The sequence below is a fragment of the Devosia sp. genome, from assembly GCF_017307565.1.
Taxonomy (GTDB): domain Bacteria; phylum Pseudomonadota; class Alphaproteobacteria; order Rhizobiales; family Devosiaceae; genus Devosia.
In genome coordinates this window covers 1-54,053 of record NZ_JAFKHD010000070.1, presented here as the reverse complement: position 1 = coordinate 54,053, position 54,053 = coordinate 1, and the positions used below count along the sequence as shown (strand labels likewise).

Sequence of the window (54,053 nt, the reverse complement as noted above, 5' to 3'; positions counted from 1 at the left end):
ACCGAGGCGTTTTCGGATGCCCTGTTCGCCCCCCTGCCCGGTTGGGTTCGGGAGCATGGCCTTGATGCCATCGTTTCTTCTGACGGCGATGCGGATCGGCCGCTGGTGATGGATGGCAGCGGCAATTTCGTGCGCGGCGACGCACTGGGATTGCTGGCGGCGCAGTTCCTGAATGCCAAGACGGTGGTGACGCCGGTGACGTCGAATTCGGCGATCGAGCGTACCGGATATTTTGACCAGGTCGTCCGGACCCGCGTGGGATCGCCTTTCGTCGTTGCCGAAATGGAAAAGGCGGAGAAGGTCGTTGGCTTTGAGGCCAATGGCGGCACGTTTGTGGGCAATGGGTTTGACCTGACGGCGCTGCCAACGCGCGATGCCATCCTGCCCGTTGTTGCGGTGCTGGGGCTGGCTGCAAAGGAGAAGATTACGGTAGCTGAACTCGTGTCGCGCCTGCCGCTGCAGGTGGCGGTGGCGGATCGGCTGCAGAACGTGCCGGCGGAGCGGAGTGGTCCGTTCCTGGAGCGGTTGCAGAAGGATGAGGCCTACGCCGCCGAAGTCTTCGCGCCCAATGAGATCGCAAGTGTGAATGCGATCGATGGGTTGCAGTTTCACCTGAAGGGCGGCGAGACCGTGCATTTCCGCGCATCGGGGAATGCGCCGGAGCTACGCTCCTATGTCGAGGCTGGGACCGAGGCGCGGGCGAAGGACCTGCTGGCGTGGTCGATGGCTGCGCTGGAGAAGGCCGTACGCTGAAATACAGCTCCCCGCTTTCGCGGGGAGCACACCGTGAATGGAAAAGGGGCGGCCACTGGCCGCCCCTTTAGTTTGATTACTTCGCCGAGGCGGAGATGTTCACCTTGCCGATCAGGCTGGCCGGATCGTCTTCGGCGGTCATGAAGTCGACCATGGAGAGACCGGGATCTTCCTTGGCTTCGATGCCGATATTGAGCGACTTCGCCTTGCCGCTGACGAACTGGTTGATCGCCGAGCCGGGCTTGGCCGCATCGGCGGCGCCGGCCATCATGCCGATGATCGTGCCTTCGGCGAGGCCCGCGAAGACCGGGCGGAGCGTGGCCGGATCGGCGCCCTGATCAGCCGCCGCAACGGCGAGGACGATGTCGGAGAGACCGGCATCGGTCACGTCGAGCTTAAGCGCCTTGATGGCAACGCCCATGCCGGCCATCAGGGCTTCGTTCTCGTCCATCGAGAACAGGGCTTCGGTGGCGTTGGCGATGGTGCCCGAGAGCACGATGGTGGCGAGATCGACGCCAGAAACCGAGACTTCCTTGATATCGATGCTGTTCTTCTCGGCGTTCCAGGCTGCGGCCAGCCGGAATCCGGCATCGATCTTGGTGATGCCGAGATCGATCAGCTGCTGGAGCTGCTCGTCTTCGCTGTCCTTGGGCAGATCGGCGCGGATGCCGGAAGCCGAGGTGTCGATGTTGCTGGGAATGCCATTGATATAGCTGGCCAGCGTCAGGTCGAAATTGTCGATGTCAGCAACGATGCGCTCGCCATCCGCATCCGGATCGGGAATGTCGATGCCAAGGCCGGAGAAGGAGAACCCTTCAAAGGCCGGGATCAGCGCGCGGGCATTGGCTTCGAGCCAGGCCTCGGTGACTTCGGCGGGGGCGCCGGCCATTGCGGCTATGGTCGAGGAGAGGTCGAACTGCTTGAGGGTGAAGTTGCCCAGAGTAACGGAGCCATCGCCTTCCACATTGACGCGGAAGTCATTCATGGAAATCTGCGGATAGATGCCCGGCGACATGCCGGCCATGGTCATGTTGCCGATTTCGAAGGTCATCGGACGACCATCGTCATCGGTGCCCGAGCACGAGAAACCGTCGAAGGTGAATTCGGAGCTTTCGAATGCGGTCAGGATATCCGCATACATCCGCATGATCTTGCCAACCATGGCCGGATCTTCCACGTCCGGATTGGCTTCCATCTGCTGGGCGAGCGTCATGATCTCGACGAACGAGGTCCCGATCGGGCGCCCGCGCACTTCGGCGCCACTGATCGGGCCGAATTCGCAGGCGACCTCGTCGGTCTCGAACGTGCCGCCTTCCATCAGGAAATCGGCGTAGAGTGTTGCCATTTCCGTGGAGCCGGCGTTCACGAGGCCATAGACGCCGAGCATGCCGCCGATATTGAAGTGTGTGGCCGAGGTGCTGCCCATTTCGGCATGGCCATCTTCGACATCGAAGCTCGAGCTTTCGATGCTTGCGCTGGCAGCAACGCCACCCACGACGTCTTCAAGCACCAGATTGTTGAAGGTGAGAACACCTTCCTGCTTCTGGCCATCGACGGTCGAGGTAACCGTCAACACGATCTCCGGAACGGTGATGCTGGTGGCATTAAGGCCAGCCAGGGCGTCAACATTCTCGATGATCGCGCCGCTGAGAATCGACTTGATGGTGTCCGCATCGATGCTGGAACCAACCGCATCGACGGTGGGGATGGAAATGGCGAACTCGGCCGGGGCCGACTGTTCGGCAGGCTTGGTTTTCACCTTCTGCGCCATGGCGGGAGCAACAGGCAGGGCGACGCTGGCCAGACATGCTGCCGCAATCCCTGCCAGGCCGCGCTTCGTGACGTTCAATGACATGCTTTTCTCCCGTTAGGTGGCGGAGATTGCACCACTCCGCCCAACAGTCTTGGCGACAAGGAATATAGGCCTATCTTCGGGCACGCAAATGCAAGTGGTGTGACGGCCGGCTTTTGAAGTGTGCGCGAGCGCCACCCTGCAAAGCCCTGCCCGTCCTTGGAAACAGCCTGCCGCGCGACGATTACTGCGGCTTGCGCTCGAACAGCCCAACCATCAGGAGCCCGGCAACGAAGCCGCCAAGATGAGCCTGCCAGGCAACGCCGAGGCTAGCACCCATCAGCAAAGGCGCAAGGGGCACGGCCGCATTGAGGACCAGCCAGATCAGCGTGAAGAATCGCGAGCGCGGATTGATGAACACCTCACGAAGCGTCGCGAGTCGGCGGCCCAGCACGATGCGCTGGCCGGTTTCCGGATGCTGGGCGTAGAGCACCGGCTGGAAGATGAAGCGCACAGCGGCGCCCGTGAGGCCGGCGATGCCGCCGGAGGCGCCGATGAGATAAGCGCCGGCATAGAGCGAGGTTACGGCAAAGAACGCGGCGCCCGCGGCGGCCGAAACGAGGAAAATGGCGAGCATGGGCCCTGCCCCATAACGCCGGGTCACGGGGCTCGCGAAAATCACGAGCCAGGCCACATTGACCAGCAGGTGCTCCCAACCGCCATGCAGGAAAGCGTGTGAAAAAGGCGTCCACAAAAGCGGTATCGCCACGGTTATGTCTTGTGGTGCCAATACGATACGCAGAGGCTGGAAGGCGAACCAGAAATAGAGCTGAGTCTGCCCCGCCTCGTTAAGCACCATGGTTGCTGCCAGGTGAATCGCGACGAGAATACCGACGAGAGCCGTCACCGAATTGGGCAAAAGAAAGATCGGCTCGCGCGGCGGGCGGCCTTGGGAACCGGGCATTTGCTCGGGCTCAGTCATCGTTTTTCTCCCCAAAACCCTTTGTTCCGCGGCTTACAGCAACCTTTTCCACATTGGGACGGCGGCGTTAACCTTAATTAATGTTTAAGCGGGCAATCACCCTGTCGATTTGCCATTGTCATCTGCGCGGCGGGACTCTCTCGGGGAGAGATGGTGCCGCCTATGAACAAGCGGGTCCTAACCATGCAGATGCCGAGCACCAATACGCTCTATACCTATTGGAATACGATTCGTGGCGCCCGTAGCGCGCCCGACCGCAAGGACATCGATCCGACCCGCATCCGCGAGGCCCTGGCCAACACCTTCATTCTCGAACTCAACGAGGACGACAAGTTCTCCTTCCGCCTTGCCGGTTCGCATCTGTGCACCAGCTATTGCCGGGAACTGAAGGGCCGCTCCTTCTCCGCGCTCTGGCATGATCGCGATCAGGACGCCATGGAAACGCTGATCCGCGCCGTGACCGAAGATCACGCAGTGGCTCTCGTCACCTTCCAGGGTTCGACCGCGCTGCATACCAAGGCATCCTTCGAGATGATCCTGATGCCGCTGCGTCACAACGGCTCCAGCCACACCCGCATTCTCGGCGGCATGACTGCTGCGGAAGAGCCCTATTGGCTCGGCGTGCAGCCGGTGGCCGAACAGCGTATCACCGGCCTTCGCCTGATCTGGCCCGATGAAATGCCGCGCGAGGAATCGGTGCGCGACGTTGCTGCCAGCGTCGTCAACGATATCGGCTTTGCCCCGGCAGTGCCGTCCATGGCCATGCCCACGACTCTTTATGGCCGCAGCGCCCGCCGCTACGCCCATCTCGCCGTGATCGACGGCGGCCGCAACTAGTCTACTGGCGATCCGGTTCCGCATCGGATCGCGTCCATCCCCCTGTCATGCCAGCACTTCCCGGACTCTTTCGGGAATTCTCGCACCCCGACAGGGCTGCCACAAAAACCATGCATTAACCAAACCTCGCTAACCTGCTTGCACTTCCATGTGCGGGCGAGGACCGGTGAACGCATGCTCAGTGACGATCTCGATTCAGCACGCACCTTCTCGTCTTCGCAGCCCAAGGCCACCGAAGGACGATTCCAGCGCGTCAAGGTTTCCATCCTTGGCCGTTACATGCTTGCCGACCGTCGCGAGTTTCCCTGCCAGGTTCTCGAAATGTCGCCCGGCGATGCCGTGGTGATTGCGCCAGTGGCAGGAATCGAGGGCGAGCGGATCATTGCCTATCTCGATCATATCGGCCGCATCGAAGGCACGCTTCTCAAGCAGGTGGATGGCGGGTTCCTGATGGATATCGCCGCAACTCCGCGCAAGCGCGACAAGATGGCAGCGCAGCTCACCTGGCTTGCCAACAAGGACATCCTCAACCTGCCGGAAGACCGCCGGCACGAGCGTGTGGTCCCCGATATTCGCCATTCGACGGTCGTTCTCGACGATGGCCGGCGTTACAACTGCAAGATCATCGACATTTCGCTTTCGGGCGCAGCCATCGAGCTCGATGTCCGTCCGGCCATGGGCACGCCGATCACGCTCGGCCGCATGCGGGCGCGCGTCGTGCGTCACTTCCAGAATGGGGTGGCCGTCGAATTTGCGGCGGCGCAGGAAATGCTCAACGTCGTGCAGCAGAACCTGCGCATCATGAACTGAGCCCCGGGCTCGGATTTTTCAACTATAGCTGCGTCACCGCTCCATGAGCCGGCTTTTGGCTGTAGCCAGGCGCAGGGTAAACGCGATCTTACCTGATCGCTTAAAACACGCATAAAAACTCGCTGGTAGTTTTCGGACCGAGGCAAGTGGCCGCCCTTAGCGTGGTCTCCATCAGGGAGATCGCGTTATGGCAATCAAGAATATGCGCCTTATGGCAGCGGGTATGGCTGCAGCGGTGCTCGCAATGTGGGCCCAGCCCAGTGCGGCAGTCGACTTCACCAATGCAGCCTTCGTTCGGGTGGCAAGCACCAACACGTCCATTCCGGTCGGGCACCTGGATTTCTCCCGTTCGCGTCCCGCCGAATGTCAGGCCAATAGCGTCGTGGAAGACGCTGCTACCCTGACCGAAGGAAACTGGCAGCAGCTCGTTTCCATCAACGCTCATTACAACCAGACCATCATTCCGGTTACCGACCAGGAACTCTACCAGGTCGAAGAATTCTGGACCTATCCCACCAATGGCTATGGCGACTGCGAAGACTTCGTGCTCGCCAAGCGCCGCGCGCTGATCGAGGCCGGCTGGTCGCCGAGCACTCTGCTGATCGCCGTGGTGCGCCAGCGCGATGGCAGCGGCCACGCCGTGCTGATGGTGCGGACCGACCGCGGCGATCTCGTGCTCGACAATCAGGAGAGCGCCATCCTCGTCTGGAACGAGACGCCCTATCAGTATCTCAAGCGCCAGTCGCAGGCTCATGCCGGCCAGTGGGTCGATATGTTCGATGACCGTACGACGGTGATCGCTGCGCGCTAACGCATCGTTTTCCGGGTCCCGCCCCAATCCCTGATAGGGACCTGATGAACAAGGCCGGCTCTCGCTGCAGCGAAGCCGGCCTTGTTACGTCCAGTGCTGAAAAACTCAGCGAATGGCGACGACGTAGATGCTCATGAAGAAGAGCCCGGTGACGAAGGCCCAGGTGAAGGCGACCAATGCGCCAATCAGCGCCGAGGTCATCGACAGGGTGCCATCGTCTTCGTGCTGCCAGCCCATGTGCAGCATGATGTAGGGGCCGCAGACAATGCTCATCATCAGGTGGCCGATGGAGCCGACGAGGTTTCGCCCATCCATGCGCAGCATGGCCTGCTGGCGTGCCAGCGCCTGATAGAGATGCGTCCCCGCCCCAGCAACGCACAGACCCACGCCCATGATGAACGCCGCAAGCAGAAGTTCGCGCGACATCCCTGCCCTCCTCAACCGCCGATCCACGGCAAGCCCAAGTGTTAATAGTTTGGTAACCATATTCCGGCTGAAGTGAACTGTCACCTTCGCACGAGAAAACTGGTTAACGCTGGCCATGTCCGCCTCGCAGCACCCCGCTCCGGCCGCTTACGGGTCTCATGGCCTTGTGCATAATCTTGCTGGCATTGCCCTTGCCGTAATGCTGGCTGCGCTTGGCGTCGCCTATCTCGTGGATCAGGCCGGGCGCTCCGAGGGCCGAAAAGTACCGTCGCTGAGCGACGGCAACATGCTGGAGCAGACTGTCAGTGGGCGCGAGCTGACGATTCCGGAGAACTGGTTCCGCTTCGGCGAGCAGATGCAGGCCGGCTTTGTCAGCCAGATCGACCTTTCGGTGCAATTGCCGCTCGGATCGGTCGATGTGACGCTGCTGCCGCGCTCCCGCGCAAAATCGAGCAGCGAACTGCTCGACAGCGTCTATGTGCATCAGTTCGCCAAGGGAACGGAGACGGGCGTGCCCGGACTGATCGGGCAAAAGCTCGAGGGCAACGGCTACGGCGGGGAAACGATCTGGTATGACGCGCTGGCGCCGAAGCCATTCGTGGCCAAGTGCATCGACGCGATCGAGACCGGCGCGCCAGACAAATGCGTGCGCACCGTGCATCTGACGAGCGGCCTCGCCGCCATCTACAGCTTTGAAGAGAGTTTGCTGCCGGGCTGGCGCGATTTCGACGCCGAAATGAACCGCTGGCTAGAAAAAATCGGCGCCAACTGATTGGCGCCGATCAGAATTCGTTATTCGATATCGTCAAGGTCGATATCGAGGATCGACATCGAGAACATGTAGGATTTGTCGCCGTCTTCATCGTCAACGTGGATGAGGCCGATCGACTCTTCGCCGATGAACACTTCAACCGAGTCGTTGAGCTTGGCGCGCGGGCGAACGTCGATGTTCTTGTTGTTGAACGTCCGCTGCAAGAATTTCTGCAGCTTGATGATCTCTGGATGGTTCACGGCAATCGTCCTGCGGTTGGGGTTGGCGCAATCTAGTACCTCACGAAGCGCTGACAACCCCTGAGGTCGGCATTTTAGCGGTGACAACCTGTGACGGAGACTTGCTCCACCACTCAGGTGTTGTCGTGCACAAGCACCATCTGGTCCATGACCAAGGCGGGCTGGGCGCAGCCGGCTTCGCCGATCACCTTGGCCGGAACACCGGCGACGGTGGTGCGCGGCGGCACTTCCTTGAGGACAACCGAACCGGCGCCGATGCGCGAGCAATCGCCGACCCGGATATTGCCCAGAACCTTGGCGCCAGCGCCGATAAGCACGCCATTACCGATCTTAGGATGGCGATCCTGATCGGCCTTGCCGGTACCGCCGAGGGTCACGTTCTGCAGCATCGAGACATTGTCGCCAACAACCGCGGTCTCGCCGATGACGAGGCCGGTGCCATGGTCGAGCATGATGCCCTTGCCCATGGGAACGGCCGGGTTGATATCGACCTGGAACACCTGGCTGGCGCGGCTCTGAAGATAGAGCGCGAAATCGCGACGACCGGCCTTGAAGAGAGCATTGGCGAAGCGATGCGTCTGGATGGCCTGGTAGCCCTTGAAATAGAGCAAGGGCTCGATGGCCCGATGGCAGGCAGGATCGCGCTCGAGCGTGGCGGCGAGGTCGACGCGTGCCGCTTCGCCGATGGTCGGATCGTCGCGCAGCACCTCTGCGAAGGTCTGGCGAATGATGTCGGCCGAAACGTCTTCGTGATCGAGGCGCGAGGCCAGACGATGGGCCAGCGCTTCCTCAAAGGAATCGTGGTTGAGCACCGTGGTCAGCGCCATCTGCCCAAGAGCCGGGTCAGAATCGAGAATCTGGCGGGCGCCGACACGCACCGCCTCCCATACCGGATCGACCGATTTGATCAGCGCCGATTTCTGGGCATTGCCGCTCATGGGGGCCAACTCCGCTTTATCGAGACTTACCGATATAAGACATTTGGTTGTCCAACACAAAGCCCTCGCGCATGGATTGGTTCACGCCTTCGAGGGAATGGGGAAAGTCCTGCTCAGGAATTCGAGCGCGGCGGCCTTGAACTTGGTGTCGCCGGTGGCACGCATATGGTCGCGGCGCGGGATGACGAAGGCTTCGCCATGGGGCAGCAGTTCGGCCAGCGGCTCCGGCGCGCCGGCCATTTCGTCGGCCTCGCCCACGGCGACAAGCACCGGGACCTCGATTCGCCGGACGTCGGCGCGCGCCATGGGCTGGCGGGACGTTTCCATGCAAGCCGCCAGCGCCTCACGGTCGGAACCGGTGTGATCGGCGAAGATGCGGAACTGGCGCGCCGTGGGGTGGCTGAGATCGGCAAGGCTCGGGGCGCGGAGGCCGGCGATGATGTCATTGCCGTCGGTCAGGCCGTTGATGAGGTTCATGCCCATGCCGCCGAAAATCGCGGCCGCGACTCGCTCCGGATAAAGGAAGGACAGAAACGCGGCGACGCGGGCGCCCATGGAATAACCGAGTACGGCGACGCGCTTTTCGCCTAGATGATCGAGGAGAGCGAGGCTATCGTCGACCATGCGCTCGGGGAAATAGGCTTCCGGGTCATGCGGCTTAGCTGATTGGCCATGGCCGCGGTGATCGAAGGTGATGGCCTTGTACCCGGCCCCGACCAACGTCTCGACCCAGCCGGTCTCGATCCAGTTGACCTTGCCGCTCGAGGCAAAGCCGTGAATGCAGAGCACCGCCGGCCCATCGCCCGCGGTCTCATAGGCGAGCGAATATCCACTGGACTGAAACATGGGCATGGCGAATTCCTTTTGAGGAGTGTTTAGCCGCGGGGGGCGCCTTGTGCCAAGGGCAAGATAGGTGGGAAGCGCCCCGCCCCTTGCGCCGGATTCCCGCTTTCGCGGGAATGACGCCGTGGAAGCGTCAAACACGCGGGTTCTAACTCTTTTCTTCCCGGCTCCACTTGGCTATGGTCCGGCGCAAAATACCGACCCCACAGGTTTGACCATGGCACACGGCACCACGCCCCATTTCCACAACACCGAAGGCCTCCGCAGCATCGAGGTTGGCTCCAAGGAGTTCCAGTGCGTCGGCGCCCTGCCCCCGTTCGATCACCCGCATATCTTCATCGATATGGGCAAGGACAACGAAGCGGTCTGCCCCTATTGCTCGACGCTCTATATCTACAAGCCCGAGCTTGGCGAAGGTAACGCCAACCCCGCTTCCGCGATCTTCAAGGCATACGCCGCCTGAGTTGAGACCATGCCCGCAATGGGCCGCAACTATGTCATAGCCGGAGCGGGTATCTCCGGGCTTACGCTGGCGCTGACCCTCGCCAAGTTCGGGGCGACGGTGGTGGTGCTTGAGCGCAACGCAACCATCCAGGAGGCCGGGGCCGGCCTCCAGATCAGCCCCAATGCGCGCCGCATTCTCGATCGCCTGGGCCTTTCCGACGCGCTGACGCATGTTGCGCTCGAGCCGGCGGCGCTCGACACCTACCAGAACGGGCGTTCGACGCCCTTTTTCAGCATGGAATTCGGGCCGATCATGGCGGAGCGCTTCGGCGCGCCCTATGCCGTGATGCACCGCGCTGATCTCGCCGAGGCCCTCTACAGAGCCACGAGGCGCTTCGCCAATATCGACATCATTTTCGGTGTGCGCGGCTGGGATGTCGTTTCCCATGCGCGCGGGGTGACGGTTGTGGTCGACGAAGCCGATGGCCAGAGCCGGACCACGCGCGCCAATGCCTTTATCGGTGCAGATGGCGTGCATTCGCACACAAGACGCCACGTGCTCGAAGGGCCTGACGCCCAGTTTGGCGGGCGCGTTGCCTGGCGCACGCTGGTGCCGGCGGAAGCGGTTTCGAGCGTGATCGCCATGGACCGGGTTTCGGTCTTCTTCGGCTCCGGCCACCATCTTGTGTGCTACCCGCTGCCGCATCGGGGACAGGTCAATCTCGCCCTCTTCCTGCCGGGCAAGCCCGAGGACAATCCCAGGAAGCCAAGCCTCAAAGGCAAAGGTTCGCTGGGTGTGATTCTGGCGGCCGCCGGCGAGAGCTGGACGCCGTGGCCGCTCTATACGGTGACGACCCCGGTCTGGCACCGCGACAATATCGGGCTCATCGGCGATGCCGCCCATGCCATGGTGCCGTTTCAGGCCCAGGGCGCGGCCATGGGCATCGAGGATGCGGCGACGCTTGGCCCGCTTCTGGTTGAGCACACCGAACCCGAAGCGGCCTTTGCGCGTTACGCGGCCATAAGGCAATCGCGAGTCGGGCGCGTTGCGCGTCTGTCGGCAAGCAATGGCCGCATTTTTCATATGAGGTGGCCGCTGTCGGTCGCCCGCGACACCGTGATGCAGTTGCAGGGGCCTCGTGCCCATCTCAAGCGGCTCGGCTGGATCTACGGGTATGACGTCGCGCCCGCGGAGCAAACGCAATAATCCAACGGCCTTGCGTTGCGCGGCCCGCCCGTGTCAATTGCGCTGCTCACGGGTTAGATGGTTGAAAGGGAACGAATTCCGCATGCAAGCTGCGACACGCTCCCGACTGACCCTTGCCTGCATTCTCCTGACCATTCTGCTCGACATGATCGGTGTGGGCATCATCGTGCCGGTGCTGCCCGAACTGCTCGAAGAGCTTACCGGCGGCGGCGTTGCGGATGCGGCCGTGATCGGTGGCTATCTCGTTTTCGCCTATGCCTCGATGCAGTTCCTGTTTTCGCCGGTCTTGGGCAACCTCTCGGACCGGTTCGGCCGGCGCCCGGTGCTGCTTGCCTCGCTTTTGGGGCTGACCTTCGACTACCTGATGATGTCGATTGCGCCCTTCGTCTGGTACCTCTTCATCGGCCGCATCATCGCGGGCATTGCCGGGGCGGCGCTGGCGACGGCGACGGCCTATATGGCCGACATCACCCCGCCGCATAAGCGCACCCATCGCTTCGGCCTCATCGGCGCGGCGTTCGGGCTGGGCTTCATCATCGGGCCGGTGATCGGCGGCGAACTCGGTGAACTGGGCCCGCGTGTGCCGTTCTATGCCGCTGCGGGCCTTGCCTTTGCCAATTTCCTCTTCGGCCTCCTGGTGCTGCCGGAAAGCCTCCCCAAGGCCAATCGGCGCAAGTTCAACATCAAGCGCGCCAATCCACTCGGCGCCGTCATGGCGCTCAAGCGCTATCCTTCGGTACTGTGGCTGCTGGCCGTGCTGTTCTTCCTGCAGCTGGCGACGCAGGCCCTACCGACGATCTTCAGCTATTTCACGGTGGAAGTGTTCCACTTCACCTCCTCCACCATCGGCCGCACGCTGGGTGCCTTCGGCATCGGCTTCGCCTTCAGCCAGGCCGTGCTCGCGGGGCCGCTGTCGAAGGGACTAGGCGAGCCAGCCGTGGGCATCGTGGGCCTGCTGTTCGCGGCGACCGCCTTTGCCGGCATCGCCTTTTCGGCGGAGGTCTATCACCTCTACCTCTTCATCGCGGTCGGCACGGTCAGCGGTCTTGCGCCGCCCGCCATCAATGGCGTGCTGTCGCGGCAGGTGCCCGACAATAGCCAGGGCGAATTGCAGGGCGCGGTGAATGCGGCGAGCTCGCTCGCGACCATCATCGGCCCGCTCGCGGCAACGCAGATTTTTTCCTACTACAGCGCAGTGGATTCGACGCACTATTTTCCTGGCGCTCCCTTCGTCGCCTGCGCGGCAGCTGTCGTGATCTCGCTCGTCATTTTCGGCATTGCGGCGTGGCGGTTCGAGCTGACGCACCGCCCGAGCGTCGCCGATCACCCGCATGTTCCCGACCTGCCGCCACCCGGACAGCTGCGCGTCGCTCCAATCGAGGATGAAAATGATCATCAGACCCGCAACCGGCGCTGACAGGGCCGCGGTTCTAGAGATTATCGGCCCGGTGCTGCGGGCCGGCGAAACCTATGCGATCGACACCGATCTCACCGACGCGCAGATGCTCGACTATTGGTTCTTGCCCGCGCATGAAGTGTTTGTGGCAGAGGAGGAAGGCCGGATTCTCGGTACCTATTACCTCCAGGCCAACCAGCGCGGCGGCGGGGCGCATGTCGCCAATTGCGGCTATATGGTTTCACCCCTGGCTCAGGGCAAAGGCATTGCCGGGCGCATGTGCGAGCATTCGCAGGTGATCGCGAAAGAGCGCGGTTTTCGCGCGATGCAGTTCAACCACGTAGTGTCGAAGAATACGCGCGCCGTGGCGCTATGGCAGAAGCTGGGCTTTGAGATCGTCGGTACATTGCCGCTGGCGTTTCGGCATCCGGTCTACGGCTATGTGGACAGTTATGTGATGTTCAAGGCGCTGGTTTAGGATTTAACGCCAAGAGCGCAGAGACATCCGCAGTCGTCATTGCCGGGCCTGTCCATGCAATCCAGCTTGGGGCGCCATGGACCACCGGGACGAGCCCGGTGGTGACGACGGGGAGAGGTAGGCGTTCTTGATACCGGCCCCGACGTATGACCGGCTCTAAAATACAAAAAGCCCCGCCGAAGCGGGGCTTTTCTTTTTTGGCTTACTTGCCGAGGGTCGACGGCCAGGTGCCGTGCAGGTCGCTGCCGCGGCCTTCGATTTCAAAGCCATGGGCGCCGAAGAAGTCGCGCTGGCCCTGGGTCAGGTTGGCGGTGCCCTGAGCCTGACGGTAGCTGTCGAAATAGCTCAGCGAGGCCGAGAGACAGATCATCGGGAATTCGCCGACGGACGCGGCCGCCACAACCTTGCGCAGGCTCGGGTGGCTGTCCTTCATGATGCCGACGAAGTCGGGCACGACGAGAAGATTAGTGGCTTCGCCCTTGGCATAGGCCGACGACATCTGATCGAGGAAACGCGAGCGGATGATGCAGCCGGCGCGCCAGATCTTGGCGATCGTTGCGAGGGGCAGCGACCAGCCGAACTCTTCCGAGGCCTTGTTGATCACGGCAAAGCCCTGAGCATAGGAAACGATCTTGCCGGCGAGCAGCGCCTTTTCGAGATCGGCCAGGGTGACGTCGGTCTTGGCGCGGTTCGGCTTGCCATAGATGGCTTCGGCGGCGACGCGCTCGGACTTGCGCGAAGACAGCGAACGGGCTGCGACGGCGCCTTCGATGGCGGTTGCCGGGACACCCATCTGCTGAGCAACGACGGCGGACCACATGCCGGTGCCCTTCTGGCCGGCCTTGTCGAGGATCAGGTCAACCAGCGGCTTGCCAGTCTGGTCATCGACGGCGTCCAGAACGTGGCCGGTGATTTCGATCAGGTAGGAATTGAGCGGACCCTTGTTCCATTCCTTGAAGACGTCAGCGCATTCCTTGGCCGACATGCCCAGACCGTCGCGCATCACGCCGTAGATTTCGGCGATCATCTGCATGTCGCCATATTCGATGCCGTTGTGGATCATCTTGACGAAGTGGCCAGCGCCACCTTCGCCCAGATATGCGCAGCAGCTTTCGCCATTGAACTTGGCGGCGATGGCAGTGAGAACCGCCTCGGCATTGTGCCACTGTTCCTTGGAGCCGCCGACCATGATCGACGGGCCGTGGCGGGCGCCTTCTTCACCGCCGGAAACGCCGACGCCGAGATAGCCGATGTTCTTGGGCTTGAGGTAGTCGAAGCGGCGCTGCGTATCGGTATAGAGCGAGTTGCCGCACTCGATGATCGCGTCGCCCGGCGACAGGTGCGGCAGGAGCTGCTCGATCATGTCGTCGACCGGCTGGCCGGCCTTGACCATGATGATGATCGAGCGCGGAGCCTTAACCGCCTGCACGAATTCGGCGAGGTCGTATTTCGGAATGGTATTCTGGTCGAGACCCTGCGCCTTGGCCTCGGCGACGAACTCGTCGATGCGGCCGGCCGAGCGGTTGTGCACGGCAACGGTGTAGCCTTTTTCGGCGATGTTGAGCGCCAGGTTTGAACCCATTACCGCTAGGCCGATCAGCCCGATATCCGCAGTCGCCATGAAGCTATCCTTCCAAGGTATTCGTCGCCGTCCAGGTCGTGTCGGGCCATGCGCAGGGTGCATAGCACGCGGCCGTGACAATGACCACAAACCGGCTGCTGATGAAAGTACGGATCGCGCAAATTTCGACCACTCCCAACACTTGTATGGAAGTATTCGTTCGACTTGCGCTATCAGGTCCTGGCTGACTAAGAAGGCGCGAAGTGGAGGACCATCAACCATGGGCGAGCGTTCGCCATTTGACCTGACGGGCCGCAGGGCCTTGGTCACCGGATCGAGCCGCGGCCTTGGTTTTGCCATGGCCCGTGCCCTTGCCGGTGCCGGTGCAAAGATTGTGCTCAACGCCCGGGACAATGTCGCGCTGGGTGCTGCGGCAGCTGACCTCGCTGAAGCCGGCGCCGACGTGGCCGCCCTGGCCTTTGACGTTACGAGCCCGGAAAGTGTTGGCGAAGCGATCCGCCACTGCGAAGCGGAAATCGGCCCGATCGATATCCTCATAAACAATGCCGGGATGCAGATCCGCGGGCCGCTCGAAACCTATCGGCACGACGATTTCGAAAAGATCATGGCGACCCATGTCACGGCGACCTTCTCGGTCAGCCAGGCAGTCGCCCAGGGCATGATCGAACGCGGGCGCGGCAAGATCATCAATATCTGCTCGATCCTGACCGACCATGCGCGGCCCACTGCGGCTGCCTATGGGGCGGCCAAGGCCGCCATCGCCAATCTCACACGTGGCATGGCAGCCGACTGGGCCCGCAAGGGGCTCAACGTCAACGCCATCGCTCCGGGCTACTTCAAGACTGACCTCAACGAGGCCTTGATCACCGACCCGGCATTCAATGCCTGGGTGGAACAGCGCACGCCGATGGGGCGCTGGGGGGAAGTCGGAGAGTTGGGGCCCGTGGCCGTCTTTCTGGCATCCGATGCCGCAAGTTTTGTAAATGGACACATTCTCTATGTCGATGGCGCCTTCACCGCAGTCGTTTGAACCGGCCCGTATCATCATTGTCATGGGCGTCAGCTCGTCCGGCAAGTCGACGGTGGGGGCGGCCTTGGGGCGGGCCTTGCATGCCCCGTTTCTTGATGGCGACCGCTACCACCCCGAGGCCAATGTCGAGAAAATGCGCGCCGGCACACCTCTGACGGACGATGATCGCTGGCCCTGGCTTGAAGCGCTGACAGCGGCCCTCAAGGAAGCGGCGGAAAAGAAGAAGGGCGTCGCCGTGAGTGCATGTTCCGCGCTCAAGAAGGCCTATCGCGACTTCATCACCGAAAAGGCCGGCGAACCCGTGCTCTTCGTCTATCTCGATGGCAGCCGGGAAGTGATCGGCGAGCGGATGGCCAAGCGCGATCATGAATACATGCCGACAAGCCTGCTCGACAGCCAGTTCGCCACTCTGGAGGTGCCCGATCCGGCGGTCGAAAATGTGATTGTCGTACCGGTGACGGACCCGGTCAACCGTATCGTCACGACCGTGACTGGATCACTCACGCACCTCAAAAGCTTCAAACGCTGGCAATAAAACCAACCTTCCCACGTTGGAGCGGCGTTTCGTAGCATCGGCTGTTGCCGGGGCTTTCGGTTACCTGTCTCGGTGCAGTCAACGCACTGGAATAGTTACAGGAAATGCCCAGCACCCTCTTAGTCGGCGGCTATGGCGCCGTTGGCAGCCAGATCGCCCGCACGCTTGCGTCCAAGCCGGAAAACCACGTCATCGTTGCCGGACGGAATCTGACCAAAGCCGCGGCTATCGGGTTTGGGGCTCGCAGGATTGACCTCGGCGCGCCGCCCACATGGGCCGATGCGCTGGAGGGTATTGACCTGGTCGTGGCTTCGATCGACCAGAAAGACACCGCCTTTGTATCGGAAGTCACGCGGCGCGGGATCGGTTACATCGACGTTACCGCTGGGGATGACTTCTTCCGACACGTCGAGGCGCTGGAGGTCAGGACGCCTGTCGTGCTGTCGCTGGGCCTCGCACCGGGCCTCTCAAACCTATTGTCGGCGGCCGCTGCGAAACAGCTCGATGTGGTCGAGAGCATAGAGATCGGTATCCTGATGGGCACCGGCGACGACCATGGCTCCGCAGCCATTGCGTGGTCGACGCGCAACATGTTCGATCCGAAGGCGCCACGCGACGATGCGCGGATCAGTTTTGGGCCGGACTTTGGGATGAGGCAGGCTCATTTCATGGATTTTGCGGACCAGCATGTATTGGCCCGGACCATGCCAGGCGTGCGGACTGTGACGCGCGTGACTTACGACTCCGCAATGCTTTCAGGACTGCTATTCTGGCTGGGCAGGACATTTGCCGGCAATGCCACGATGCAAGCGCTCGTCGAGCGCATCAGCCACATGCCGACGCTCGGCTCGGACAAATGCGTGCTGTCGGTAACGGCCCATGGCAAGCGCGCGAGCCGCCCCGTGGCGCAGGATGCCTTCTTCTTCGGACGGCGCGAGGCTGCTGTAACGGCAGCGGTTGCGGCACTGGCCGCGGAAGACGTGCTCGCAGGACGCGTACCACCCGGCATTCACCACAGCCATCAGGTGCTCGACGGGCAAGCGATATTTACGGCCCTCGAACGGCTTGGGCATGGACGGGTGCAATTTTCCGACCTTCGGCCGGAAGGCGGGATCTAGGCAGGCTTGCGGGCAAACCGCCCCTGCCCGTAGGCGACAAGAGCGGCAGCGGCGACGACAAGCATCGCCCCGGCCAGCGCCCATGTCGTGGGGACGATACCGAGCAGCAGCAGGTCAAAACCGAAAGCCCAGATGATCCCGGTATATTCGTAGGGCGCAAGCACCGAGACGGGGGCACGGGCCACCGACTCCATCAGCAGGACATGGCCCAACCCGCCGAGCAGCCCCGCCCCAGCCAGGAGAGCGAATTCACGGGCGCCGAGGTCGACCCAGCCGAAAAACGCCGAAGCCAGCCCGGCCAGCGAGCAGATCAAAGCGAAGGAAAGTGCGATTGCGGCTGGCGGTTCGGTGCGGGTCAAATCCTTCACCTGCACGCGAGAAAGGGCGTTGGTGGCGGCCATGGCGACGCCCGCACCGACGCCGATCAAGGTGCCATCGCGCAGTTCCGCCCCCACGAGGGTTGGAAAGAGCATGAGCAGAATGCCAGCAAAACCGAGCACCACGCCGACGAAAATCGTCGCGCCCGGCCGCTCGCGGAGGAAGAGCATGGCGGCGGCAATGGAGAGGATGGGAGCGAGATAGGTGAGTGCGGTTGCCAGCCCCACCGACAGATAGCGCAGCGAGACGAAGGAAAAGAACATCACGGCACAGCCGAGGAGGCCACGCACCAGGTGCTTATGCGGGTAGCGCGTGCGCACTGCCTGCCCCAATTCACGGCGAACCGCCAGATAGATCAGCGTGGGCAGCAGCGCGACAAAACTGCGCCAGAAAATGATCTGGCCGGTGGGCACGAGCGGCGCCACTTCGTGAATGGCCGCGGACATCGCGGACATGACGGCAAGGCCTCCGGTGGAAAGCCACAGAGCGGCGACAATGTTTTGTTTGGGCATAGAGGAAGGTCGCAAGGCGGGGACGGGCCAAGCTTTAGTGGGGACCGCCCTGCCCTGCAAGTCATTGAGCCGACTAGCGTCCCAGAATAGCCGTCCCCCTCGGCGAGATTCGATAGCCGGTTTCGAGGCTTTCGGTGAGACCGAGGGCCTTCAGGCGACGAACGCGGGTTTTGAATGCCTGTCTTTCAAGCCCCAAGCTGTCCGCGAGTTGTTGAGCGGAGAGACCCGGGTTTTCTGCAATGGAGGCAAGGACTGCCCTCGTCCATGGAACATCACCGTCCATGCGCGCCAGCTTGACCTCGACTTCGGCAAGATCGTCTAGCGAGGTCCGCAGGGCGATACGGGGATCCGCTCCCATATGATGAAGCCGGATGCGGTAGAGTTGGCCCTCTCCACGGGTTGCGAGGGACGCGACAAGCCCTTTCGCATCCGCAAAGCCGGCGCGATGGGCGTCTTCGTCGGAGATATCTTCAGTGACGGGCTCGACGGCGTCGATGGAGAGAATGCCGAGGGCAGTAAGCATCGTGCCACCGGCCTTGACGGTTGGCCGCCGCCAGCGGCGAAACTGCGTGTCTATCCTGCCGTCGGCAATGGCTTCGAGATCGACGATCTTGATGAGCATCAAACCCTCCCGCACCCGACATACTAGCCGGGCGCGGGAGTTCAGCAAACGCTCTATTGCGCGACGTAGCCGCCATCGACCAGGTGGTAGGACCCTGTGATGTTGGAGGCGGCGTCGGAAAGCAGGAAAAGCGTCAGCGCGGCTACTTCCTCGGACGTGCCGAGGCGCCCAATGGGGTGGACGGCCTTGAGGTAATCCAACGTTTCCTTGGGCAGCGCGGAAAGCAGCGGCGTTTCGATGAAGCCCGGCCCCACCGCAGTGACGCGAATGCCCTTCTTGGCGTAGTCCACCGCGGCAGACTTGGTCATGCCGACGACGCCGTGCTTGGCAGTGACATAGGCCGGGGCATTGGGGAAAGTCACGGAGCCAAGGATAGACGCCATGTTGACGATGGCACCACCGCCGGCCTTGAGCATGGCAGCAAGCTCATACTTCATCGAATAGAAGACGGAGTTGAGATTGACGTCGATCACCTTGTGCCAGTCATCGAAGGAATAGTCGCCCAGGGGCGCGGAAGCGCCGCCAATGCCGGCATTGTTCACCGCAAGGTGCAGGGCGCCATAGGTGTCGACGGCGAACTGGACAGCCTTTTCGACCTGATCGATCTTGGACACGTCGGCGGCTACGGCAGCAGCTTCTCCACCAGCAGCCTTGACCGCATCGACCACCGCCTGCGCGCCTTCAAGCTTGAGGTCGGCAACGACGACTTTGGCACCGCGCGCGGCGAGCTGCTTCACCACCGCTTCGCCGATACCCGAAGCACCGCCCGTAACGAATGCGACCTTGCCTGCAAAATCCTTGGACATGGCAATCTCCTGTTGGTTCCTCAGAAGATATGCGCCCCTCGAAACGAGACAACCATGACCGAGATCAAACCGGTGCGAACAATCTGTTCGAGCGCAATCCGCACTTAATCGGGAACGCCCGGGGTACGTGAGAGGCTGGCATTGGCGTAGCGATCGTCGTCGCTAACCTCGCGGCCCACCCAGGACGGCAGCACGACTTCTTCATCGACCGAGCTCATTTCGACCTCGGCCATGATCAGCCCTTCATGGTGGCCCTCGAAGACATCGACCTCCCACATATGGGCGCCATGGGGCACGTTGTAGCGACGCTTTTCGATGACGTTGGGCTGGGCGATTTCCATCAGCTCGCGTGCGTCTTCGAGCGGCAAGGGATATTCGAACTCGGCGCGCGCAAGGCCCTGCGGCTTGCCCTTGAGCGTCAGCACGGCTTCCCGATCATCATAGATGCGCACCCGCACGGTCGCCTTGGCGCTGGTCGACAGATAACCCTGCTGCAGACGGGCCGAGCTTTCGACGCCCGCTTTCCAGCCATCGCCGGAAACCAGGAATTTGCGCTCGATTTCCTGAGCCATATCAGTCGTCCTTTGGAAGCAGTTTCCAGAATTTTTCGAAGCGGGAGACGAGAGCATCGGAGCTTTCAGCCGTTAGCTGCCGGCCCAAGGCCAGCGCCTTACCCGCCAATGCGCTCTTGCGGGCTGAAATGGCCTGGGTCAAGTCCGCATCGAGCGGGCCCGCCAAGGTCTCAAGCCCCTCGGCCAGAACGGCGAGGTTGTGATGATCGCCAAGATACTCGCCGAGCGTATCGAGCTGATCGCGCCGCGCCCCGAGCCGATCGGGTGCGCAGTCCTTGAACAGGGTGACGTGGAACCAGTGGCTCTTTGCTTCCTTGCGCCAATCGTGGAAGGCCTCGTCATGGCTGGTCTTCTCGGCCTCCCCAAGGCGCTTTCGCATGCGGGCATAGGTGTGGCCCAGCCCCGGGGCGAGGAGGTCAAAGCCGCGGTCTTCGAACGTCCAGTAATCGACCCGCTTCCGCGCTATGAGCATCTCTTCCGCAAAAACCTCAAGCAGGGCCCGACGATCCTGCCTTTCGGACACGCACCGAATGTTCTCGGCGAGTACCTCCCGCAGTCTTGCCCCCTGCCCGACGCTAGCCTCTCCTAGAACCTCTTCGAGCGTTTCGAGCATGACGGCAGCATCGCGAGCCGAGGCCAGTGCATCGGCAGCGTTGCGGAAGGCAGCATTTTCTCTGTCGAAGCCCGGAAATTTGGGGCGCACGAGGCGCAGGAGGCCCCTGATCCGCTTGCAGCGCCGGCGCAACTCATGGACCGTCTTGTCGAAATCATCGCCAGACCGGCAATCGGCCAGCGCGGCATCGATCTGCTCTGCCGCTATCCTGCGGACCTGACTGCCAACCTTGCCGGATCGACTGAACGAGAAGCCCATCTGGCGCTCTAGAACGCAAACTGCATCTGGCCGGGCGGTGCACCCATGGTGACGCCTTCGAGAGCCAGCATGGCACGCTTGGACGTGGTGCCGCCGGGTGCGGAGAACCCACCTGCCCCGCCGCCAGCAGCCAGAACGCGGTGACATGGAATGATCAACGGAATGGGATTGGCCCCCATGGCTTGTCCCACCGCTCGCGACAGACCGACGTCACCCAACTGCCGGGCAATGTCACCATAGGTCGTGGTCATGCCCCAGCCGAAGGTGAGCAAAATGTCGTAGCAGCGCCGATGAAAGTCGGGCACGTTTTCGAGATCGAGCGGCACGGCGGAGAAATCGACATTCTCGCCCTCGGCATAGTCTTCGATGAGATCGACAATGGCCGAGATGGCGCGATCGGGTTCGCCGGGGGCGGCACCGAGCTTGGCCATCTTCTCTGCGACCTCGGCGCTGTCGCCTCCGGGCAAATAGACCCGGCGCACGCCGCGGTCGGTCCAGACCAGGGCGAACTCTCCGAGCGCCGTTGCAAAGGTGGTGCTGTACATGCCGTCACTTTAGCGCGCCGGGGCCACGGCGGCAAACGCTTGGTCAAATGTGCCAACCTCTGCTAGAGGGCTGGCCATGCCCGGTCCCATGCCCACATTGCTCGATTATTTCCCGCCCACCGATCCCTATCTCAACGTCCTCCATGTGGACGATGACATTCTGGTTGTCGACAAGCAGAGCGGGCTTCTCAGCGTACCCGGCAAAGACCCGAGCCTTTGGGACTGCATCGAATATCGCGCGCGGCAGACCTGGCCGACCGCCGGCATGTGCCACCGGCTCGACAAGGATACGTCCGGGGTTCTGACGCTGGCGCTCAACAAGCGCGCTCATGGCCGCATCGGCAGCCAGTTCGAGCACCGGCAGACGACCAAGAGCTACATCGCGCGCGTTTCCGGCATCATTGCCGAAGACAGCGGCGTCATCGACCTGCCGCTGGCGACCGACTGGGAAAACAAGCCGCGCCAGCGCGTCGACTATGAGAACGGCCGCCACGCCAAGACCGAGTGGGAAGTGATCGAGCGCGAGGCGAACGCAACCCGCGTAAAGCTCGTGCCGCTCACCGGGCGGACGCATCAGCTGCGTGTCCATATGAAGGCGCTGGGCCATGTCATCCTCGGCGACGCCTTCTATGCAGAGGGCGACGACTTCACCGCGGCCGATCGGCTGCAGCTGCACGCCGCCGAATTGGGGTTTACCCATCCGACGACGGGCGAATTCATGATTTTCGTAGCGCCCACGCCGTTTTAGCGACACGATTGCCGGCATAAAGCTTCAGCTGACTTTGCGATCTGGAGAGACATCGGCATGCGCCTTCACTCCCTGCCCTGCCTGACCATTCTTGTCGGGCTTGCCCTCGCCGTTCCGGTCCAGGCTTTCGACGACCTGCTCGACGCGGCTGGCCTGCTGCCGGCCGCCATGGCGCAGCCGCAGGTCTTCACCTATGCCGCGCCCCTTGGCGGCTTTGCCAGGAGCAAGACCCCGCCGATGATCGAAGACATGCAGCTGGCGCAGGCTCTGGCTGCGGGCGGCAAGGATCCGGTCACCGGCATCGACTTCAGCGCGGTCGAGGGCGTCCTCTCCCTTGGCGCGCCGCCCAAAACAATCACCGTGCTGCTGGGCAGCCAGGGCTTTGTCTCGGAGACACCGCAGGCCCTGCTCTCGCGCGACTTTGCCGATCGGGCCATCGGCGACATCACGGTCTATTACCGTGGCGAGGACTATGCGATCGACCTGGCCGCAGTCCGCGATCCGGACCCACTCGGCTCGGGCATGGGCAAGGCCCAGCGCATCGTGCCCGGCGACGAATTTCTGATCCGCACCGCCGGCTGGCCGGAAATGGAATCAACCCTGCAGCAATTGTCCGCGCCGCCACCGGCCGACGGCATGTGGGTTGATGCCATCAGCGCCCTCAAGCAAGTAGCGGGCGACGGTGCGCAACTGGAGATGGCCTCCGGCTGGACCATGGACGCCTTTTCTGCCGGCCCCACGGTAGACCGCAGCACGGCGCAGGGTGCCAAGATCAAATCCCCCGACGTGGATGCCGCGCTGGTCTTTCCGTTCGCCCTCATTGCCGAGACGCGCGGTGCCGAAACCGCGGCGCTGCACATCGCCATCCCCTATCCGGATACGGCCATGGCCCAAGCGGCGGGCGAAACCATTGCCGCGCGTCTCGAGGGGCTGCCCGAAGGCGTTGGCCAGCCGCAAGTCACAGTGGCTGCGCCGCGCGATGTTGCCGGTTCGGTGCCCGTGATGGTTCTGAGCGTGGAAACGCCTGCAGGCGAGGTTGCTGGCCTGCAGGCGCTTTATGGTCGGTGGCTGGGCGCCATCTATCAGCGCAGCTTCAGCCCGCTGATGTCGAGCCTCTAGGCCTCGTCGGCAAAACCCACTTCGATACGCTGGAAGAGGCTCCCCCCTTTCATCGTATCGAGCCACTTGCGGAAATCGGCGACGTCCTTGAAACCGGCCCGCTTGGCGTCGGCATCGGTAACCTCATCGGCACTCATGTCGACGACCGACTTGATCGAGAGCAGACCGAGCTTGGTCTTGAGCGTGCCGCCCGATTTGACCGTGGGGCGATTCCAGCGGCGGAAAATCACATCCACCTTGCCGGCCTTGATATCTTCCAGCAGCGCGAGCTTGAGCAGCATCAGTCCAGTACCCCCGTAGCGGTCATTTCGATCCTGAGCCCCTTGGCCAGCAGTTCCTTGACCACCACCGTGGCGCGAACCGGATATGGCTGCTGGGTGAAATACTGGCGGTAGACAGCATTCATGCCGGCCGCGTCGGCGCTGTCGACTAGGAAAATCTGCACCATGACGAGATTGGCGAGCGTGCCGCCGGCGGCCTTGATGCCGATCTCGAGGTTCTGAATGCAGCGATGCGCCTGGGCCTCGATGCCCCCCTCGACGATATCGCCGCTGGCCGGGTCTTCGGCGACCGCGACAAGCCAGACATGCTTGCCCGCGCGGACGGCGTCGTTGATGGGCGCAGAGGATGGCGCGATGCCGGTTTCGATGCGTTCGATCATCTCGTCTCCTGAGTTGAGAATCGTCCAAGCGCAATTGTCTTGCGCACCGCCTTGTGACAAACACGGGCCACCGAGCCAAGCGGGCGTGGTGAAACTGGTAGACACAAGGGACTTAAAATCCCTCGGCTAACGCTGTACGGGTTCGATTCCCGTCGCCCGCACCAATCCCCTGCGAGAGCTCATGAGACCCTGGATCCATCTCGATACGGCGAATGTGCCGGGCGACAAGACGCAGCTCAAACTGATGCAGCGCGGGGATGAATTCTCCATCATGCTCGGCACCAATGAGCTGATGAACAGTCGCCTCAGTGGCTCGGAAGAGGCCCTCGCAACGCTCAGCGCCGAACGCATCGGCGGACGCGCGAAGGCGCGGGTTCTTATTGGCGGGCTCGGCATGGGTTTTACCCTCCGCGCGGCGCAGGGGTGTTTTGGGGCGGACAGCGAGCTTGTCGTTGCCGAACTGGTGCCCGAGATCATCACCTGGGCGCGCGGGCCACTGACCCCGGTTTTTGGCACTTGTCTCGATGATCCGCGGGTGAGGATTATCAATGACGACGTCGGCAAGGTGATCGCGGCGGGCAAAGGGGCCTACGACGCCATCATGCTCGATGTCGACAACGGGCCAGATGGGGTGAGCCGGGAGCAAAACGATCAGCTCTATGGCACGGCGGCGCTCAGGAAATCATGGGCGGCGCTACGGCCGGGTGGCGTGCTGGCGGTTTGGTCGGCGCATCCTAGCGAGCCGTTCGCCAAGCGACTGGCTGCTGCGGGTTTTGTGGTAGATGAAGTGAAGGTGCGCGCACGCAGCGGCGGCAAGGGCGCGCGGCATGTCATTTGGCTGGGCGTGAAGCGGGGTTAACTCATCTCGACGGGAAACGCCGTAGGCTCCCAAGGATGGTCGATTTTGAGCGCTTTTGCCCGGTCGAGCTCCCAAGACCGCAAAAGGTCTCCTATATCGGCGCGGCCCCGGCGTTGAACGAGGTCTCGCAAGGCCCCCAGACGGCGCGCCATTACGCCATCGCTCAGCGATGGCCACGGCTCCTTTGGCACGCCACTCTTCCGCACGCCGTGCGGCCGCAATCGAGCCCCTCTCCCACCAAGCTGCCGCCGCGACCATCTTATGCTCGGCATCGTCCAGATCGCTCAGCGCCGAGAGAGCGACGGCATAGTGAAAGGGCCGATGGGGAATGATGCGGCTATCTCTACCATCGTTTTCCACTTCAGCGTCTTTGCCAAAGTTGATGTACTGCTCAACCGTATAAACCCGCGAGAAATCGAATTGGAGAACTGCCTCGGTCTTGGCCATCACAGTGAGGAAAAGTCCTCTTCATTGGACCGTTGCAGAGAATATTGCTCATGAATGTCGAACGGCGGGGAGTCGTTCTCAAGATTGTACATGAACATTGCACCGGCGTACCAGATTGGCCGGCACAGATGTTTGTCCCAAGACGCATCAAAAAAGATACCCCGCAGGACATGATGGACGGGTGGAATGACCAGATTGCGACCGACCAGGACCAGATCGGGACGATGCTTTAGGAGCGGCTTCAGCCGTCTTTTTACTTCCGCCGCAGTAGTCATGACGGACCGTTCGCGCTGGCTACTTTGCTCTCGAACGGAAACGGCGAAGGTCGCCAGAAGCGTTCAAGTTTTCGGACCTGGACGTTCATCGCTTCCCATTCATGCAAGAGCGCCGCGACAGGGGCCGGGTCTTCCTCCGCGAGCATTATACGGAGGGCATCGAGGTTTCCGAGGTTCTCAAGCCATTGGACCTTGAACCTCTGCCGTCTTTCCGACTTTTTGGAACCGATGACCACCGATGGAGAGGCACCGTAGGCATTGGCATCCGCCCAATTCAGGTCGAGGTACTTTTCCAGAACAGCGCGGGCTTCTGGGAATCTGCCAAGCGCAGCGTGTAGAAGTGCCTGGCTCGGGTAGGACATCCCCGCATAGGGGTTCATGTGCTGCTGGACCGACAGCATATTGTCGAGCGACGTACCTGATACGATAACTTCGCTCGCAGCGCGCTCCATCTCTGCGCGCACCCTGGCTGGCAAAGTCGGATCCTCCCCGAGAAAACCGTGTGCCCCATCGATCTGCCTGCCGATCCCGACCGAAAAATTTGGCGGCGAGAATAGGAATTCGACTCGCCAATAGAGGTCAACTTCGCCCTTGTAGTGGGGCGGGCCAAACGAGAAGCCCACCACGAGGTGACGAACCGGCGTCCGAAAAATCTCCCGCTTCTCCATAACAAAATCAGGGTAGTCCCGGAGAAACGGCGAGGCTAACTGGGCGACTTCTGTAATGGTTGTCATTGAATGCCGACTTGAAGAACGATCACGTTAGTTACCCCTGGGATTTTCGTAGTTCGGCTGACCAAATCTGTCGTGCGGGTGAGCGAAAGACCTCTCCGTCCAGTTTTCACATCGTATATGCAAGCCGTGGTTGCATTCACTCTCTCGTAGACATCTAGGCGTGATGTCTCAGCCTGCCCATAGTATACGTCACCATCTATGCTAGTTAATCCTCCGCCCGTGATCGACATTTCGGGATGAACGTTGCCGTACTGAACCGGAGACAATAATTTCCGCATGGTGATCTGTCGGTGAACTTCGGTATGAACGGCAATCCCAAAATTCTGAGGTGTTGCGGTGAGTCGCATGGCACTCATTTTTGCGGCTGCTTCGTTGGTTAGAGCCTGCACCTCCGGTAACAGCTTGCAGGTTTGCGCGACTTGTTCGGCAGTGAGCGCGACTTGCGTGACCGTTACAGAGTTTCCAGTTCTGCTGCCGTCCCAAACCTTGAAGGCGAGCGCGACGAGCCCGGTGTCGCCTATGCCCATCGGCCCAGGTTGCGCCACAGCGGCGTTGTAGAGCGTAAGGGCGCCCCGAACCATTATGGCAAAAGGCGATGCGAGCCAGGTGTCCGCCAGCGCATCGCTCGGTACGGCGGGAGGTTTCGGCATCGCCAGCACGGCCGGTGGGGCGACAAGAGGGCCGCGCGTAAGCGCGCTGCGGAGCCAAGCGACCCGCGCGAGCACCTCGCCGTCGCGGCCGAGAGAGATATGCTCACCCTGCGCGTTTCGATGAGCCTCCAGAAACGTGGCGTTTGGCATGACCACGACCTGCGAAACGCTTTGACCGGCAAAGGTCGATCGAACGGAGGCGCCATCGGTCATGATGACCTCCGAGGCGGCTATGCTCCCATCCGGCCGCGTGAGTGTTTCGACACTTGCCCAAAGTTCAGACGGATCAGTGGCAACCTGTCGTTCGGACCCGAGTTGGAGAGAAGCGTCCGGGAGCGCGGGATTGCCATAGTACGGCTCAGCCCAGCAGCGGCAGTAGGGCGCGGTGCCGGGGTGGCCTTCTGATGGAGCGTTGGTCCAAGCGAATACCCGCCCTTCGAGGGCGGCGTGCGCGTGGCGGACGCGATCGTCGCCAGCTGTGCGCCAGGTGTAGTGGGTGGTAGGACGGCCTTCTGGGAGAGCCTTGGTGGACAGGCCGGCGCAGAGGTCGAGGAATTTCTGGCCGTCGGCTGCGGTCTCGGCGAGCCGATGGAAATCGTCGGGTACGGCGCCATACCTGACATAGGCGTCGAACGCCTTGCGTTCGATCAGTCTGGCGAGCTCGGCTCGCTTCTCTTCAAGCTTCTTCGATAGTCTCGCCATTTCCCACCCCCGCTTTGATGCGGAGGCAGGGTGTCATGGGCGCTTGGGGCGGGGATAAGCGGGATAGATCAGTCGGTGCCGCCGGAGATGGGGGCGACGTAGGCGACGTCGAGGTCCCAGGGGAAGAAAATCCAGGTGTCCTGGCTGACTTCAGTAATGAAGGTGTCGACCATTTCGCGGCCTTTGGGCTTGGCGTAGACGGTAGCGAAATGGGCGCCGGGGAGCATTTCGCGGACGACGCGGGCGGTGTTGCCGGTGTCCACGAGGTCGTCGACGATCAGGATATTGCCGCCGTTCTTGGCGAGGTCGAGGATCGGCTGGCTGATTTCCTTGAGGATCTTGATGCCGGCCTGGTTCTGGTGGTCGTAGCTCTTGGCGGCCACGGTTTCGACGGTGCGGATATTCAGTTCGCGGGCGACGATGGCTGCCGGAACGAGGCCGCCACGGGCGATGGCGACGACGGCGTCAAAGGTGCCGAGGCCGGCGAGGCGCCAGGCGAGAGCGCGGCTATCGCGGTGAAACTGGTCCCAAGTGACGGGAAACGACTTCTGGTTGGGATTGCTCAACGCATTGATCTCCGGAGGGGCGGCGGGCGCCGAATTCTTTGTGAGGCACCGTCCTTATCAAAGGACGGGCCCGACGCCAATCATTCCCCGTCGGGAGGCTGTATTCCGGCCTTTGCATGGGCCGCAGCGACCATGGCGCGCACCTTTTCCCCAGCCTCGGCCAGCAATGCCTCGTCGGAGGAACGCAGGACCAGCTCGGTCATGACCCGGTCTTTTCCCATCTGGGGGTAGGAGCCCATCTTCACATCGGGATATTCATTCTGCAGCGCGGCCAGCGGACCGCCGAGCGTGCCTTCGCCGACGGCAGCCTTCACGGTGATGGACTGCACCTTCTTGCTGCCCTTTAGCGTGGGCGTCAGGGCTTCGAGCATGGCGCGCATGATGACGGGCACGCCGGCCATGACGTGCACATTGCCGATGCGGAAGCCGGGGGCGGCGCTGACCGAATTGACGATGAGATCGGCGCCTTCGGGAATGCGGGCCATGCGGAGGCGGGCTTCGTTGACCTCGGTGCCGGTTTCCTTCCAGCGCGCTTCGAGCATGGCGCGGGCCTGGGCATTGATCGGCAGGGCGACGCCGAAGGCCTTGGCGATGGCGTCGGCGGTGATGTCGTCATGCGTCGGCCCGATGCCGCCAGTGGTGAAGACATAGGTGTAGCGCTGGCGGAGGGCATTGACCGCTTCGACGATCGACTCTTCGACGTCGCTGACGACGCGCACTTCGGTGAGATCGATGCCGAGATCGGTACAGAAATCGGCGACAGCGCCGATATTCACGTCCTTGGTCCGGCCGGAAAGGATTTCGTCGCCGATTACCAGAAGGCCGGCGGTCACACGAGTTTGGGTCGACATGGATTTTTCCGCTTCACTAAGCCCAAGAGCAATGCCCCTGCCTTAGGCTGCCGTCAAGCTGGCGGGGGACTTTCAATCGGCGGTGCAACTGACTAGGTTTGTGTCATCCCCTGGAGTTCTCAATGGTTACCTACGTCGACGCATCCGCCAAATCCCGCCGGACTCCCGGTGTCATCCCGCTGCATGGCGCGGAGGGTTTTGAAGGCATGCGCAAAGCCGGGGCGCTGACGGCCCAGGCTCTCGATATTTTGACCGAGTATGTCGAGCCAGGCGTGCCGACCTCCAAGCTCGACCAGATCGCCTATGAATTCGCCCGCGACAATGACGCGGTGCCGGCGACGCTCTTCTACAAGGGCTATCGCCACTCGGTCTGTACCTCGATCAACCACGTGGTGTGCCACGGCATTCCAGATGATCGCGGGCTGCGCGAGGGCGATATCGTCAATGTGGACCTGACGCTGATCGTCGACGGCTGGTATGGCGACTCGAGCCGCATGTATCCGGTGGGCGAAATCTCGCGAAAAGCCGAGCGGCTGATCGAAGTGACCTATGCCGGGCTCGAAGCTGGTCTTGCTGCGGCCAAGCCGGGCAACACCACGGGTGATATCGGCGCCGCCATCCAGGCGGTGGCGGAAGGTGAGCGCATGAGCGTCGTGCGCGACTTCGTCGGCCACGGCGTCGGCCGGCTCTTCCACGATGAACCGAACATCCTGCACTTCGGCACGCCCGGAACGGGCGTTCCGCTGAAGCCGGGCATGATCTTCACCATCGAGCCGATGATCAACCTTGGTAAGCCGCACGTCAAAATCCTCTCCGATGGCTGGACCGCAGTGACGCGCGACCGAACGCTCTCGGCGCAGTGCGAGCATTCGATCGGCATCACGGAAACGGGGCACGAGATTTTCACGCTCTCGCCCGGCGGCCTTTTCAATCCACTCGAAGCGCGGAAGCGGTCTTGAGCGACAAGCCAGACGGCATGGCTGAAGCGGCGGTAAAGCCGCATTATCTCGGGCACCGGGAACGGGCCCGCGAGCGGTTCAACACCGTGGGCGGCGACGCGCTGGCCGATTATGAACTGCTCGAGCTGCTGCTGCACATGATCCTGCCGCAGCGCGACACCAAGGCACTGGCGAAAGATCTCCTCACCCGCTTCGGCTCGGTGTCCGAAGTGCTGGGCGCGCCCCCTGCCCGGCTCGCCGAGGTCAAGGGGCTGGGCGAAACGTCCATCACCCATCTCAAAGTGGTGCAGGCCGTGGCGCAGCGCTTTGGCCGCGACAAGATCGACGTCGAAAAGCCGATCCTCTCCTCCTGGTCACAGCTCATCGATTACTGTCGTGGGGCCATGGCCTATGAGAGCGTCGAGCAGTTCCGCATTCTCTTCCTCGACAAGAAGAACAGGCTGATCGCCGACGAGGTGCAGCAGGTGGGCACGGTGGACCATACCCCGGTCTATCCGCGCGAGGTGATCCGCCGCACGCTGGAGCTTTCAGCGTCCGCCCTGATCCTCGTCCACAACCACCCATCGGGCGATCCCTCTCCATCAGCAGCCGACGTGCGGATGACGCGCGAAATCGCCGAGATCGCCAAGCAGATGGGCATTACCCTCCATGACCACATCATCATCGGCCGTGCCGGGCACGCCTCGATGCGCGGGCTGAAGCTAATCTGACGGCTGCTGGCGGCGGCCGAACAGCCGGTCGCTGAACTGTTGGAGGTGGCGCAGCGCCGACTTGACGCGGGGGTTGGCCTTGGCCTGCGCCCGCAGCTTCTGGAACTGCTGATGGCAGCCCACCGAGAGACGTCCCTTGAGCGTCAGGCCGACATAGTGCTGGCGGAGCGGGGTCTGCACATTGCACCAGTGCCGCTTTTCGTCAGTAAAGCCCGAGCCCATGTCGAACATGGAAAAGCCGCTATCGAAAACGGTCTGCATGACGCGCAGCAGGCATTGCTTGCCCGGCGAACCCACTTGGATAGCCGGATCGTCGCTCATCGAGGAGATGAGGCAGAACATGCGCGTGCCGTGGACGACATTGTAGCGCACGGCGACGATCTCGCCGTTGAGGCGGAGCACGTGCAGCCGGATATCGAGCCCCGAACCGGGCTCCATGGCGCGCTGATAGAAATCGACGAGGTTGTCGCAGACGAAGGTGTCGCGAATGCCCTGGGCGCGGAACCGGGCCGAGCGCTGGCGGAACATGACCTCAATGGCCGCCCTGCCCGCCGCAGGATCGGTAACCAACTCAAAACCGATCTCGCCCAAAGCCGCGAGGCGGTCGCCCTGCTGGCGGTCGTGCTTGCGGCGGCTGCGGCTGCGTTGCAGACGGTCGCACTCTTCCCAGGAGGCGAATTCGGAGCGGTAGAGCGTATCCACCGCGAGAGGGCCGCCCAATTCGTCGAAAAGGCCGCCGAAGCCGGCGATCTCGCCCGGAATGGCGCGGAGATAGACGGCATCGGCGTCGTCCAACTGGGCGAGCATGGTCTGCCAGAGCTGCGCGCGGCCCTCGGGGCCAAGCTGCGCCAACCGGCGATAGTCGGAAATAGGCGCGTAGCAGCCGACCTGCGAGCGCGGGAACCAGGTGTATACCGTCACGCCCATCTGGCTGCGGCGATGGAGCGGCAATAGCGCCACCGGCTCTCCGTCAACCTCGCCGACGACGAAGCACTGGTGTTCCGGGGCAATGCCGCGATCGGCGATCCAGAGACGGATGAAATCGAAACTCTGGCCGGGCGACTCGACGCCATCGGCCGTAAGCGCCCGCCAGACGGTCTCGACAGAGGCGATATCGTTGACGCGACGGGCAGTCATGGGCGCGAGCGGACGCGCGGAAGCGTCGGCCGACCGGCCGATATCCCCGCCGCTCTCGGCAAGTGCGCGCAACACAGGCTGGCTATTCGCGTTGGCCGTGTCCATCTTTCCCGTCCACATGACTGCGCCAGTCTTGGCGCATTCGAGTAAATCGGGCCTGAAGATCACGCAGCAATTGTTCTGCGCAGAGCGGAAAACGTGGGAGGGTTAAGAAACTCCTGCGCCTTAACCGAAATTGGCCAGCACCGGAAAGGTTTCGAGAAACCAGAACGAGATGCGGGTGAAATTGCCGGTGAGGAACAGTAGCCCGGTAACCACCAGCAGGCCGCCCATGATGCGTTCGACCGTGTGCAGGTGGCGCTTGAACGTCTGGAAGAAGGTCAGGAACGGACCGATGGCGATGCCGGCAAGGAAGAAGGGAATGCCGAGGCCCAGCGAATAGAGCCCGAGCAGCGAGGCGCCTTCCCAGGCGGTTTCGCGGCTGGCGGCCACGGAGAGGATCGCGGCCAGCACCGGACCGATGCACGGCGTCCAGCCGATGGCAAAGGCCAGACCCAGCAGGAACCCGCCGGCCGGACCCGAGGCGGCGCCCGGACCGTTGTGGCGGATCTGCCGGTCGAGGAAGGAAATGCGATAGATGCCCAGGAAATGCAGGCCCATGGCGATGATGACGATGCCGGCAACCGGCGTCATGATCGGCAGCAGCTGGCGGAACACCTGGCCGAAAGCAGTCGCCGTCGCGCCGAGCGCAATGAAGACGACCGAAAAGCCCAGGATGAAGAAGAGCGAAGTGATCGCGACCTTGAAGGTCAGTTTGCCGGCGCCCGTATCGGCCTCGGCGCGCAGCTGATCAAAACTCGCGCCGCTCATATAGGTGAGATATGGCGGCACAAGTGGCAGGACGCAGGGGCTGAGAAAGCTCAGGATACCCGCACCAATCACCAGAGGCAGAGAAAATTCCAAGGCGACGCTCCCCGTTTCGGGGCCTTGTGTAGCGCGACGGACATATAAAGCAATCGGCCTAAGGGTCGCATCGCGGCGAAGTGAGCGCGCATCCCCCGCTGTCCGATAATAAGGGTGACATGCCACGTTCGAGGGCATAGACTTCACCCGTCGCTGCCCTTGCCGTGGCTTCAGCGACGACAGTCAAATGCCCTGCAAGAGGTTCAAGCTGCCGCCACAAAACAAAGGTGGCGTCATGAGTCCGTTTTCAGTCTTGACGATCAGTTGTCCGCATTGCGGTCAAAAGAACTCCATTACTACGGGTAACTTGCCCCTCGGTACGCTTCTTGGGTGTTCCCATTGCGGGCGCGAAGTTGCGCGCTGGCAGGGCAGCGAAACGGGCTTTGCCCCGGCGCAGTCCCTGGGCGCAACCCCAGGCAGCATCGACGAGCCCGACGAACTCGCGCCAATGCTGTGATCAGCTAGTGGCCTGAGAGCATCTTGGATATGCGCAGCGCGTAGCGATCCGTCATGCCCGACGTGTAGTCGGCCAGTGCGTGCAGCGCGCTGGCGGGTGTCGTCAGGTCGCGCAGGTCGAGATCGAGCGCACGCACCAGCTGCTGGGAGCGGGCTCCGATCCGTTCGGCCTGCCAGTTGACCGAAGCCAGGTCTTCAAAGACCGGCAGGATGCCCGACATCACATTGCCGATGATGCGGCGGCCCGAGATTTCAAGCTCGGTCTTCCGCCTTGCGGTAAAGATGTGGTCGGATGAGAGCTTGCGCATGTTTTCAAAGATCGGCGCCATTTCGCCGACCTCCGTCAGTGCGCCCGAAAAGGTGCCGGCCATGATCGGCTCGTAGTGGGCCTTGAAGGCTTCGACGCAGCTGTCGATGGCCTTGCCTATGGCCATGGCGCGCAGCATGGCGACGTGTTCGGCCTGGTTTCTGTCACCGGCGCCGGCATCGCGCGGCTTAGCCGCTTCGACGAGGATTTTCACCACCGCCTCATAGGAGAGCTCGCCGGTGGTGAAGGCGTCTTCGATGTCGACGATATTGTAGCAAATGTCATCCGCCGCCTCGACGACGAAGACCAGCGGATGGCGCCGCCACCATGTCTGATCGCCGATGCGCTCTTCGGGCAGGCCAAGCGAGGCCGCGACGTCTTCGAAGAGCGCCGTCTCGCTGCTGAAGACACCGAACTTCTTGAGGCCGACATAGCTTGCATCGCCACTCGCCTTAACGGCTGCGCGGGTTTTCGCAGTGACGGGGTATTTCATGAAGGCGCCGAGCGTCGCCTTGGAAAGCCGCATGCCGCCGTCATTGCGGTACATTTCAAGCCGCGTCAGGATGCGAAAACCCTGCGCATTGCCCTCGAAGGCAGTGAATTCGGGGCGCAGGCTGGGATCGAGATCGCCTGCAAGGCCCCTGCCCTCGGAAAACTGCTCGGCAAACCAGGCGCCCATGGCGTCTTCGCCGGAATGGCCGAAGGGCGGATTGCCGATGTCGTGGGCGACGCACGCCGCCTGAACGATATTGGCAAGGCTATGTTCGCCCCCGGCCTCGATGTGATTTTGCTCAGCCAGCCAATGGCCGATGCGCATGGCCAGCGAGCGCCCGACGCTGCTGACCTCGATCGAGTGGATCAGTCGGTGATGGACGTGATCGTGCTCATAGAGCGGCTGCACCTGTGTCTTGTTGGCAAGGCGGCGGAAGGGCGCGGAGAAAATGATGCGGTCGTGATCCTGCACGAAGATCGACCGGCTGGCCTGCGGGACATATTTCTTGTCGCCGAGACGCTCTTCGGAAAGAAGGCGGTTCCAGTCCATGGCAGATCCTCACGCGAGCGGGCTTTTGAGGATATGACCCGCCCAAGGTGACGGAGTCCCGCGGCGGTCTGCCTTTTCAACAGCTATGCGCCCTTTTCCATCAGGGCCTTCAGGGTTTCGAGGTCTTTTCGCACCGCGGCCGCATCGCGCTGATACTCCGCTTCGCTCATGCCGTTCTCCTGCAGCAGCAGGAAGGTCACCTCGGCGCCGTCGCCATTGGGCATGACGCGCAGGGCCACATGGACCACCCGGTCATCAAGGTGCACATCATGGTCCAGCACGCCAAAAGCATTCTTCTCGCTGAAGGTGATGCGGATCGGATTGCCGCCGGGATCGCGAGCGATCCATTTTAGGCCCGCGCCTTCAAAACCATTGCCCAGGCCCGCAGCCCATTGAACCATATTGGCGGGCTCGGCGGCGAATTCGTAGACCTCGCGCCAGGGACGATTGATGGTCACGGCCAGCGTCGAACTGCGGTGGGTCGCCATGTGTTTTTCCCCTTTGCGGATGGGGCCAGTCTAGGGTCCGGTTTCGGCCATGCCAACCAAAGGCTAGGCTTGCCCCGGCGCGCCGGTCGCCCTATAGCCAGACCATCGCCTGGAACTGAGGTGCCCCCTTCATGTCGACCCGCCCCCTGCGTATCGCCCCGTCGATCCTTTCCGCCGATTTTTCGCGGCTCGGAGACGAGGTTTCCGCCATCGTCGCCGGCGGTGCGGACTATATCCATATCGACGTGATGGACGGACATTTCGTGCCCAATATCAGCTTTGGCGCACCGATCATGAAGTCGATCCGCGGCGTCACCGACAAGGTTTTCGACGCGCATCTGATGATTGCGCCGACCGATGCCTATCTCGCTGATTTCGCCCATGGCGGCGCCGACATCATTACCGTCCACGCCGAGGCCGGCCCGCACCTCCACCGGTCGCTGCAGGCCATTCGCGGTCTCGGCAAGAAGGCCGGCGTGGCGCTCAATCCGGCAACGCCGGTTTCCACGATCCAGCACGTGATCGACAATGTCGATTTGATCCTCGTCATGAGCGTCAATCCGGGCTTCGGCGGCCAGAGCTTTATTCCCGAGGCGATCACCAAGATCCGCCAGGCCAAGGCGCTGATCGGCGGCCGCGATATCGATCTGGAGGTCGATGGCGGCGTTACCGCCGAGAATGCCCGGGCGATTGTCGATGCCGGCGCCAACGTGCTGGTGGCCGGTTCGGCCGTCTATGGCGGCAACGATCCCAAGACTTATGCCGGTCGCATTGCGGCCATTCGCGAGGCGGCCACCGGCCGCATCGCCTGAATCCAATTCTGACCTCATAAGGCAAAGCCCATGATTCCGCGCTATTCCCGTCCCGAAATGGTGGCCAACTGGTCGGCCGAGACCCGCTTCGCGATCTGGTTCGAAATCGAAGCCCATGCGACCGAGAAGCAACTGGCCGAGGTGGGCGTCGTGCCCAAGGAAGGCGCCGACAAGATCTGGGAAGTCATGAACGCGCGCAAGGCCGAGCTGGGTGACTATGGTTTTGACGTCGAACGCATCGACGAGATCGAACGCACCACCAAGCACGACGTCATTGCCTTTCTGACGCACCTTTCCGAAATCGTCGGTCCCGATGCCCGCTTCGTGCACCAGGGCATGACCTCGTCCGATATTCTGGACACGACCCTGTCGGTGCAGATGAAGCGCGCCGCCGATATTCTGTTGGCCGATATCGATGCCCTGCTCGCCGCGCTCAAGCGCCGCGCCATGGAGCACAAGCACACCATCACCATCGGCCGCAGCCACGGCATCCACGCAGAGCCGACGACCTTTGGCGTCAAGCTCGCCGAAGCCTATGCCGAGTTCAGCCGCAACCGCGCCCGCCTCGTTGCTGCCCGCGACGAGATCGCCACGGCAGCCATTTCCGGCGCCATCGGCACCTTTGCCAATATCGATCCGCAGGTCGAAGAATATGTCGCCGAAAAGCTCGGCCTCTCGATCGAGCCCGTGTCCACCCAGGTGATTCCGCGCGATCGCCACGCCATGTTCTTCGCCACGCTCGGCGTGATCGCCTCGTCGGTCGAGCGCGTCGCCGTCGAAATTCGCCACCTGCAGCGCACCGAAGTTCTGGAAGCCGAAGAGTTCTTCTCGCCGGGCCAGAAGGGCTCGTCGGCCATGCCGCACAAGCGTAACCCGGTGTTGACCGAAAACCTCACCGGCCTTGCCCGCCTCGTGCGCGGCATGGTGACTCCGGCGCTCGAAAACGTGGCGCTCTGGCACGAGCGCGATATTTCGCACTCCTCGGTAGAGCGCATGATCGGACCGGACGCCACCGTGACCCTCGACTTCGCCCTTGCGCGCCTCACCGGCGTTATCGACAAGCTCGTCGTCTATCCGGAAAACATGCGGAAGAACCTCGACCTCCTCGGCGGTCTGCACAATTCGCAGCGCGTACTGCTGGCGCTCACCCAGGCCGGCTATAGCCGCGAAGACTCCTATGCCGCCGTGCAGCGCAACGCCATGAAGGTCTGGGAACACCGCGGCGACCGCGCCGGCCTCTTCGCCCAGAACCTCAAGGCCGATCCCGATGTGACGCTGAGCGACGCGCAGATCGACGCCATGTTCGACGACGGCTACCACCTCAAGCATGTCGATACGATCTTCTCGCGGGTTTTCGGCGCATGAGAATCGCCGATACCGACATCCTGATCCTGCCGGGCCTCGGCAGTTCGGGCCCCGGCCACTGGCAGGTGCGCTGGGCGGAGAAGATGTCGACCGCCGCCATCGTGGAGCAGGCCGACTGGGACGAGCCCGATCCGGAAGACTGGATCGACACCATCATCGAGGCCGTCAAGCTGGCCAAGCGGCCGGTTGTGCTGGTCGCTCACTCGCTCGCCTGCATCGCCTTGGTGCAGGCTGCATCGCGCTTCCCCGAAGGGGTGGTGCGAGGCGCCCTGCTGGTCTCGCCACCCGATGTCGAGCTCAATCCGGATGTGCCCGAGGAAGCAAAGTGCTTTGGGCCGGTTTCGCGCGATCCCCTGCCCTTTCCCTCGCTCCTGGTGATTTCCTCAACCGACCCTTTCTGCTCGCTCGAGCGGGCCGCTGACTATGCCGGCGCCTGGGGTTCGGACTTTCATCAGGCGGGCGACGCAGGGCATATCAATGCCCAGTCCGGTCACGGACCCTGGCCTGAGGGCCTGATGATGTTCACACGGCTGATGCAGCGCCTATGACCGACGCTTATCGCCTGGTGCCCGACGTTCCGTCCGTCGACGACTATCTGCGCCTGCGCGTCGTTGCCGGCCTCAGCCCCAAGACCCGCGAGGGGGCCTCCATTGGCCTCCCCAACAGCTGGTTTGGCGTCACGGTCTTCTTCGAAGGTCAGGCCATCGGCATGGGCCGGGTCATCGGCGATGGCGGCACGGCCTTCCAGATCGTCGATATTGCGGTGGAGCCTGCCCATCAGGGCAAGGGGCTCGGCAAGCGCATCATGACCGCGCTGATGGACAAATTGGCCGCCGAAGCACCCGAGGGCGCTTATGTCAGCCTTATTGCCGACGGCGAGGCCAAACACCTTTATGCCAAATATGGCTTCGAACCGGTCATGCCTGCCTCAATCGGCATGGCGAGACGCGTAACGAAAGCTTGACGACACAAGTTTGGCAACGGCGCCGACATGCCGCCTCCATTTCGCCTAACTGCCTGAAATTGGGGCTTAAAAGCGCCTCGCAGAATTAATTCTTGTTAACTTGAGAAGGCAAAAACGCGGGCCTAAACCATTGCCGCTGGTTTGGAAACGCCGGTGAATGACGAAGGCATTCGCGACGCGACGGGTCCTGAAAACCAGCCAATTGGGCACCACGCCCAGCTCGCATGGAGATGATCATGCGTAAATTCGTTACCCCCCTCCTCGTGGCTCTGGTGGCAGTCGCACCCGGCGCAGCATTTGCCGCAGGCACTGCGGCAGCACCTGCGGCAAAGCCCGCAGTGACCGCGCCGATGGACCAGTCCACCTCGGGCACGGTGAAGGCCTTTGACCTCAAGGCTCACACCCTTACCCTGGCGGATGGGAAGATTTATCAGCTGCCCACCACCTTTAAGGACCCGGGCCTGAAGGCCGGCGAAAAGGTCACCGTGCACTGGAAGATGAACGGGACAGCCTACGACGCCACCAGCGTTATCATCGGATAGAAAAAAGGGAGCCGGCAACAACCGGCTCCCTCTCGTTTCTGCGCTGTCGGGCAGATCAGCCTTCGGAGGCGATCTGCTCGTTGGCGACGCCAGCCAGGGTATCCATCTTCTGACGAATCACGTCGTCGCCGATGGTGATGCCCTTGGCCTTGAGATCGGACGAAACCTTGCGGAACACGTCCCCGTCGCCGGCTTCTTCGAAATCGGCGGCAACCACTTCGGCGGCATAGGCCTTGGCTTCATCGCCCGAAAGGCTCATCAGCTCGGCGGCCCAGATACCCAGCAGCTTGTTGCGCCGTGCTTCGGCCTTGAATTTCTTCTCGGCATCGAAAGCGAACTTTGCTTCCTGGCCCTTCTGACGCTCGTCGAACGCGCTCATGGTCTCTCCCATATGGCTCATGTGCCGGATGCCCGGCCGGTTCACAACCGACATAGGCGGTTGCAGGCAGCAAATCAACGGCGAGCCGCAGCATGCGACCTTGTGTGCAGCCAGCCACAGTCAGCGGCGACGGCGCTTGTGGACGACACGAAAGAGCTTGCAATTCCGTGCCATTCTGGCGCATGAAGCGCGCCTAAACGGTGCGCTTTTTCACGGCAGCGGATACCCCCATGAATCGTCGACGCAAAATCTATGAGGGCAAGGGCAAGATCCTTTTCGAGGGTCCTGAACCGGGCACTCTGGTCCAGTATTTCAAGGACGACACGACCGCCGGAAACGGCGCCCGTCATGAAGTCCTCGACGGCAAGGGCGTGCTGAACAACCGAATCTCCGAATTCGTGTTCACCAAGCTCAATTCCATGGGCATCCCGACCCACTTCCTGCGTCGCATCAACATGCGCGAGCAGTTGATCAAGGAAGTCGAGATCATCCCGCTTGAAGTGGTCGTGCGCAACTATGCCGCCGGCTCGCTCTGCAAGCGCCTCGGCCTCGAGCCCGGCACGCAGCTGCCCCGCTCGATCATCGAGTTCTACTACAAGGACGATGCCCTCAACGACCCGATGGTGTCGGAAGAGCACATTACGGCCTTCGGCTGGGCCACCCCGGCCGAGCTCGACGACATCATGAGCCTTGCCATCCGCGTCAACGACTTCCTGACCGGCCTCTTCATGGGCGTCGGCATCCAGCTCGTCGATTTCAAGATCGAGTGCGGCCGCCTCTATGAAGGCGATCTGATGCGCATCGTGCTGGCTGACGAAATCAGCCCGGACAATTGCCGCCTGTGGGACATCAAAACCCGCAACAAGCTCGACAAGGACCGTTTCCGCGAAAACCTCGGCGGTCTCGTCGAGAGCTATCGCGAAGTGGCCCAGCGCCTCGGCATCCTCGTTGAAAACGACAATGCGCTGACCACCGGTCCGCGTCTCGTCCAGTAAATTTCGGGAAGACACCATGAAGGCGCGCGTTACCGTCACCCTCAAGGCTGGCGTTCTCGACCCCCAGGGCCAGGCCATCGAAGGCTCCCTGGCCTCCCTCGGCTTTGGCGGCGTCAAGGGCGTCCGCCAGGGCAAGGTTTTTGACCTGGTTCTCGACGGCACCGATGTGGAAGCCGCGCGGACACAGTTGACCGGCATGTGCGAAAAGCTGCTGGCGAATACTGTGATCGAAAACTACCAGATCGAAATCTCTAATTAACGCTTAATTGCGATAACTGATGACGCGCCGAGCTTGGCGTAGGACTGTATGCACATGCGTAAAACCCAGATTGCTCTCTCAGTAATGTTTTTCGCCTCGCTTGGCCTGCTTTTCGCAGCATATGCCTCTGTGCCGGTCTGACCGGCCTTAGGGCATTTCTTACCACTGCAGCAATTGTCTAGAAGCTGACCGCCTGCTTTAACCGGCTGGTGTCGGGCTTTCGCTACCGTGCGTGTAAAATCGCATGGGAGCGCGACAATGGCAGAGGCCAAGCAAAGACTTGATTGGGTTGATATGGCCAAGGGCCTGTCGATCTTTCTCGTCGTAATCATGTATTGCGCATCGAGCGTGGGCGAGGATACCGGGCAGACCGGCTTCCTGCATTGGACCATCGCCTTTGCCATGCCCTTCCGCATGCCCGAATTCTTCCTGATCTCGGGCCTGTTCCTCTCCCAGGTCATCGATCGTCCCTGGCGGGCCTATGCCGACCGGCGCATCGTTCACTATTTCTATTTCTATGCGCTCTGGGCGGTGATCCACATCGTCTTCAAGGTCGCCCTTGTCGGCCGCGATCCCGGGGGCGCGCTGACCTATCTCGCCTGGGCCGTGGTCGAACCCTATGGCGTACTGTGGTTCATCTACATGCTCGGCATCTTCGGGCTGACCAGCAAGCTCCTGCACCAGATCAAAGCGCCGTTCTGGGGCGTCCTTATCGTCGGCGCGGCCCTGCAGATGGCCTCGGTGCATACCGGAAGCTACCTCATCGACCAGTTCTGCGCCTATTTCGTCTATTTCTATGCCGGCTATGTATTTGCCCCGATGATCTTTCGCCTAGCCGATTGGGCCAGCGACAATGTCGCCGCCGCACTCGGCCTGCTCGCCGGCTGGGCAGTCATCAACGCGGTGCTGGTGTTCACGCCCGGCTTCCGGCTCGATCCCGTCCATATCCAGATGGGTTGGGCCGCGCTTCCCGGCGTCCACCTGCTGGCCGCGCTTGCAGGGGCTCTGGCGATCTGTGTCGCCTCCGCGCTGCTGGTTCACCTGCCCTGGATGAACTGGCTGCGCTGGATGGGTGGCAAGTCGCTGGTCGTCTACGTCGCCTTCGTGCTGCCCATGGGCATTGCCCGCACGCTGCTGCTCGCTGCAGGCATCCACGAGCCCAACCTCGTCAGCCTCGTCGTCATGGTCGTTGCGATCGTGTCGCCGCTGGTTCTGTGGTGGATCACCGAGAAGATCGGGTTTGGCAAGTTCCTCTTCGCGCGCCCCGCCTGGGCCCACCTGCCCGGCACACGACCGGTCAAGACCGTGGCCGCGCCAGCAGAATGACAATCGGGCCGAGGCTTTCCTCAAGTCCTCGGCCTCCTCCCCTTGTGCCTTGTCCGGCCCGGCGCTACTTCTCTCATTAATAAGGGAGTAGCCATGCCGACCGATTTTCTGCCGCTCATTCTGGCTGTGGCCATTGGCTATCTCGCCGGATCCATTCCTTTCGGCCTGATTCTGACGCAGGCGGCCGGCCTCGGCGATATTCGCAAGATCGGCTCGGGCAATATTGGGGCGACCAATGTGCTGCGCACCGGTAACAAGCAGGTTGCCGCCGCTACGCTCGTGCTCGATGCGCTCAAGGCTGCCATCCCGGTTCTTGTCTGCCGCTATTTCTGGGGCGAGGAAGCCGCCATGCTCGCCGCCGTCGGCGCCTTCCTGGGGCACTGCTTCCCGGTCTGGCTCGGCTTCAAAGGTGGCAAGGGCGTCGCCGTGATGATCGGCTCGCTCCTCTCGCTCGCCTGGCCGGTGGGCCTGATCTTCTGCGCCGTCTGGCTGCTCATCGCCTTCACGCGCAAGATTTCCTCGCTTGCAGCGCTCACCGCCGCAGCAACGGCACCGATCTTTGCCTATGTGCTCGGCAACGAGCGGCTGTCATTGACCGTGCTTGGCCTTGCCCTGCTGCTGTTCTTCCAGCACCGCGAAAACATCGCACGCCTGCTCAATGGCACCGAGTCGACTATCGGCGGCGGCAAGAAGGCGAGCTGACCATGCGGGCCCGCGTGACGCAAAAGCTCACGCCGGCCCAACGCACGGCCTGGCTGCGTCTGGCGCGCAGCGACAATGTCGGCCCCATCACCTTCCGCCAGCTCGTCAACCGCTTCGGCTCGGTCGATGCTGCGCTCGACGCCCTGCCCGCCCTGATGCGCAGCGCTGGGCGTCCCTTCCGCATCACCTCTACGAGCCAGGCTGAAGACGAGATCAGCGCGCTCCAGGGCCTCGGTGCCCGCGTCATCGCCATGGGCGAGGCGGATTATCCCGAACACCTCATGCACATTCCGGGCGCGCCGCCCGTCCTTACGGTCGCGGGCGGCGAAAACCTCGACTGGCATCGAACGGTCGCTATCGTCGGCGCGCGCAATGCGTCGGCCGCCGGCGCCAAGATGACGCGCCTCCTGACCACCGATCTCGGCGAAGCCGGCTATGTCGTCGTCTCTGGCCTGGCACGTGGCATCGACACCTCAGCCCATCGCGCCAGCCTGACCACCGGCACCATCGCCGTTCTCGCCGGCGGGCTCGACTGCATCTACCCAGACGAAAACATTCCGCTCGCCTCAGAAATCCTCGGCTATGGCGGCGCTCTCGTCACCGAAATGCCGCTTGGCTGGGAGCCGCGCGCTCGCGACTTCCCGAGGCGTAACCGTATCGTTTCCGGTCTGTCGCTCGGCACCGTCGTCGTGGAAGCGGCCAAACGCTCGGGTTCGCTGATCACGGCGCGCCTCGCGCTGGAGCAAAATCGCGACGTCTTCGCAGTTCCAGGCTCGCCGCTCGATCCACGGGCCGAAGGCGGCAATGCCCTCATTCAGCAAGGCGCGCGCCTCATCACCTGTGCTGCCGACATTCTCGAAACCATTGGCGGTGCGGACCCGGCGCGCTCGATGCTGTTCGAGGCCGAATGGCACCCCGGGACCGATATGGTGCCTGAGCCGCCACCCGGCGCCGATGAACGTTCGCGCCTGCTCACAGCGCTGTCTACGACCCCGACCGACATAGAAGAATTGCTGGCCCAGACGACTATCACACCGCAGGCCATGCAGATTTTGCTGCTTGAGCTCGACCTCGCCGGACAGATCGAATGGTCGTCTGGCCAGCTCGTCGCTTTGCGGGGCGCTTGAGCAAAATCAGCCCCCCGTTGACACCGCCCCCTCGGTTCACCATGTTGCGCCTCCTCGGTAACAGCGTTGCGGAACGGGTACTCCATGAAGGTCGTCGTCGTTGAAAGTCCGGCTAAGGCCAAGACAATCAACAAGTATTTGGGCAAGGACTATGAGGTCCTGGCTTCGTTCGGCCACATCCGTGACTTGCCTGCCAAGGACGGTTCGGTCCGTCCCGATGAAGATTTCGCCATGTCCTGGGAGGTCGATACGGCCTCCAAGAAGCGCGTTGCCGACATTGCCAATGCCCTCAAGGGGGCCGATGGCCTGATCCTCGCAACCGACCCTGATCGCGAAGGCGAGGCCATTTCCTGGCACATTCTCGACGTGCTCCGGCAGAAGAAGGCGCTGAAGAAAGATACGCCGGTCCAGCGCGTGGTCTTTAACGCCATCACCAAAGATGCCGTGACCACGGCCATGGCGCATCCGCGCGATGTCGATATGCCGCTCGTGGACGCCTATCTCGCCCGCCGCGCCCTCGACTATCTCGTGGGCTTCACCCTATCTCCGATCCTCTGGCGCAAGCTGCCGGGCTCGCGCTCGGCCGGCCGCGTTCAGTCCGTGGCCCTGCGCCTCGTCTCCGACCGTGAAGCCGAGATCGAAAAGTTCAAGGCGGAAGAATACTGGTCCGTCGAAGCCGCGCTCTCGCAGAACGGCAAGGGCTTTGTTGCGCGCCTCTTCTCCGTCGATGGCAAGAAGACCGACAAGCTCGACATCAAGACCGGTGAAGACGCCGCCGCGCTGAAAAGGCTCATTGAAGCTGGCCAGTTCAACGTTTCCAACGTCGAAAAGAAGCCGACCAAGCGTAACCCATACGCGCCCTTCACCACGTCTTCCCTGCAGCAGGATGCGTCGTCGCGCCTTGGCCTCTCGCCCTCGCGCACCATGCAGATCGCCCAGCGCCTCTACGAAGACGGCCTCATCACCTATATGCGTACCGACGCCGTGCAGATGGCGCCGGAAGGCATCGCCATGGCCCGCTCGGTCATTGGCAAATATTACGGCGACGAATATCTGCCGGAAAAGGCACGCATCTATCAGTCCAAGGCCAAGAACGCCCAGGAAGCGCACGAAGCGATCCGACCGACGGATATGTTCAAGCGCCCCGAGCAGCTCAGCCTCGACGCCGATCAGGCAAAGCTCTATGGCCTGATCTGGCGCCGCACCCTCGCCTCGCAGATGAAGTCGGCTGAAATCGACCGCACCACGGTGGACATCGCCGTCAACGTGCCCGGTCGCTCGGTCGAGCTGCGCGCCGTCGGCTCCGTCGTCACCTTCCCGGGCTTCCTCAAGCTCTACGGCGTCGAGGTCAAATCCGACGAGGACACGGAAGACGAAGATAGCCGCGAACTGCCCCCGCTCAAGGTCGGCGACAAGCCGAACCTTGAAAAGGTCGACATCGAGCAGCACTTCACCCAGCCGCCGAGCCGGTATACCGAAGCGAGCCTGATCAAGAAGATGGAAGAGCTCGGCATCGGCCGCCCTTCCACCTATGCGGCAACGCTCTCGACCCTCAAGGACCGCGACTATGTCCGCCTCGAAGGCAAGGCGCTGCACCCCGAAGATCGCGGCCGCATCGTCACCGCCTTCCTCGAAAGCTTCTTTACCCGCTATGTCGAATACGGCTTTACGGCCGGCCTCGAAGAGCAGCTCGACGAAATTTCGGATGGCAAGCTCGACTACAAGCAGGTGCTCCGCGATTTCTGGAAGGATTTCACCGGCAACGTCGAAGAGATCAAGGATCTCCGCGTTTCCGAAGTCCTCGACGCGCTCAATGACCTGCTTGCCAGCCGTATCTTTCCGCCCAAGGAAGACGGTTCCGATCCACGCCGCTGCCCAACCTGCGGCACAGGCACGCTGTCGCTGAAACTCGGCAAATTCGGCGCCTTCATCGGCTGCTCGAACTATCCCGAGTGCAAGCACACGATGCAGCTCTCCGACGCGGCCTCCGGCCAGTCCTCGGAAGCGGCGGCCGGTGATGGCGTCCTCGGCACCGATCCGGAATCGGGCGAAGAAGTCCACCTCAAATCTGGCCGCTTCGGCCCCTATGTCCAGCTCGGCGAAGGCAAGGAGCCCAAGCGCTCGTCCCTGCCCAAGGGCTGGGAGCCGGGCTCGCTCACGCTCGAAAAAGCGCTACAGCTGCTCTCGCTGCCGCGTGAAGTCGGCCTCCATCCCGAATCCGGCCTGCCCATCTCCGCCGGCCTTGGCCGCTACGGCCCCTTCATCCTGCACGATGGCAAATATGCCAACCTGCCGGACGTGGAAGAAGTCTTCACCGTCGGCCTCAACCGCGCCGTCGACCTCCTCGCCCAAAAAGCCGCCGGTGGCTTCAAGCGCGGCGGCGGCACTGCGGTCGCAGCCATCCAGACTTTCGAGCACGATGGCGGCCCGATCACCGTCCGCGCCGGCCGCTATGGGCCATACGTGAACCAGGGCAAGGTTAACGCGACCATCCCCAAGGACGTAAAGCCCGAGGACGTCACCGTCGAACAGGCCGTCGAATGGATCGCCGCCCGCGCGGCCGCGACCGGCACCAAGGTGAAAAAGGCTCCGGCGAAAAAGGCCGCTGCCAAAAGGCCTGCCGCCAAGGCCACAGCTGAAAAGAAGCCGGCCGCCAAAAAGGCACCAGCCAAGAAGAAGGTCGCCGCAACGACCGAAGAAGATCCGCCGTTCTGAGGCTTGCCTGAAATCTCCGGAAACGCCATTCTCGCGGCGTTCCGGAGATCGACCGTGCGCCGCCTGCTATCCGCCTTTGCCTTTGCCCTGGCACTCACGCCCACGGCCCACGCCAATGGCCTTCTCGAGCCCCCGCTGAGCTTTGCACCCGGCACCGGCACGCCGCGCGTCGCCGTTACGCTCGACGCCTGCATGGGCGGCATCGATCACCGCATTCTCGACGTCCTGGTGCGCGAGCGCATCCCGGCGACTCTCTTCGTCACCGCAAGGTGGATGAAGAACAATGCCGAGACCACCGCAGTCCTCGCCGCCCATCCCGATCTCTTCGAAATCGAGGATCACGGTCGCAATCACGTGCCCGCCGTCACCGGCAGCGAAAAGCCCTATGGCATTACTCCTGCCGGCACGCTCGCGGCAGTGGATGACGAGGTGCTCGGCGGGGCCGAGGCGATCATCGCCGGCTTTGGCCGCCAGCCCACCTGGTTTCGCGGCGCCACGGCGCTCTACACGCCCGATGCGATGGAAGAGATCGCTAAACTCGGCTATCGCGTCGCCGGCTTTTCGCTGAACGCCGATTTCGGCGCCAGCGCCACGGCCAAGGTGGCCCAGTCTCGCATCGAAGGCGCAAAAGACGGCGATGTCATCATCGCCCATATCAACCAACCGAGCCGCGCCGCAGGCGAAGGCATCGCCAGGGGCCTGCTAACCCTCAAGCAGAAAGGCTACACCTTCCTGCGCCTCGACCAGCTGCCCTGAAACTCAGCCCATCGTCCTTCCGACAAGGCTCAGCCAGTTCTCCAGCGCGATCTTGCGCACCAGCGTTTCGCCATAGCCCTTGTCGAGCAGCGCCTGCAGCAGCTTGGGCACGCCGGTAACGTCCTTGATCGGCGCCGGCATCACCGCCCCGTCAAAGTCGCTCCCGAGCGCCACGCCGTCCTCGCCCAGCGCTTCCACCAGCGCATCGACATGGCGGACCATCAGGTCGATCTCCATGTCCGGCTCCATCTTGCCATCGGGCCGCAAAAAGCCCGTCGCATAGTTGAGCCCAACCACGCCGCCACTCTCGCGGATCGCCGCCAACTGCCAGTCGGTCAGGTTTCGCGTCGATGGGCAAATCGCAAAAACATTGGAATGCGTCGCCACCAGCGGCTTGGTCGAAATGGCAGCGACATCGCGGAAACCAGCGGCATTGAGGTGCGAGAGATCAATCATGATCCCCATCTGGTCGCACACCCGCACCAGCTCCTTGCCGGAATCGCTCAGCCCCGGCCCGATATCGGGATCGGCATTGTGCTTGAAGGGAACGCCGGTCCCAAAGGCATTGGCGCGGCTCCAGGTGATCCCCAGCGAGCGGAATCCCGCCGCGTAAAGCACTTCGAGCGAATTGAAGTCTGTGTCGATCGCCTCGGCGCCCTCATGGTGATAGATCGCCGCCAGCTTTCCCGCCGCAATCGCCGCCCGCAGCTCCGCTTCCGTCCTACACACAGCCAGAGCGCCGGCCTTTTCCAGCCGGAACATCAGCGCCGCCATGGCATTGGTCGAGCGCTGCGCCTCGGCGATATCCAGCTCCGGCGGCAATTGCCCGCCCGAAGTCGTCGGGCTCGCCGCCACGGCATTCAAATTTGTCTTCAGCGGCGGCGGGAACATGGCGAAGAACCCGCCAGCCATCCCGGCTTCCTTGGCCCGCGGCAGGTCGATCTGCGCCTCGGCCATGCCGTTCGTGAACAATTCCACCTTGTTGGGCCGCGGGTCATCCAGCATCCGCAACAGCGTGTCATTGTGTCCGTCGAAGAATGGAATCGTCATGGAATCGCCTTGGGTTGAAGCACCCATTCAAGCGGCCTTTGCCCGGCATGGCGAGCCAATTTGGCAAAAGCCCAGCAATCCCCTACATATCGGGCAACATGACCACCAAAAAACCAAAACCAAAAAACACCTCGGGCCCGAAGCGCAGCGTTCAACAGCGCGCCGGTGAATTGCCCACGCGCGAACAATTGCTGGAGGCCCTGAAGCAGGACGCCGACATCAAGGGCAAGCGCGACCTCGCAAAAATCTTCGGCATTCGCGGCGATATGCGCCGGCCGTTCAAGGCAATGCTGGCCGAGCTTGAAGGCGAAGGCATCATCACACGCACCCGCAAGGCGCTGCGTCGCACCGCCGCCCTGCCCCATGTGACCGTCCTCGATATTCCGTCCGACGCCGATCCCGACGCGCTCCACGCCTTCCCGGCCCAGTGGAACCCGGAAGAAGGTGAGAAGCCGCGCGTCGAAGTGCTCCTTGCCAAGGATTCGCGCGTCGTCCCGGCTCCGGGCGATCGCATCCTCGCTCGCATCGATGCCGGCGAAGACGAAATCCCCCACTATACCGCCAAGCCGATGAAGGTGCTGGACAAGCCCCGTCGCGGCCAGATCGGCATTGTCCGCATGGACAATGAAGGCGCCCGCCTGATCCCGGTCGATCGCAAGCAGAAGGAAATGCGCATTCCGCTCGGCGATCTCGGCGAAGCCCAGGACGGCGATCTCGTCGAGGTGGAAGTAAAGCTTTCCGGCCGCCTGATGATTCCGCGCGCCCGGGTGACCTCCGTCATCGGCAACCCCGCCTCCGAAGGCGCGGTTTCCATGATCGCGATCCACAATCTCGAAATCCCCTACAAATTCCCGACCAGCGTCATTCGCGACGCCGAAGAGGCCAAGGAAGCGACGCTCAAAGGCCGCGAAGACTGGCGCGACCTGCCGCTCGTCACCATCGACCCGCCCGACGCCAAGGATCATGACGACGCAGTCCACGCCGCGCCCGACGAGGATCCGAAGAACGCCGGCGGCCATGTGGTCACCGTGGCCATCGCCGACGTCGCCGCCTATGTCCGCCCCGGCACCTCGCTCGATCGCGAAGCGTATCTCCGCGGCAACTCGGTCTATTTCCCCGACCGCGTCGTGCCCATGCTGCCCGAGCGCATTTCCAACGAGCTGTGCTCGCTGAAGGAAGGCGAGGCGCGCGCCGCTCTCGCCGTGCGCATGGTGCTCAATGCCGATGGCCACAAGATCAGCCACAGCTTCCATCGCATCCTGATGCGCTCGGCAGCCAAGCTCAGCTATCAGCAGGCCCAGGCCGCCATCGACGGCAATGCCGACGACAAGACGGGCCCTCTGCTCGAGCCCATCCTGCGCCCCCTGTGGGACGCCTATGCCGCCATGGCCTCGGCCCGCGACAAACGCGGCCCGCTCGACCTCGACCTACCCGAGCGGAAAATCATCCTCGACGACAAAGGCATGGTCGCCGATATCCGCATTCCGGAGCGCCTCGAAGCCCATCGCCTCATCGAAGAGATGATGATCGCGGCCAACGTCGCCGCCGCCGAAACGCTGGAACAAAAGCGGAGTGAGCTGCTCTATCGCGTCCATGACGAGCCGAGTTCGGAGAAGCTGCAGAGTCTTCGGGACTTCCTCGGCAGCCTCGACATCGCGGTCAAAAAATCCGATTCCGTCCGCGCGTCCGATTTCAATGGCATCCTCGGCCAGGCCCGCAAGGCCGGCAATGTGGAACAGGTCAGCGAAATGGTGCTGCGCAGCCAGGCGCAGGCCGAATATTCCGCCGAGAATTACGGCCATTTCGGTCTGAACCTCGACCGCTACGCCCACTTCACCTCGCCCATCCGCCGCTACGCCGACCTCATCGTGCACCGCGCTCTGGTGCGTGCCTTGGGCCTCGGCGACGATGGTCTCACCGAGCAGGAAGCGACCAAGCTCCAGGGCATCGCCCAGCACATCTCGGCCACCGAGCGCCGGGCCATGCTGGCCGAGCGCGAGACGTCGGATCGCCTGCTGGCGCAGTTCCTCGCGCAGCGCATCGGCGCGCGTTTTGAAGGCCGCATTTCCGGCATTACCCGTTCCGGACTCTTCATTCGCCTGATCGAAACCGGCGCCGACGGGTTCATTCCGGCGTCGACCCTGGGTCAGGACTATTATCGCTTTGTCGAAGAGCGGCAGGCGATGATCGGGGAGCGCAGCGGCGAGACGTTTACGCTGGGCGACCGCGTCTCGGTCCGCCTGGTCGAAGCGGCACCGGTAGCCGGCGCGCTACGCTTCGAACTTCTCTCGGAGGGAAGCCGCGGCAATCCGCCATCTGGCCGCCGCCCTCGAAAGGCACCATCTAGGAGCTTCGGTCCAAAGGGCCGGAGAAAGCGATAGTTTGATGGATCAGGACACCACCACTCTCGACCAGCGCAGCGTCGGCCAGGCCATGTGGCGCGGCACTCTTTGCAAGTGCCCCCATTGCGGCCAGGGCAAGATGTTCCGCGCCTATCTCAAGGTCGTCGACCAGTGCGACGTTTGCGGCGAAGAACTCAAGCACCACCGTGCCGATGATTTCCCGCCCTATATCGCCATCACCATTGTCGGCCACATCATCATCTTCCTGATGCTGCACCTGGACATGACCTATCATATCCAGCCGATCACCTACATGATCTCCATGATCCCGCTGGCCATCGTGCTGCCGCTGGCCATGCTGCCCTCGATCAAGGGCTCCATCGTCGGCCTGCAATGGGCCACGCGCATGTATGGATTCGGTACCGGCCAGCGGGACTGACGTTTCGATCGGTCACCGCGCTCCAGTGAGAGTGCCGTAGTCGTCGGCACTTTCCCATATCACTGCATTTTGAGAGCGGCACTACGGCGCCGCCCTACCCCCTCCGCACCGACGACCGGCCCTCAGGCAAACTGCGACCCTGCCCGCGCCTTGACCTTCTCCCTCGGCCGGAACCGCAGCGCCGACCATTCCCCATTGAGCGCGACCGCCCGCACCGGGCGCAGCCCCTGCGCCTCCAGCGGCGCCCAGCCGGTGTCGCGGGTCAGGCCGGCGGCCTTGCCGATCTCGCCCTTCCTATAGGCAACCCATAGAAGCCCGTCCGGAGGCAACTCGGCCAGGATTCGCGGCGTCATGGCCTCCACCTCCCCGGGGCCGGCAAAACACGCCAAAACCCCGTCATAATAGGAATCGCCATGCACCGGCTCCACCTCGGCGCCGGCGGTGATTTCCTCGGCGATTTCCTGGGGCACGTTGATCAGCCAGAGCTTGGTGCCAGCCTTGATCTGCAGGCGGTGCAGCAATTCGGTCGGTGTGGTCATCTCTCTGTCTCCATCTGGCTCTATATGCTTGACAACTTCCCGCAAATCCGTAGGTTGCGCCCAAATTCCGGCGCTGCCCTGGCTCGCGGCGCCTTTTCGTTTGAAGGACTACGAAAATGGCAAAAGCCGCCACCATCAAGATCAAGCTCGTGTCGACCGCCGATACCGGCTATTTCTACGTGACCAAGAAGAACGCCCGTACCCAGACTGAAAAGCTGGCATTCAAGAAGTACGATCCCGTTGCTCGCAAGCACGTCGAATTCAAGGAAGCCAAGATCAAGTAATCTGATCTGACCTTCTAAGCGTTTGAAAGGCCCTGCACAATCGTGCGGGGCCTTTTCGCATTTGGACTAACCAATTCTCGAAACGGCTATTGCCGATGCTAACAGTCTGTCAGCACCGGGGCGCATTTCCATAACGATTTCAGGAGTGAGAGTGGCTGGTCCGGAGCGGTACGTCGAAGAGGCCACTCTCACCGCGTCCGGACCAACCGCCCTACGGGACTCAGGAGTTGCGGCGGACCTGAGATAAGCCGTAGGGAGCTCTGAGGCATCAGTCGTTTGCGACCATCGCCTTCTGGAGACCACCCTACAATGGGCCCGCCGAAACTCAAGGAAATCCAGTCGAATACTGGCGATAACCATCTGTTAATTATAACAGATAACCCTAATAGGCGGCATTTTATCAAGCTGCGTCGAGAATAACCCGGTTCCGGCCCTCGCGCTTGGCCCGGTAAAGGGCCAGGTCGGCACGCTTGATGAGGGTTTCGGGCGTATCCGCCTGGCTCTCGATGAACGACACGCCCACCGACACGGTCACGACCAGTGGCCGGGACGAATTCACGTCAAAGGCCTTCTCGGCAATCGCCTGCCGCACCCGCTCAGCCACGAGTTCGGCATTGAGAACATCGGTGTCGGGCATGAGCACGACGAACTCCTCACCACCAAAACGGCAGGCCAGGTCGACACCGCGGATATTGCGCTTCACCCGCGCCGAAAACTCTCTAAGCACCATGTCGCCAGCGTCGTGGCCGTAGGTGTCATTGACCGATTTGAAGTGGTCGATATCGAGGATCATCACCGCCATATTGCGTTCCTGGGCTTGAGCTTTGCCCAGCAAGACACTGAGATGTCTATCAAAATAGCGGCGATTGTAGAGCCCGGTCAGATCGTCCGTAACGGCCAGCGCGATGGTGTTGTTGACGCTCTGGCGCAGTTCCATGGCGTAGCGGTGACGGCGGATTTGAGTCCGCACCCGCGCCTTCAATTCGTTCCGCTCGATCGGTCGGCTGATGAAATCGTTAACCCCGAGATCAAGCGCCCGCACCACGCGCGGCTTGTCGCCGTCGTCGGCCATCAGGATAATCGGCAGGTTGCGGGATTGCTCTACGGTGCGAATCTGGGAGGCCACGCGCAGCGGGTCAAAATCGCCCAGCGACATGCTCACCAGTACCAATTCGTATTGTGCGCCAGACACATGGAAGACGGCGTCGGCCGGGTCGAGCAGGATGTCGACCTTGTGCTCTTCGCTCAGATACCCCTGCACCCGCTCGGCATGGCGCTTGTCGTTGTCGATGATCAGCACCGAGCCACCACTGGCCGAGATCGTATCCATGGCGCGAAGGGCGTCTTCGATAGCGATCTGCTGGCCGGTCAGGGCGCGAGCCCGCAATTCGTCGGTCAGCGATTTCAAACGCGCCAGACTCTTCACGCGGGCCATGAGCTGGGTGTCGTCGACGGGCTTGGTCAGGAAGTCATCGGCGCCGGCTTCGAGGCCTTTGACCCGGTCCGAAGGCTGGTCAAGGGCGGTGATCATCAGCACCGGAACGTGGTGCGTCCTGGGGTTGGACTTCAGGCGCCGGCAGACTTCGAAGCCGTCCATCACCGGCATCATCACATCGAGCAGGATGATGTCGACTTCGTTATTGTCACAGATTTCAAGGGCTTCGGGGCCGGAACTGGCGGTGAGCACGTCAAAATACTCAGCCGACAGCCGCGCTTCGAGCAACCGGACATTCGTTGGAATGTCGTCGACAATCAGAACGCGCGCAGTCACGGCATATCCCCCAAGTCAAAACAAACTGGCCCGGCGGCCGCACCGGCCGTCGAGACCCACAGAAGCGTCAACCGCTCCCTGCTTATTCAGGCAGGCCCAATGTAATGGGCAATGGTTTCCAGAAAGTGAGACACGGAGATAGGTTTAGAGATGTAACCTTCGCAGCCGCCTTGCAAAATTCGCTCTTCGTCACCCTTCATCGCGAAAGCGGTGACAGCGATGACGGGGATATGGGCGAGTTGTTCGTCATCCTTGAGCCACTTGGTGACCACGAGCCCCGACACTTCGGGCAATTGGATATCCATCAGGATCAGGTCGGGCATGTGAGCCCGCGCCAAATCCAGCGCCTCCAGACCGTTGCGGGTCTGGATGACCCGATAGCCGCGCGATTCGAGCAGATCGTTGAAGAGCTTCATATTGAGCTCGTTGTCTTCCACGATCATCACTGTCTTGGACATTGGTCCTCACTTAAAAGCCTGCGGCACCGGTGGTTTCCCCTGTCCCAGCACTGCGGCCCTTCGCTTCCCCGTCCCCTTGGGGTATCATTCAATCTGTTACAAAACCTCAAATGAGGCCAAGACTTGCCGCTCGCGAAACCGTCATCGCTGGACCTTGCCGAAGTCGCCGAGGCTTGCCTCGGTTACCTTGCCGAAAACCCCGATGAACTGCTTGCTTTCATGCAGCATGCCGGGCTCGACCCCGACAAGCTCGCC

Annotated in this window: 61 protein-coding genes and 1 tRNA gene (1 of these 62 running past the window's edge); 34 read left to right on the top strand and 28 right to left on the bottom strand. The window is 62.3% G+C overall.

From position 1 onward, the window contains the following. Positions 1-753: the 3' portion of a phosphomannomutase gene (locus tag J0I64_RS02065; protein WP_291405951.1), read on the top strand. It extends 624 nt beyond the left edge of the window; only the last 753 of its 1,377 coding nucleotides appear in the window; its start codon lies off the left edge, out of view; its stop codon occupies positions 751-753. A 76-nt stretch (positions 754-829) separates the two neighbouring features. Here the strand turns inward: J0I64_RS02065 and J0I64_RS02060 are convergent, their stop codons facing one another. Together J0I64_RS02060 and J0I64_RS02055 are read right to left on the bottom strand one after the other, a co-directional pair. After that, the gene (locus J0I64_RS02060) at positions 830-2,608 is read right to left on the bottom strand and encodes a hypothetical protein (RefSeq protein WP_291405949.1); all 1,779 of its coding nucleotides are present in this window, start codon (positions 2,606-2,608) and stop codon (positions 830-832) included. Between the two features lie 181 nt (positions 2,609-2,789). Beyond that, positions 2,790-3,527 (bottom strand): rhomboid family intramembrane serine protease, encoded by a 738-nt coding sequence (locus J0I64_RS02055; protein WP_291405947.1) that lies wholly within the window; start codon positions 3,525-3,527, stop codon positions 2,790-2,792. Positions 3,528-3,689: 162 nt separating this feature from the next. Here J0I64_RS02055 and J0I64_RS02050 point away from each other — a divergent pair, with 162 nt between their 5' ends. From J0I64_RS02050 to J0I64_RS02040, 3 genes are all read left to right on the top strand, one after another. Next, positions 3,690-4,364: a PAS domain-containing protein gene (locus J0I64_RS02050; protein ID WP_291405945.1), complete on the top strand. Its 675-nt coding sequence runs from the start codon at positions 3,690-3,692 to the stop codon at positions 4,362-4,364. Positions 4,365-4,538: 174 nt separating this feature from the next. Next, a complete protein-coding gene (locus tag J0I64_RS02045) occupies positions 4,539-5,174 on the top strand; it encodes a PilZ domain-containing protein (protein ID WP_291405943.1) in 636 nt (211 codons plus the stop codon). Between the two features lie 187 nt (positions 5,175-5,361). Next, on the top strand, positions 5,362-5,985 hold the full coding sequence (locus J0I64_RS02040; protein ID WP_291405941.1) for a transglutaminase-like cysteine peptidase: 624 nt from the start codon (positions 5,362-5,364) through the stop codon (positions 5,983-5,985). 105 nt (positions 5,986-6,090) lie between these two features. Here J0I64_RS02040 and J0I64_RS02035 read toward each other — a convergent pair whose 3' ends face one another. Continuing rightward, entirely contained in the window at positions 6,091-6,411 is a 321-nt protein-coding gene (locus J0I64_RS02035) for a hypothetical protein (RefSeq protein WP_291405940.1), read from the bottom strand. A 115-nt stretch (positions 6,412-6,526) separates the two neighbouring features. Here J0I64_RS02035 and J0I64_RS02030 point away from each other — a divergent pair, with 115 nt between their 5' ends. Beyond that, positions 6,527-7,183 (top strand): hypothetical protein, encoded by a 657-nt coding sequence (locus J0I64_RS02030; protein ID WP_291405938.1) that lies wholly within the window; start codon positions 6,527-6,529, stop codon positions 7,181-7,183. 20 nt (positions 7,184-7,203) lie between these two features. Here the strand turns inward: J0I64_RS02030 and J0I64_RS02025 are convergent, their stop codons facing one another. The 3 genes from J0I64_RS02025 to J0I64_RS02015 form a co-directional block, all read right to left on the bottom strand. Then, positions 7,204-7,422 (bottom strand): DUF3126 family protein, encoded by a 219-nt coding sequence (locus tag J0I64_RS02025; RefSeq protein WP_046141889.1) that lies wholly within the window; start codon positions 7,420-7,422, stop codon positions 7,204-7,206. Positions 7,423-7,535: 113 nt separating this feature from the next. After that, positions 7,536-8,360, bottom strand: a complete 825-nt coding sequence (cysE, locus tag J0I64_RS02020; RefSeq protein WP_291405932.1) for a serine O-acetyltransferase — start codon at positions 8,358-8,360, stop codon at positions 7,536-7,538. A gap of 81 nt (positions 8,361-8,441) precedes the next feature. Continuing rightward, the gene (locus J0I64_RS02015; protein ID WP_291405930.1) at positions 8,442-9,212 is read right to left on the bottom strand and encodes an alpha/beta hydrolase; all 771 of its coding nucleotides are present in this window, start codon (positions 9,210-9,212) and stop codon (positions 8,442-8,444) included. Positions 9,213-9,420: 208 nt separating this feature from the next. Between J0I64_RS02015 and J0I64_RS02010 the strand changes: the two genes are divergently transcribed. The 4 genes from J0I64_RS02010 to J0I64_RS01995 all read left to right on the top strand — a co-directional run bounded on the left by J0I64_RS02010 (position 9,421) and on the right by J0I64_RS01995 (position 12,728). Beyond that, positions 9,421-9,666: a zinc-finger domain-containing protein gene (locus J0I64_RS02010; RefSeq protein WP_291405928.1), complete on the top strand. Its 246-nt coding sequence runs from the start codon at positions 9,421-9,423 to the stop codon at positions 9,664-9,666. 9 nt (positions 9,667-9,675) lie between these two features. After that, positions 9,676-10,854 (top strand): FAD-dependent monooxygenase, encoded by a 1,179-nt coding sequence (locus tag J0I64_RS02005; RefSeq protein ID WP_291405926.1) that lies wholly within the window; start codon positions 9,676-9,678, stop codon positions 10,852-10,854. An 82-nt stretch (positions 10,855-10,936) separates the two neighbouring features. Then, positions 10,937-12,271 carry a TCR/Tet family MFS transporter gene (locus J0I64_RS02000; protein WP_291405924.1) on the top strand — a complete coding sequence of 445 codons (1,335 nt, stop codon included), beginning with the start codon at positions 10,937-10,939 and terminating at the stop codon, positions 12,269-12,271. Beyond that, positions 12,243-12,728, top strand: a complete 486-nt coding sequence (locus J0I64_RS01995; protein ID WP_291405922.1) for a GNAT family N-acetyltransferase — start codon at positions 12,243-12,245, stop codon at positions 12,726-12,728. Before J0I64_RS02000 ends, J0I64_RS01995 begins: the two co-directional genes overlap by 29 nt. Positions 12,729-12,930: 202 nt before the next feature. Here the strand turns inward: J0I64_RS01995 and gndA are convergent, their stop codons facing one another. Beyond that, positions 12,931-14,349, bottom strand: coding sequence for an NADP-dependent phosphogluconate dehydrogenase (gndA, locus tag J0I64_RS01990; protein WP_291405920.1), 1,419 nt, complete (start codon positions 14,347-14,349; stop codon positions 12,931-12,933). A gap of 220 nt (positions 14,350-14,569) precedes the next feature. Between gndA and J0I64_RS01985 the strand changes: the two genes are divergently transcribed. From J0I64_RS01985 to J0I64_RS01975, 3 genes are all read left to right on the top strand, one after another. Next, positions 14,570-15,340: an SDR family oxidoreductase gene (locus J0I64_RS01985; RefSeq protein ID WP_291405918.1), complete on the top strand. Its 771-nt coding sequence runs from the start codon at positions 14,570-14,572 to the stop codon at positions 15,338-15,340. After that, positions 15,315-15,875, top strand: a complete 561-nt coding sequence (locus J0I64_RS01980) for a gluconokinase (protein WP_291405916.1) — start codon at positions 15,315-15,317, stop codon at positions 15,873-15,875. The genes J0I64_RS01985 and J0I64_RS01980 overlap by 26 nt, the downstream gene beginning before the upstream one ends. Positions 15,876-15,979: 104 nt before the next feature. Next, positions 15,980-16,993, top strand: a complete 1,014-nt coding sequence (locus J0I64_RS01975) for a hypothetical protein (protein WP_291405914.1) — start codon at positions 15,980-15,982, stop codon at positions 16,991-16,993. Here the strand turns inward: J0I64_RS01975 and J0I64_RS01970 are convergent. From J0I64_RS01970 to J0I64_RS01945, 6 genes are all read right to left on the bottom strand, one after another. Next, the gene (locus tag J0I64_RS01970; RefSeq protein WP_291405912.1) at positions 16,990-17,826 is read right to left on the bottom strand and encodes a DMT family transporter; all 837 of its coding nucleotides are present in this window, start codon (positions 17,824-17,826) and stop codon (positions 16,990-16,992) included. The two genes, J0I64_RS01975 and J0I64_RS01970, sit on opposite strands and share 4 nt — an antisense overlap. 130 nt (positions 17,827-17,956) lie before the next feature. Further along, positions 17,957-18,505 carry a winged helix-turn-helix transcriptional regulator gene (locus J0I64_RS01965; protein WP_291405910.1) on the bottom strand — a complete coding sequence of 183 codons (549 nt, stop codon included), beginning with the start codon at positions 18,503-18,505 and terminating at the stop codon, positions 17,957-17,959. Between the two features lie 53 nt (positions 18,506-18,558). Beyond that, positions 18,559-19,311, bottom strand: coding sequence for a glucose 1-dehydrogenase (locus J0I64_RS01960; RefSeq protein WP_291405908.1), 753 nt, complete (start codon positions 19,309-19,311; stop codon positions 18,559-18,561). A gap of 104 nt (positions 19,312-19,415) precedes the next feature. Then, the gene (locus tag J0I64_RS01955) at positions 19,416-19,883 is read right to left on the bottom strand and encodes a CYTH domain-containing protein (RefSeq protein WP_291405905.1); all 468 of its coding nucleotides are present in this window, start codon (positions 19,881-19,883) and stop codon (positions 19,416-19,418) included. Between the two features lies 1 nt (position 19,884). After that, positions 19,885-20,754 (bottom strand): CHAD domain-containing protein, encoded by an 870-nt coding sequence (locus J0I64_RS01950; RefSeq protein ID WP_291405903.1) that lies wholly within the window; start codon positions 20,752-20,754, stop codon positions 19,885-19,887. A gap of 8 nt (positions 20,755-20,762) precedes the next feature. Next, complete coding sequence (locus J0I64_RS01945) at positions 20,763-21,299, bottom strand: methylated-DNA--[protein]-cysteine S-methyltransferase (protein WP_291405901.1); 537 nt, start codon at positions 21,297-21,299, stop codon at positions 20,763-20,765. A gap of 76 nt (positions 21,300-21,375) precedes the next feature. Between J0I64_RS01945 and J0I64_RS01940 the strand changes: the two genes are divergently transcribed. Together J0I64_RS01940 and J0I64_RS01935 are read left to right on the top strand one after the other, a co-directional pair. Then, positions 21,376-22,047, top strand: coding sequence for an RluA family pseudouridine synthase (locus J0I64_RS01940; protein ID WP_291405899.1), 672 nt, complete (start codon positions 21,376-21,378; stop codon positions 22,045-22,047). 57 nt (positions 22,048-22,104) lie between these two features. Continuing rightward, entirely contained in the window at positions 22,105-23,166 is a 1,062-nt protein-coding gene (locus J0I64_RS01935) for a hypothetical protein (protein WP_291405897.1), read from the top strand. On the opposite strand, the gene J0I64_RS01930 is transcribed toward J0I64_RS01935, so the two are convergent. After that, on the bottom strand, positions 23,163-23,447 hold the full coding sequence (locus J0I64_RS01930; protein WP_291405895.1) for a hypothetical protein: 285 nt from the start codon (positions 23,445-23,447) through the stop codon (positions 23,163-23,165). The two genes, J0I64_RS01935 and J0I64_RS01930, sit on opposite strands and share 4 nt — an antisense overlap. Further along, positions 23,447-23,827 carry a RidA family protein gene (locus J0I64_RS01925; RefSeq protein WP_291405893.1) on the bottom strand — a complete coding sequence of 127 codons (381 nt, stop codon included), beginning with the start codon at positions 23,825-23,827 and terminating at the stop codon, positions 23,447-23,449. The genes J0I64_RS01930 and J0I64_RS01925 overlap by 1 nt, the downstream gene beginning before the upstream one ends. 79 nt (positions 23,828-23,906) lie before the next feature. Between J0I64_RS01925 and J0I64_RS01920 the strand changes: the two genes are divergently transcribed. From J0I64_RS01920 to J0I64_RS01910, 3 genes are all read left to right on the top strand, one after another. Beyond that, a tRNA-Leu gene (locus J0I64_RS01920) sits at positions 23,907-23,991 on the top strand. 17 nt (positions 23,992-24,008) lie between these two features. After that, positions 24,009-24,686, top strand: coding sequence for a hypothetical protein (locus J0I64_RS01915; protein WP_291405891.1), 678 nt, complete (start codon positions 24,009-24,011; stop codon positions 24,684-24,686). 261 nt (positions 24,687-24,947) lie between these two features. After that, the gene (locus tag J0I64_RS01910) at positions 24,948-25,187 is read left to right on the top strand and encodes a hypothetical protein (protein WP_291405889.1); all 240 of its coding nucleotides are present in this window, start codon (positions 24,948-24,950) and stop codon (positions 25,185-25,187) included. Between the two features lie 217 nt (positions 25,188-25,404). Here the strand turns inward: J0I64_RS01910 and J0I64_RS01905 are convergent, their stop codons facing one another. The 4 genes from J0I64_RS01905 to J0I64_RS01890 form a co-directional block, all read right to left on the bottom strand. Then, positions 25,405-26,142, bottom strand: a complete 738-nt coding sequence (locus J0I64_RS01905) for a hypothetical protein (RefSeq protein WP_291405886.1) — start codon at positions 26,140-26,142, stop codon at positions 25,405-25,407. Then, positions 26,139-27,494 carry a phage minor head protein gene (locus tag J0I64_RS01900; RefSeq protein WP_291405885.1) on the bottom strand — a complete coding sequence of 452 codons (1,356 nt, stop codon included), beginning with the start codon at positions 27,492-27,494 and terminating at the stop codon, positions 26,139-26,141. Before J0I64_RS01900 ends, J0I64_RS01905 begins: the two co-directional genes overlap by 4 nt. A gap of 68 nt (positions 27,495-27,562) precedes the next feature. After that, entirely contained in the window at positions 27,563-28,060 is a 498-nt protein-coding gene (gpt, locus tag J0I64_RS01895) for a xanthine phosphoribosyltransferase (protein ID WP_291405883.1), read from the bottom strand. 80 nt (positions 28,061-28,140) lie between these two features. Next, a complete protein-coding gene (locus J0I64_RS01890) occupies positions 28,141-28,911 on the bottom strand; it encodes a molybdopterin-binding protein (RefSeq protein ID WP_291405881.1) in 771 nt (256 codons plus the stop codon). Between the two features lie 122 nt (positions 28,912-29,033). Between J0I64_RS01890 and map the strand changes: the two genes are divergently transcribed. Next, a complete protein-coding gene (map, locus tag J0I64_RS01885; protein ID WP_291405879.1) occupies positions 29,034-29,870 on the top strand; it encodes a type I methionyl aminopeptidase in 837 nt (278 codons plus the stop codon). Positions 29,871-29,887: 17 nt separating this feature from the next. Then, on the top strand, positions 29,888-30,580 hold the full coding sequence (gene radC / locus J0I64_RS01880; RefSeq protein WP_291405974.1) for a DNA repair protein RadC: 693 nt from the start codon (positions 29,888-29,890) through the stop codon (positions 30,578-30,580). Here radC and J0I64_RS01875 read toward each other — a convergent pair. The 4 genes from J0I64_RS01875 to J0I64_RS01860 form a co-directional block, all read right to left on the bottom strand. After that, on the bottom strand, positions 30,572-31,822 hold the full coding sequence (locus tag J0I64_RS01875) for a GNAT family N-acetyltransferase (RefSeq protein ID WP_291405877.1): 1,251 nt from the start codon (positions 31,820-31,822) through the stop codon (positions 30,572-30,574). The genes radC and J0I64_RS01875 overlap by 9 nt on opposite strands. 120 nt (positions 31,823-31,942) lie before the next feature. Then, positions 31,943-32,680 (bottom strand): cytochrome c biogenesis protein CcdA, encoded by a 738-nt coding sequence (locus J0I64_RS01870; RefSeq protein ID WP_291405875.1) that lies wholly within the window; start codon positions 32,678-32,680, stop codon positions 31,943-31,945. Between the two features lie 461 nt (positions 32,681-33,141). After that, positions 33,142-34,485 carry a dGTP triphosphohydrolase gene (gene dgt, locus J0I64_RS01865; RefSeq protein ID WP_291405873.1) on the bottom strand — a complete coding sequence of 448 codons (1,344 nt, stop codon included), beginning with the start codon at positions 34,483-34,485 and terminating at the stop codon, positions 33,142-33,144. Positions 34,486-34,568: 83 nt separating this feature from the next. Continuing rightward, positions 34,569-34,973 (bottom strand): SRPBCC family protein, encoded by a 405-nt coding sequence (locus J0I64_RS01860; protein ID WP_291405871.1) that lies wholly within the window; start codon positions 34,971-34,973, stop codon positions 34,569-34,571. Positions 34,974-35,104: 131 nt separating this feature from the next. Between J0I64_RS01860 and rpe the strand changes: the two genes are divergently transcribed. From rpe to J0I64_RS01835, 5 genes are all read left to right on the top strand, one after another. Next, positions 35,105-35,785, top strand: coding sequence for a ribulose-phosphate 3-epimerase (gene rpe / locus J0I64_RS01855; RefSeq protein WP_291405869.1), 681 nt, complete (start codon positions 35,105-35,107; stop codon positions 35,783-35,785). 30 nt (positions 35,786-35,815) lie between these two features. Further along, positions 35,816-37,150, top strand: coding sequence for an adenylosuccinate lyase (gene purB / locus J0I64_RS01850; RefSeq protein ID WP_291405867.1), 1,335 nt, complete (start codon positions 35,816-35,818; stop codon positions 37,148-37,150). Then, positions 37,147-37,698, top strand: a complete 552-nt coding sequence (locus J0I64_RS01845; RefSeq protein ID WP_291405865.1) for an alpha/beta hydrolase — start codon at positions 37,147-37,149, stop codon at positions 37,696-37,698. Before purB ends, J0I64_RS01845 begins: the two co-directional genes overlap by 4 nt. Further along, a complete protein-coding gene (locus J0I64_RS01840) occupies positions 37,695-38,114 on the top strand; it encodes a GNAT family N-acetyltransferase (protein ID WP_291405863.1) in 420 nt (139 codons plus the stop codon). The genes J0I64_RS01845 and J0I64_RS01840 overlap by 4 nt, the downstream gene beginning before the upstream one ends. Positions 38,115-38,350: 236 nt before the next feature. Further along, positions 38,351-38,656, top strand: coding sequence for a DUF1344 domain-containing protein (locus J0I64_RS01835; RefSeq protein WP_291405861.1), 306 nt, complete (start codon positions 38,351-38,353; stop codon positions 38,654-38,656). Positions 38,657-38,711: 55 nt separating this feature from the next. On the opposite strand, the gene J0I64_RS01830 is transcribed toward J0I64_RS01835, so the two are convergent. Continuing rightward, a complete protein-coding gene (locus J0I64_RS01830) occupies positions 38,712-39,035 on the bottom strand; it encodes a DUF1476 domain-containing protein (protein WP_291405859.1) in 324 nt (107 codons plus the stop codon). Positions 39,036-39,265: 230 nt separating this feature from the next. Between J0I64_RS01830 and purC the strand changes: the two genes are divergently transcribed. The 7 genes from purC to J0I64_RS01795 all read left to right on the top strand — a co-directional run bounded on the left by purC (position 39,266) and on the right by J0I64_RS01795 (position 46,915). Then, complete coding sequence (gene purC / locus J0I64_RS01825) at positions 39,266-40,030, top strand: phosphoribosylaminoimidazolesuccinocarboxamide synthase (protein WP_291405857.1); 765 nt, start codon at positions 39,266-39,268, stop codon at positions 40,028-40,030. 16 nt (positions 40,031-40,046) lie between these two features. Beyond that, positions 40,047-40,289, top strand: a complete 243-nt coding sequence (gene purS, locus J0I64_RS01820) for a phosphoribosylformylglycinamidine synthase subunit PurS (protein ID WP_056307425.1) — start codon at positions 40,047-40,049, stop codon at positions 40,287-40,289. Between the two features lie 258 nt (positions 40,290-40,547). Next, entirely contained in the window at positions 40,548-41,615 is a 1,068-nt protein-coding gene (locus J0I64_RS01815) for an acyltransferase family protein (RefSeq protein ID WP_291405852.1), read from the top strand. Between the two features lie 93 nt (positions 41,616-41,708). Beyond that, positions 41,709-42,317 (top strand): glycerol-3-phosphate 1-O-acyltransferase PlsY, encoded by a 609-nt coding sequence (gene plsY, locus J0I64_RS01810; protein WP_291405850.1) that lies wholly within the window; start codon positions 41,709-41,711, stop codon positions 42,315-42,317. A gap of 2 nt (positions 42,318-42,319) precedes the next feature. Beyond that, on the top strand, positions 42,320-43,444 hold the full coding sequence (gene dprA / locus J0I64_RS01805) for a DNA-processing protein DprA (RefSeq protein WP_291405848.1): 1,125 nt from the start codon (positions 42,320-42,322) through the stop codon (positions 43,442-43,444). A gap of 84 nt (positions 43,445-43,528) precedes the next feature. Beyond that, positions 43,529-46,159, top strand: a complete 2,631-nt coding sequence (topA, locus tag J0I64_RS01800; protein ID WP_291405846.1) for a type I DNA topoisomerase — start codon at positions 43,529-43,531, stop codon at positions 46,157-46,159. Between the two features lie 54 nt (positions 46,160-46,213). Then, complete coding sequence (locus J0I64_RS01795) at positions 46,214-46,915, top strand: polysaccharide deacetylase family protein (RefSeq protein ID WP_291405843.1); 702 nt, start codon at positions 46,214-46,216, stop codon at positions 46,913-46,915. Between the two features lie 3 nt (positions 46,916-46,918). Here the strand turns inward: J0I64_RS01795 and J0I64_RS01790 are convergent, their stop codons facing one another. Continuing rightward, positions 46,919-47,965 (bottom strand): dipeptidase, encoded by a 1,047-nt coding sequence (locus tag J0I64_RS01790; protein ID WP_291405841.1) that lies wholly within the window; start codon positions 47,963-47,965, stop codon positions 46,919-46,921. A gap of 98 nt (positions 47,966-48,063) precedes the next feature. On the opposite strand from J0I64_RS01790, the gene rnr reads away from it, so the two are divergent. Beyond that, positions 48,064-50,346: a ribonuclease R gene (gene rnr / locus J0I64_RS01785; RefSeq protein WP_291405839.1), complete on the top strand. Its 2,283-nt coding sequence runs from the start codon at positions 48,064-48,066 to the stop codon at positions 50,344-50,346. A gap of 4 nt (positions 50,347-50,350) precedes the next feature. Next, on the top strand, positions 50,351-50,746 hold the full coding sequence (locus J0I64_RS01780; protein ID WP_291405838.1) for a DUF983 domain-containing protein: 396 nt from the start codon (positions 50,351-50,353) through the stop codon (positions 50,744-50,746). A 122-nt stretch (positions 50,747-50,868) separates the two neighbouring features. Here the strand turns inward: J0I64_RS01780 and J0I64_RS01775 are convergent, their stop codons facing one another. Next, a complete protein-coding gene (locus J0I64_RS01775; protein ID WP_291405836.1) occupies positions 50,869-51,285 on the bottom strand; it encodes a hypothetical protein in 417 nt (138 codons plus the stop codon). 116 nt (positions 51,286-51,401) lie between these two features. Here J0I64_RS01775 and rpmG point away from each other — a divergent pair, with 116 nt between their 5' ends. Next, positions 51,402-51,569: a 50S ribosomal protein L33 gene (gene rpmG, locus J0I64_RS01770; protein ID WP_046143529.1), complete on the top strand. Its 168-nt coding sequence runs from the start codon at positions 51,402-51,404 to the stop codon at positions 51,567-51,569. Positions 51,570-51,969: 400 nt separating this feature from the next. On the opposite strand, the gene J0I64_RS01765 is transcribed toward rpmG, so the two are convergent. Next, a complete protein-coding gene (locus tag J0I64_RS01765) occupies positions 51,970-53,340 on the bottom strand; it encodes a PleD family two-component system response regulator (RefSeq protein ID WP_291405831.1) in 1,371 nt (456 codons plus the stop codon). An 86-nt stretch (positions 53,341-53,426) separates the two neighbouring features. Continuing rightward, positions 53,427-53,798, bottom strand: a complete 372-nt coding sequence (locus tag J0I64_RS01760; protein WP_291405829.1) for a response regulator — start codon at positions 53,796-53,798, stop codon at positions 53,427-53,429. Positions 53,799-54,053: the final 255 nt, after the last annotated feature.

Excerpts from the sequence above, each read along its gene's own strand:
- J0I64_RS01790 (WP_291405841.1), bottom strand. The coding sequence starts at position 47,965 with ATGACGATTCCATTCTTCGACGGACACAATGACACGCTGTTGCGGATG.
- J0I64_RS01985 (WP_291405918.1), top strand. The coding sequence starts at position 14,570 with ATGGGCGAGCGTTCGCCATTTGACCTGACGGGCCGCAGGGCCTTGGTC.
- gndA (WP_291405920.1), bottom strand. The coding sequence starts at position 14,349 with ATGGCGACTGCGGATATCGGGCTGATCGGCCTAGCGGTAATGGGTTCA.
- J0I64_RS01915 (WP_291405891.1), top strand. The coding sequence starts at position 24,009 with ATGAGACCCTGGATCCATCTCGATACGGCGAATGTGCCGGGCGACAAG.
- rnr (WP_291405839.1), top strand. The coding sequence starts at position 48,064 with ATGACCACCAAAAAACCAAAACCAAAAAACACCTCGGGCCCGAAGCGC.
- J0I64_RS01860 (WP_291405871.1), bottom strand. The coding sequence starts at position 34,973 with ATGGCGACCCACCGCAGTTCGACGCTGGCCGTGACCATCAATCGTCCC.
- J0I64_RS01840 (WP_291405863.1), top strand. The coding sequence starts at position 37,695 with ATGACCGACGCTTATCGCCTGGTGCCCGACGTTCCGTCCGTCGACGAC.
- J0I64_RS01875 (WP_291405877.1), bottom strand. The coding sequence starts at position 31,822 with ATGGACACGGCCAACGCGAATAGCCAGCCTGTGTTGCGCGCACTTGCC.
- radC (WP_291405974.1), top strand. The coding sequence starts at position 29,888 with ATGGCTGAAGCGGCGGTAAAGCCGCATTATCTCGGGCACCGGGAACGG.
- dprA (WP_291405848.1), top strand. The coding sequence starts at position 42,320 with ATGCGGGCCCGCGTGACGCAAAAGCTCACGCCGGCCCAACGCACGGCC.
- J0I64_RS02060 (WP_291405949.1), bottom strand. The coding sequence starts at position 2,608 with ATGTCATTGAACGTCACGAAGCGCGGCCTGGCAGGGATTGCGGCAGCA.
- purC (WP_291405857.1), top strand. The coding sequence starts at position 39,266 with ATGAATCGTCGACGCAAAATCTATGAGGGCAAGGGCAAGATCCTTTTC.
- J0I64_RS01900 (WP_291405885.1), bottom strand. The coding sequence starts at position 27,494 with ATGGCGAGACTATCGAAGAAGCTTGAAGAGAAGCGAGCCGAGCTCGCC.
- J0I64_RS02045 (WP_291405943.1), top strand. The coding sequence starts at position 4,539 with ATGCTCAGTGACGATCTCGATTCAGCACGCACCTTCTCGTCTTCGCAG.
- dgt (WP_291405873.1), bottom strand. The coding sequence starts at position 34,485 with ATGGACTGGAACCGCCTTCTTTCCGAAGAGCGTCTCGGCGACAAGAAA.
- J0I64_RS02005 (WP_291405926.1), top strand. The coding sequence starts at position 9,676 with ATGCCCGCAATGGGCCGCAACTATGTCATAGCCGGAGCGGGTATCTCC.
- plsY (WP_291405850.1), top strand. The coding sequence starts at position 41,709 with ATGCCGACCGATTTTCTGCCGCTCATTCTGGCTGTGGCCATTGGCTAT.
- J0I64_RS02030 (WP_291405938.1), top strand. The coding sequence starts at position 6,527 with ATGTCCGCCTCGCAGCACCCCGCTCCGGCCGCTTACGGGTCTCATGGC.
- J0I64_RS02040 (WP_291405941.1), top strand. The coding sequence starts at position 5,362 with ATGGCAATCAAGAATATGCGCCTTATGGCAGCGGGTATGGCTGCAGCG.
- J0I64_RS01845 (WP_291405865.1), top strand. The coding sequence starts at position 37,147 with ATGAGAATCGCCGATACCGACATCCTGATCCTGCCGGGCCTCGGCAGT.
- J0I64_RS02000 (WP_291405924.1), top strand. The coding sequence starts at position 10,937 with ATGCAAGCTGCGACACGCTCCCGACTGACCCTTGCCTGCATTCTCCTG.
- J0I64_RS01890 (WP_291405881.1), bottom strand. The coding sequence starts at position 28,911 with ATGTCGACCCAAACTCGTGTGACCGCCGGCCTTCTGGTAATCGGCGAC.
- J0I64_RS02015 (WP_291405930.1), bottom strand. The coding sequence starts at position 9,212 with ATGCCCATGTTTCAGTCCAGTGGATATTCGCTCGCCTATGAGACCGCG.
- J0I64_RS01995 (WP_291405922.1), top strand. The coding sequence starts at position 12,243 with ATGATCATCAGACCCGCAACCGGCGCTGACAGGGCCGCGGTTCTAGAG.
- J0I64_RS01780 (WP_291405838.1), top strand. The coding sequence starts at position 50,351 with ATGGATCAGGACACCACCACTCTCGACCAGCGCAGCGTCGGCCAGGCC.
- J0I64_RS01905 (WP_291405886.1), bottom strand. The coding sequence starts at position 26,142 with ATGACAACCATTACAGAAGTCGCCCAGTTAGCCTCGCCGTTTCTCCGG.
- J0I64_RS01955 (WP_291405905.1), bottom strand. The coding sequence starts at position 19,883 with ATGGCTCAGGAAATCGAGCGCAAATTCCTGGTTTCCGGCGATGGCTGG.
- purB (WP_291405867.1), top strand. The coding sequence starts at position 35,816 with ATGATTCCGCGCTATTCCCGTCCCGAAATGGTGGCCAACTGGTCGGCC.
- map (WP_291405879.1), top strand. The coding sequence starts at position 29,034 with ATGGTTACCTACGTCGACGCATCCGCCAAATCCCGCCGGACTCCCGGT.
- purS (WP_056307425.1), top strand. The coding sequence starts at position 40,047 with ATGAAGGCGCGCGTTACCGTCACCCTCAAGGCTGGCGTTCTCGACCCC.
- J0I64_RS01980 (WP_291405916.1), top strand. The coding sequence starts at position 15,315 with ATGGCGCCTTCACCGCAGTCGTTTGAACCGGCCCGTATCATCATTGTC.
- J0I64_RS01950 (WP_291405903.1), bottom strand. The coding sequence starts at position 20,754 with ATGGGCTTCTCGTTCAGTCGATCCGGCAAGGTTGGCAGTCAGGTCCGC.
- J0I64_RS02055 (WP_291405947.1), bottom strand. The coding sequence starts at position 3,527 with ATGACTGAGCCCGAGCAAATGCCCGGTTCCCAAGGCCGCCCGCCGCGC.
- J0I64_RS01945 (WP_291405901.1), bottom strand. The coding sequence starts at position 21,299 with ATGTACAGCACCACCTTTGCAACGGCGCTCGGAGAGTTCGCCCTGGTC.
- J0I64_RS01760 (WP_291405829.1), bottom strand. The coding sequence starts at position 53,798 with ATGTCCAAGACAGTGATGATCGTGGAAGACAACGAGCTCAATATGAAG.
- cysE (WP_291405932.1), bottom strand. The coding sequence starts at position 8,360 with ATGAGCGGCAATGCCCAGAAATCGGCGCTGATCAAATCGGTCGATCCG.
- J0I64_RS01910 (WP_291405889.1), top strand. The coding sequence starts at position 24,948 with ATGCTCGGCATCGTCCAGATCGCTCAGCGCCGAGAGAGCGACGGCATA.
- J0I64_RS02010 (WP_291405928.1), top strand. The coding sequence starts at position 9,421 with ATGGCACACGGCACCACGCCCCATTTCCACAACACCGAAGGCCTCCGC.
- J0I64_RS01935 (WP_291405897.1), top strand. The coding sequence starts at position 22,105 with ATGCGCCTTCACTCCCTGCCCTGCCTGACCATTCTTGTCGGGCTTGCC.
- J0I64_RS02050 (WP_291405945.1), top strand. The coding sequence starts at position 3,690 with ATGAACAAGCGGGTCCTAACCATGCAGATGCCGAGCACCAATACGCTC.
- J0I64_RS01975 (WP_291405914.1), top strand. The coding sequence starts at position 15,980 with ATGCCCAGCACCCTCTTAGTCGGCGGCTATGGCGCCGTTGGCAGCCAG.
- J0I64_RS01960 (WP_291405908.1), bottom strand. The coding sequence starts at position 19,311 with ATGTCCAAGGATTTTGCAGGCAAGGTCGCATTCGTTACGGGCGGTGCT.
- J0I64_RS01930 (WP_291405895.1), bottom strand. The coding sequence starts at position 23,447 with ATGCTGCTCAAGCTCGCGCTGCTGGAAGATATCAAGGCCGGCAAGGTG.
- rpe (WP_291405869.1), top strand. The coding sequence starts at position 35,105 with ATGTCGACCCGCCCCCTGCGTATCGCCCCGTCGATCCTTTCCGCCGAT.
- J0I64_RS02035 (WP_291405940.1), bottom strand. The coding sequence starts at position 6,411 with ATGTCGCGCGAACTTCTGCTTGCGGCGTTCATCATGGGCGTGGGTCTG.
- topA (WP_291405846.1), top strand. The coding sequence starts at position 43,529 with ATGAAGGTCGTCGTCGTTGAAAGTCCGGCTAAGGCCAAGACAATCAAC.
- J0I64_RS01925 (WP_291405893.1), bottom strand. The coding sequence starts at position 23,827 with ATGATCGAACGCATCGAAACCGGCATCGCGCCATCCTCTGCGCCCATC.
- J0I64_RS01940 (WP_291405899.1), top strand. The coding sequence starts at position 21,376 with ATGCCCGGTCCCATGCCCACATTGCTCGATTATTTCCCGCCCACCGAT.
- J0I64_RS01835 (WP_291405861.1), top strand. The coding sequence starts at position 38,351 with ATGCGTAAATTCGTTACCCCCCTCCTCGTGGCTCTGGTGGCAGTCGCA.
- J0I64_RS01775 (WP_291405836.1), bottom strand. The coding sequence starts at position 51,285 with ATGACCACACCGACCGAATTGCTGCACCGCCTGCAGATCAAGGCTGGC.
- J0I64_RS01970 (WP_291405912.1), bottom strand. The coding sequence starts at position 17,826 with ATGTCCGCGATGTCCGCGGCCATTCACGAAGTGGCGCCGCTCGTGCCC.
- J0I64_RS01965 (WP_291405910.1), bottom strand. The coding sequence starts at position 18,505 with ATGCTCATCAAGATCGTCGATCTCGAAGCCATTGCCGACGGCAGGATA.
- J0I64_RS01815 (WP_291405852.1), top strand. The coding sequence starts at position 40,548 with ATGGCAGAGGCCAAGCAAAGACTTGATTGGGTTGATATGGCCAAGGGC.
- rpmG (WP_046143529.1), top strand. The coding sequence starts at position 51,402 with ATGGCAAAAGCCGCCACCATCAAGATCAAGCTCGTGTCGACCGCCGAT.
- J0I64_RS01830 (WP_291405859.1), bottom strand. The coding sequence starts at position 39,035 with ATGAGCGCGTTCGACGAGCGTCAGAAGGGCCAGGAAGCAAAGTTCGCT.